Here is a 55,969-nt window from a genome sequence, read left to right on the forward strand (position 1 = left end):
CTCACCGTCACCAAGGGCGTTCCCTTGGCGTTGAGTACCGTGATCGAGGCGAGCCCCAGATTCTCGCGCAACGGCGTCAGCGTGTCGACGTCGAAACTCCCCTCTCGGGCAATGTGGGTGCGCAAGGTCTCTGCATCGCGCCGAGCCTTCAAGACCAGATTGTCGAGGGTATTGCGCGCCAGCGCCACGCCGCTCTCCAATGCCCTCTCGACCCGGACGTCGAACCACGTCTCGATCGAGCGCACGACGAAGAACATCGACACCAGGTACAAGATCACCGCCGGAATGAGTGCCATGGCGGTAAACATCAGCGTCAAGCGTACGCGCAGGCGTGTACCGAACTTTTTGCGCCGGTACTGACGATAGAGATGCCAGGCGTGACGGCCAAGTAGCACACCGAGACCGGTCACCACCGCCGCATTCAGGGTCAGAAAGTAAGGAAAAGCACTGCCGAAAACGTCGGTATTGCTGCTCGCGGTAGCGAGCAGAAAGATCGAAATCGCCACCACCGCGAGAATCACGACCATCAGGCCGCGATTCATCGTTCTCTCCACGGATACCAGCGATAAGGCTCGACCACCCAAACGTAATCATCGTTCCCCAGGGCCGTTGCCCGAACCGTCTGCGGCGATCGGCTCAAATCGACGGCCAGTTTCAGTTCCGCACGCACGTCGGTTAGCGGGTTGAAGATGTCGCCAGCCACGGGCCAGGCGCGGATCTTCCGCAATGCCTGCATCAGCGATTCTCGATCGTAAAACGCGTGCGTCGATTCGCCCACGGAAAGAAGCCAATCCTGGGTAACGGGCCGATACCTTATCGTGATGCGCCAAAATTTGCCATAGACCAGCTGATCGCTCCAGTACCAACGCTCACGATAGAGCATCAGCTCGAGCCGCAGCGGCAGCTCGATGCCCCGTTGTAGCAGATCCTCCCACATTGGAGGAAAACGCTCCATGTTCAGGTCGGCATCGAGGAACCAAGCGCCGGATTCGTTGCGCCATAGTCGGGCGTGTGCGATTTTGGCCGTCACTTCCCGAGCGCTCGCCCCAAGGCCGAACCCGCCCAATACCATCGCCCCCATGGCGATCAGGGTTCGGCGGCGAGATGAATCAATGGTTTTTGCGTAACAGCGCGTAGAAGAACCCATCGTGCGTCTCGTCCGGGAAAAGAGTGATCGTCTCGCGATTCCCCTCGAGAGGAACGGCCCGTGCATCGCGATGACGTTTCAAAAACGCCCGCACTCGCTCTTCGTTTTCCTCGGCGAAAAGAGAACAAGTGGCGTACAACAGCCGCCCGCCCGGCGCGAGCAAAGGCCATAAGCCTTCGAGGATCTCGCCCTGTTGGCGGGCGAAACCGGCAACGTCCTCTGCGCGGCGCAACCACTTGATGTCTGGATGACGTCGCGCCACGCCGCTGCCGGAACACGGCACATCGGCGAGGATAGCATCGAACGGCTTACCATCCCACCAGCGCTTTGGATGACGCGCGTCGCCGCGAACGATCTGCACCGGTACATCCACCCGCGCCAGAGCACGGCGCAGCGCCGCGAGCCGCGACTCCTCGACATCGACGGCCGTGAGTTCGATATCGGCCAACTCCAGCAAATGCGCGCTCTTGCCACCCGGTGCAGCGCAGGCATCGAGCACGCGCTCGCCGTCAACCGGAGCGAGCAGACGCGCCGCGAACTGGGCCCCCACGTCTTGGGGCGAGACCCAACCCTCGGCGATGCCGGGGACTTTCGCCACCGGCATCGGCCGTTCCAGCAGCAGCGCCATCGGACCGACCTGACGCACGGCGATGCCGGCCTCGGCAAACCGCGCGAGCGCCTCGTCTTCGTCGATGCGGCGGCGGTTGAGCCGTAAACCCATCGGTGGATGGGTGTTGCCGGCATGCAGCACATCTTCCCACTCGAGCGGATGCTGCGCGCGCACCTTGTCGATCCACCAACGGGGATGGCGGAAATGCGCCACCGCCACGTCCTGCTCCTCCGGCCCAACCGCGGGCACGGCGGCACTCGCGCGCGCCGCCTCGGCGAGCGCCTCGGGGTGCAGCACCTCGCGCTCGCGCAGGAACGTGCGCAACAAGGCATTGGCGAACCCTGCCAGACGTTCTTGCCGCGCACGCACACAGCTCACGCTCTGATGAGTGAGCGCATGCGCATCGCGCGGACCGTCGCGCAGCGCCGACAGCGCCACCAGCAAAGGGGCGAGCACCGGCTCGGGTACGCCACGAGGAGCGAGCCGCGCCAAAACCCAGCGCCCCCAACCGTAGTCACGCAGAGCGCTCCAGGCCAGATCACGCACCCGCCCCCAGGCGCCGGGCTCGGTCACGGGATGCGCCGCACGCAGGGCGTGATAATGCTCCAGCGCATTGTGTCCCGCGAGGACCCTGTCGACGACCTGGGCTGCGAGCTCGATCGCACCGCTCAAGGTGCGGGGATCGACCTCGGGCGATGTTCCACGTGAAACATTGCGTCCGGCCGCAGCCGGCGAGCGTTCCTTCACGGCTGCATGATCTCGCGCAAATAGCGTGGCATGACCAAACGCGCCCGATAGGTTTCGCCGTCGAGATAGCGCAGGTCGCGCAATCCCCGCTCGGCGATGCGCGCGTCCACCGTCGCCGCGTCGAGCGATGCCGGATCGAGCGTGTCGGAAGCACAGGCGAGCGTCCAGTTCGCCCCGTAGAGCGGGATGTAGTGCAGATGGGGACGAACATGGGCGAAGACCGCGCGCAGGCGCCGCAGCAGCTCGCGCACCCGCTCGGGCTGATGATCCGGCGCCCCCACGTGCAGCGACAGCGCCCCACCCTCGGCGAGCAACGCCTTGCACGCCCGGAAAAACTCCTCTTGATAGAGCGCCGCCGCCGGCCCCACCGGATCGGTGAGATCCAGCACCACGAGGTCGAATTTCCTTCCCTCGGCCGGAGCCACGCGGCGCACGTATTCCAGGCCGTCTTGCACGCGCAGCTCCAGACGCGGATCGTCGAGCGCGCCGCGATGCACCGCGTGAAAATAGGTGCGTGCGAGCTCGACCACCTTCTCGTCGAGCTCGACGAGCACCACCTGCTGCATCGTGCGGTATTTGAAGAGCTCCTCGGCCGAACCGCCATCGCCGCCGCCGATGACGAGCGCCGAACGCGGCCCCGCATGCGCGAGCCCCGGCACATGGACGAGATTCTCGTGATAGATGCACTCATCGGTCTCGCTCGTCATCGCGCAGCCATCGAGGCGGAACATGCGCCCGAAAAGCGGCGAGACCCATACCTCGTATTCCTGGTAGCGGCTGCGACCGCGTTCCAGGCACTCGGTCACGTCGAAATAATAGCCGCTCCAATCACTCAAGGACTCCCACAGCCGCGTCGTCCGCTCGCTCATGGCCTCACTCCCGCGGCGCGATCTTACCGCGCACCACCGAATGGCTCACCACCTCCATCGGATTGAGCGTTTCGATCACACGGCGAAACACCTGCCTGGCGAGCTCGGAGTTGTCCTTGGAGAAATTACACACGTACACGTCCAGCGTGACGTTGCCCGTTTCGGGCCAGGTATGGATGGCCAGGTGAGACTCGGCCAACACCACCGTGCCGGTGACGCCGGCATTCTCGCCGTTGTCGTGTCGGAACTGATAGAAATAAGCGCCCAACGGCGTCAGTCCTGCCTCACGGCACTCCTGCACGCACAAGGTCTCCAACCGTTCCCGGTCGGTGAGCAGAGCGACATCGCAGCGGCAATCATAGAGATCCGCAATCAGATGAAGACCGTTCATCTCCACTTCTCCCGGCCAGCCATGGAAAACCGAAGATTATACAACGAACTGCCCGAAGGCGTTCATTCCCCTCTGCGGTGTGCCCGCAATCAGAATAAATATGGGGACAATTGTTCCCAACTCAAGCGCACGATCAGCACCGTCACCACGACGAGGAAGAGCTTGCGTACGAAGCCGGAACCATGGCGCAATGCCAAGCCGCTGCCGACGCGCGAACCCAGGACGTTGCACAGCGCCAACCACCCTCCCAGGGCCCAGGCGATGTGTGCATGGCCCCAGAAATAGGCGATGGCCGCAACGTTCGTCGCCACGTTGCCGACCTTGGCCAAGGCCGACGCATGGAGAAAATCCAGGCGCAACAGACGCACGAAGGCGAAAATAAAGAAGCTTCCCGTCCCGGGGCCGAAGAAACCGTCGTAGAACCCGATCACCAAGCCGATGCCCGTCGCCCGACCCAGATCGGCCCGTTCCCAAGCCGCAGTGCGAGACTGCAGACCAAAGTCCTTTTTGGCAAAGGTATAGACTGCCACCAGGCTCAGCAGCACCAGCACCATGGGCCGCGCCCATTCGCGTGGGAAATGCGTCACCGCGCTCGCCCCGAACCAGCTACCCAGCCCAGCCGCCGTCGCCACCGTCGCCAACAACGCGCCCGGCAAGGCGATGCGTCGCAAATATTGCCGCGCCGCCGCCGCCGTGCCCACCACGGAAGCGACCTTGTTCGTGCCGAAGAGATCGGCGAGCGGCGCCTGCGGAAAAGCGAGCAACAAAGCGGGGACCTGGATGAGCCCTCCGCCCCCCACCGCGGCATCGATGAGCCCCGCGAGAAAGGCCGCCCCACCCAGGACGAGCCATATCCAGCTCAAATCTTCGAGCCCCACTCCTTCTCCTTTCGAATGTTCCACGTGGAACATTCCGGCGATATTCTCATTTGCCGATGCAGAATCGGCTGAAAATCTCGCCGAGCAGATCCTCCACGTCGTATTCTCCGAGGATGCGTCCGAGCGCCCGGTGGGCCATACGCAGCTCTTCGGCGAGGAGCTCGAGCGCATCACCCGTTTCCAGCGCCGCGGCGAGCGAGCCACGCGCCTCGCGCAAGGCCTCCAGATGCCGCTCGCGCGCCAGTACCACGTCTTCCCCCTGGGCGTGCCAGCCGGCCACCTCCAGCAACGCCGCACGCAGCAGGTCCAGACCCTCGCCGGTGCGTGCCGACAGCCACACGCGCTCGCGGATGCGCCCGCCTTCTCCCGTCTCGCGCCGCGGCGCCTCACCCGTCAAATCGATCTTGTTCACCACCTCGATCACCGGCACTTCGGGTGGAGCGAGCGCCAGCACTTCCTCGAGCGGTGTCGGCTCGGATCGATCGAGCGCGCGCAGCGCGAGCACCACGTCGGCCTGCGCGATCGCTTCGCGCGTACGCGCCACGCCGATGCGCTCCACGGGGTCTTCGGTGGCCCGCAGTCCCGCCGTGTCGATCACGTAGAGCGGAATCCCCTCGATCTGGATCGCCTCGCGCAACACGTCGCGGGTGGTACCGGCGATGTCGGTGACGATCGCCCGCTCCTCCCCCATCAAGGCGTTGAGCAGGCTCGACTTGCCGACGTTGGGCGCACCGGCGATGACCACGTGCAGCCCCCGGCGCAACAATGCCCCCTGGCGCGCGTTCTCGAGCAGCCGATCGAGAACGGACAGCGTTTCGGCGACCTTCTCGCGGATGCGCGCGGCGGCGATGAGCTCCAGATCCTCTTCGGGAAAATCGAGCGAAGCCTCGACCCACATGCGCGCCTCGATCAGGCGCTCCTGCAGCGCGCGCACGGCGCGGGAAAATTCCCCCGTGAGCGAACGCGCCGCCCCTCGGGCCGCAGCCCGAGTCGAGGCGTCGATCAGATCGGCCACGGCCTCAGCCTGTGCCAGATCGATCTTGCCGGCAAGAAAGGCGCGCTCGGTGAATTCTCCGGGACGGGCGAGCCGAGCACCCAGCTCGAGGCAGCGCTCGAGCAACAGTTGCAGCACCACGGGCCCGCCGTGTCCGTGCAGCTCCAGCACGTCTTCGCCGGTAAACGAATGCGGGGCCGGAAAGTACAGCGCCAACCCCTCGTCGATCACCGCGCCCTGCGCATCGCGAAAGCGCGCAAACGTCGCCCTGCGCGGCGCCGGCACCCGCCCGAGCAACGCCTCGGAAAAGGCCGCGAGCCCCGGGCCCGAGACCCGCACCACACCGATGCCGCCGCGCCCCGGGGCGGTAGCGATCGCCGCGATCACCTCGCGCGGCGCCCCTTCCGTGTGCCGCTCTTTGCTCACGCCCTCGCCGACCTCACTTCGACGCCTTGCCACCCGCCTCGATCTGCCGTGTGATCAGCCACTGCTGGGCGATCGACAGCACGTTGTTCGTCAGCCAATAGAGCACCAAACCGGCAGGGAACCACAGGAACATCACCGTGAACACGATGGGCATGGCGAGCATCAGTTTCGCCTGCATCGGATCGACCGGCTGCGGGTTGAGCTTCATCTGCACGAACATCGACGCGCCCATGAGGAGGGGCAGCACGAAGTAAGGATCACGCATCGACAGATCCTGGATCCACAGGATCCACGGTGCCTGGCGCATCTCGACGCTATTGAGCAGCACCCAGTAAAGCGCGATGAAAACCGGGATCTGCACCAGGATGGGCAGGCAGCCGCCCAGCGGATTGACCTTCTCCTCCTGGTAGATGCGCATCATCTCCTGCTGCATGCGCGCCTTGTCGTCGCCATAGAGCTCCTTGAGGCGCTGCAGTCGGGGGGTGAGCGCGCGCATCTTGGCCATCGAACGGTAGCTCGCTGCCGACAAGGGATAGAAAATCGCTTTCAGAAGCACCGTCACCAGCACGATCGCCCAGCCCCAGTTCCCAGTGAGCTTGTACAACCAGGACAGTACCCAGAAGAGCGGCGCGGCGATCACCGTAAACCAACCGTAATCGACCACCAGGTCGAACCCCGGCGCGAGCGTACCCAGCACGCTCTGCGTCTGCGGCCCGGCATAGAGGCGCACCGATCCCTCCTTCGCCTCACCCGGCGCGACCGTCCCCAGCGGCAGGATCACGCCTGCCTGGAACAAGCCCCCCTCCACCGGCCGGACGTAGAACTCGCGCTGCACCCCCTCCTGCGGCAACCAAGCCGCGACGAAGTAATGCTGCACCATGGCGATCCAGCCATCCTGCGCGAGCCGCGGAAACTCCGCCTTGCCTTTGAGCACGTCCTCGAAGTCGATCTTCTTGTACTTGCTCTCGGCGGTATAGATCGCCGGGCCGGTGAACGTGCGAACCCCGAAGAGCGAATGCTCCTCGGCCGGCAAGCCATCGCGCAGGAATTGATAATACGTCGACGCTTCGATCGGCGCCGTGCCCGCGTTGGCAACCTCGTGGCGCACCTCGACCAGATATTCGCCGCGCTTGAAACGCAGCACTTTGGTCACGAGCGCCCCATCGTCCGCCTGAGCCGTGAGCCGAACTTCCAGCACGTCCTGCCCTGGCGCAAGCCGTACGGCCTCGGCCGGCAGCTGCCATTGCGAGCGGTGGTTCGGCAGGCCCGCTCCGATCAGCCCCGACTGCACCCGATAGACGTGGCCGGCGCGGCCATCGTCGAAGAGTATGAAGGGCTTGCTGTGATCCTCACGCGCCGAGTGGTCCTTGAAGGCGAGGAAAACGATGTCGCCACCGCGCTCCGAGATCTCCGCGGTAAAGCGATCGGTCTCGACCACCATGCGGCGCGCCTGGGCCTCTTCGATCGCTCCGGAAGCCGGTGCCACGGCGGCCCGCTGCGACTGGGGTACCTCACCCAGACCGGCCCCCTGTTGGGTTGCGACGGGACGCTCGGCTTGCGGCTGCGGCGCCGGCTGGTTGTGGCGCAACCACGCCTCCCACAGCATCACCAACGAGAAAAGGAACACCAACAACGGGATCAGACGGCGTTGCTCCATGGATCCATCCTGGAAAACGGGCAAAATAATCGGCGAATTATGGCACAGGGTCGTGCCCGCCGGGATGAAAGGGATGGCAACGTAACACCCGCCGCATCCCCAGCCACAGGCCTTTCACGGCCCCGTGGCGCTCGATCGCTTCCAACGTATATTGCGAGCAGCTCGGGTAAAACCGGCAGTTACGCCCCAGCCAAGGGCTGATCGCCACTTGATAACCCCGGATGAGCGCGATCAGGAGGCGGCGCATTTGCCGGCCTCCCGCGCAAGCCGCTCGAAGCAGGAAAGGAGATCCTCGCGCAGCATCCGACGCGTGGCCTCGACGATCGGCGCGCTCAGCCGCACCACCACGTCGCAGGCCGGCAGCCGCCCCTTCTCGAGGCGAAAGGTCTCGCGCGCGATGCGCTTGACGAGATTGCGCTGATGCGCGCGCCGCACGAGTTTCTTCGCCACCACCAGCCCCAGGCGCGGGCGACCCAGCTCGTTGAGGCTCCAGTGGACGGAAAAAAAACGCCCGCGGATCACCCGCCGCGCCGTGAAGACGCGCGAGAATTCGGACGGTCGCAGCAGGCGGTCGGCACGGCGAAAACGTGCCTCCGCCTCAGACGGGATCTCGCCGCTCAAACGGCCAGGCGATGACGACCCTTGGCCCGCCGCGCCCGGATCACGGAGCGGCCACCCCGGGTGCGCATGCGCACGAGGAAACCATGGGTACGCTTGCGACGGATCTTGGAGGGTTGATAGGTGCGTTTCATGGGACCACCTCGAACGGGAAAATCTCGTTATTTAACAGACAAGCAGAGGACATGTCAAGGAAAATCACGGGGATCAAATCGGTTACACTGCGCGCATGCCTGTGCCGCCCTTGCCTTTTCACCCTCCTCTAACCGGCCTCATCCTCGCCGGCGGTCGCGGCACGCGGCTGGGCGGCGTCGACAAAGGCTTGGTCGAACTGCACGGACGGCCGCTCGTCGAGTACGTGCTCGACCGGCTTCGCCCCCAGACCGAGGCGATCCTCATCAACGCCAATCGTCACCACGAACGATACGCCGCCTATGGCGTGCCGGTGATTCCGGATCTCGAAGGCGGATTCGCCGGGCCGCTCGCCGGCATCGCCGCGGGGCTCGCCGCTGCGCGCACCGACTGGGTGGTCGTCGTCCCCTGCGATTGCCCCTTGTTGCCGTCCGACCTCGTCGATCGCCTATGGCAGGCGCGCTGCGCCGCAGGAGCCGACGTGGCCGTCGCCCGGGCAGCAGGGCGGTTGCAACCAGTCTTCGTGCTTTTACCGGTGACTGCGCGCGTCGAGCTCGAACGCCGTTTGCGCGCGGGCGAGCGCAAGGTCGCAGTCTGGCTCACGGCGCAACGCTTGGCGATCGCCGATTTTTCCGACCAAGCCGAGGCTTTCGTCAACCTGAATACCGAGGAAGAACGGCGTGCGCTGGAAGAACGCCTTGGCGTGAGATGATTCACCCCTGCCGCTGCCACGTCCCCGAGCGCCCGCCGCTCTTGTGCACCAAGCCGACGTCGGTGATGCGCATCCCCTTGTCGATCGCCTTGCACATGTCGTAGACCGTGAGGAGCGCCACCTGCACCGCCGTGAGCGCTTCCATCTCCACGCCGGTGCGCTCGCGCGTCTCGGCCCGGGCGCGGCAGCGCACCGCCACGCGTTCCGCTACCGGCTCCACCTCCACTTCCAGGTGCGTGAGCGCCACCGGATGGCACAGCGGCACCAATTCCCAAGTGCGTTTCGCGGCCATGATCCCGGCGATGCGCGCCGCCGCCAGCGCGTCACCTTTCTTCAGGTTGCCCGCTACGAGCGCCGTGAGTGCCTCCGGCGACATTTCGAGGTATCCTTCGGCAATCGCGACCCGATGCGTCTTCTCCTTCTCCCCGACGTCCACCATGTGGGCAGTACCGGCGGCAGTGAGGTGCGGCAAATCGGCCATGACAACTCCAAAACGCGATGTTCGTGACCCCACGATGATACAGGAGCCGCCGCGATGGACACCCGAGCCCCGGCCACCCCGCCCCTGATCGACCGCTTCGGCCGACACGTCACCTACGTGCGCCTGTCGGTAACGGACCGCTGCGACTTGCGCTGCGTCTACTGCATGAACGAGCAGATGACTTTCCTGCCCAAGGCGCGCATCCTGACTCTGGAAGAAATGGCGCTGATCGGCCGCGCCTTCGTCGAGCTGGGCGTGACGAAACTGCGCATCACCGGGGGCGAGCCCCTCGTACGGCAAAACGTCCTCTCGCTCTTCGCCGAACTGGGCAAACTCCCCGGCCTGAAAGAGCTCACGCTCACGACCAACGGCTCCCAGCTCGCTCGCCATGCCGTGGCGCTGCGTGAGGCCGGCGTGCGGCGCATCAACGTGAGCCTCGACAGCCTGCGCCCCGAGCGCTTTCGCGCCATCTCGCGCGTGGGCAGCCTCGACAAGGTGCTCGAGGGCATCGAAGCCGCCCGGCACGCCGGGTTCGAGGCGATCAAACTCAACGCCGTACCGATGCGCGGCATCAACGACGATGAGATCCTCGATCTGGTCGAATTCGCCGCCGAACGCGGTTTCACCCTCTGTTTCATCGAGGAGATGCCACTCGGCGAGCTCGAAGGACACGATCGGTACGCGAGTTTCGTGCCCAGCGACGAAGTGCGCGCACGCATCCTCGAGCGCTATACCCTGCTGCCCACCGTCGAGCGCACCGGCGGCCCGGCCCGTTACGAGCGCATCGCCGAGACCGGCACCCTCGTCGGATTCATCTCGCCCCATAGCCACAATTTCTGCGACAACTGCAACCGCGTGCGCGTCACCACCGAAGGGCGGCTCTTGCTGTGCCTGGGGCAAGAGCACTCGGTCGACCTGCGCCGGGTGCTGCGCACCCATCCCGGCGAACTCGAACCGCTCAAGGAAGCCATCGTCGCCGCGATGGCGATCAAACCCAAAGGGCACGAGTTCGATCTCACCGCCAAACCCGTGCTCTTCCGGCACATGAACGCCACCGGCGGTTGACGAAAGGGAGTCCGATGAACGAACGCACGAGCGCACTCCTCGAGGCACTGGGCGCCCAAAGCGGCATCCTCGCTGCCGTCGGCGCCGGCGGCAAGAAGACCACGCTCTACCAGATCTTCGCCGCCCACCCCGGACGCGTGGCCCTCACCACCACCACCTTCATCACCGACTTCGCTCCCGAACTCGGCGCCGAGATCCTCGTCGCTCCTGAAGACGAACTCGAAGAAAAGGTACGCGCGAGCCGCGCACGCAAAGTGGCCTACGCCACGCCCTCGGACAAGCCGGGGCGGGTGGCGGCCGTGTCCGGAGAGTGCATCGCCAGGCTGCACCGCGAGGGCGGGCTCGATCTCACGCTGGTGAAGGCCGACGGGGCCCGTTCGCGGCTCCTCAAAGCCCCTGCGCCGCACGAACCGAGCCTGCCCGCGGCGACCGACACGGTGCTCCTCGTCCTTTCGCTGCAGGCGCTGGGGCAGCCCCTCTCCGAGACGATCGCGCACCGCCCCGAGCGCGTCTCCGCCCTCACCGGCCGCGCCCTCGGCGAGCCGGTGGCCATTCCCGACTTCGTCGCGCTCTACACCCGCGAAGAGGGTCTCTTGCAAGGCACGGCAGGAAAACGCGTGATCCCCGTGCTCAACATGGTCGACGACGATCGCCTCCTATCCGCCGCCCGCGCGATCGCCGAGGCGACGCTCGCCGCCTGCCCGCGCTTCGAGCGCTTCGTGCTCACGAGCCTACGAAAGCCAGGCTATCTCGTGGAGGTCGTGCGGCGCTGACGGCTCCTCACTTCAAATTCCCCGAAAGGAACTGCTGCAGCCGCTCGCTGCGCGGACGCGCCAGCACCTCGCGCGGGTTTCCTTCCTCCTCGACCAACCCCTGGTGCAGGAACATGACGTGCGTGGACACCTCACGCGCGAAGCCCATCTCGTGAGTGACCACGATCATGGTGCGGCCCTCCTGCGCGAGGTCGCGCATCACCTTGAGCACCTCGCCGACGAGCTCGGGGTCCAGCGCCGAGGTCGGCTCGTCGAAGAGCATCACCTCTGGCTCCACTGCCAGCGCCCGGGCGATCGCCACGCGCTGCTGCTCGCCGCCGGACATGTGCGAGGGATAGGCGTTCTTGCGGTGCGCCACGCCGACCTTGGCGAGGTAATGCTCGGCGCGCTCGATCGCCTCCTTTTTTGGCACGCCCAGCACGTGTACCGGCACCTCGATCACGTTCTCCAGCGCGGTCATGTGCGACCACAGGTTGAAATGCTGGAAGACCATGGCCAGGCGCGAGCGGATGCGCTGCAGCTGCTTGCGGTCGGCCGCGCGCAGGGTGCCATCCTTGGCCGGCACCAGCCGCAGTTCTTCGCCGTCGAGCACGATGCGCCCGGCGTTGGGTTGCTCGAGCAGGTTGATGCAACGCAGCAGCGTGCTCTTGCCCGAACCGCTCGAACCGATGACGCTGATGACGTCACCGGCGTCGGCCTTGAGCGAAACCCCTTTGAGGACTTCGTGCGCCCCATAGCGCTTGTGCAAATCGTCGACTTCGAGTTTGACCATGAATGGTTCGCCTTGCGGATCGGGTATGGCGACAGGAAAATGATTCAGCGGCGTTGTGGCCGCAGGTGAGCGAGCCAGCGGCGCTCGGCAGCCTTGAAGAGCTGCAGCAGCAGGAAAGTGAGCACGAGATAGAAGGCGCCGGCGGTGAGGTAGGCTTCGAAGGGAAGGAAATACTGGGCGCTAATCGTGCGCGCCACGCCGGTGATGTCGGCGAGCGTCACGAGCGAAGCCATGCTGGTCGCGTGCAGCATCATCACCACTTCGTTGCTGTACTGCGGCAGTGCCCGGCGCAACGCCGAAGGCAGGAGGATGCGCCGGTACATCTGCAGACGCGACATGCCGGCGGCGCGGGCCGCTTCGATCTCGCCCGGCGGCGTGGTCTTGAGGCAACCGGCGATGATCTCGGCGGTGTAGCCGGAAGTGTTGATGGCAAATGCCAGGCAAGCGCAGAAAGTGGCATCCGACAACCACGGCCAGAAGAGGCTCGCGCGCACGGCCTCGAACTGCGCCACCCCGTAATAGATGAGGAAGAGCTGCACCAGCATGGGTGTGCCGCGGATCACGTAGGTATAGAACCAGGCGGGCAGGTTGAGCCAGGGCGAACCCGACACCCGCATCAGCGCGAGCGGCACCGACCAGACGAAGCCCACGGCGAGCGAAATGAGGAGCAGCTGCAGCGTGACGCGCACGCCGTGCAGGAACTGCGGCAGGTTCTCCCAGATGACGGAAAAATCGAGGATCACAGCCGAACTTCCCGTACGCCCAGCGAGAAGCGTTTCTCGATCACGCGCAGCGCGAGCAGCGACACGCTGGTGATCGCCAAGTAGAGCACCCCGGCGAGCAGCAAATAGGTGAAGGGCTGGCGCGTGGCGTCCCCCGCCTGTTTGGCGTGGAACATAATGTCCGGCAGGCCCAATACCGACACGAGCGCGGTGGATTTGATGAGAACCAACCAGTTGTTGGCGATACCGGGAATCGACAGGCGCACCGTCTCCGGCCACAGGATGCGGCGAAACACCTGCCAGCGACTCATGCCGTAGGCGAACCCGGCCTCGGCCTGTCCCTTGGGGATGGAGAGGAAAGCGCCGCGGAAAGTCTCCGACAGGTAGGCGCCGAAGATGAATCCCAAAGTGGCCACGCCGGCGGCGAACGGGTCGATGTCGACGTAGTCTTCATGGCCGATGAGCGCCGCGGCGCGATTGACGAGATCCTGACCACCGAAATACACCAGCAGGATCATGACCAGCTCCGGGATGCCACGGATCACGGTGGCGTAGGCTTCGCCAAGCCATGCGAGCGGACGCAGCGGCGAGAGCCGCGCCCCCGCCCCCGCGAGCCCCAGCACCACGGCCAGTGCCATGGAGCACAGCGCCAGGCTCAGCGTCAGCCAGCTGCCTTCGACGATGGTGAGCCAATAGCCGCCGCTCATCGGCCAACTCCAACGGGCTTGGTCGCCTCACTCGCCATAGATGTCGAAGTCGAAGTATTTCTTCGCGATTTCCTGGTACTTGCCGTTGGCGCGGATCGCGTCGATGGCGGCGTTGAATTTCTCTACCAGCACCGTGTCGCCCTTGCGCACGGCCACGCCGATGCCCTCGCCGAAATACTTCCGGTCGGTGAAGGCCGGCCCCACCGTGGCGAACCCTTTACCGGCCTCGGTCTGCAGGAAACCGAACTGGATGCTCACGGCGTCGGCGAGCGAAGCGTCGATGCGCCCGACGGCGAGATCGAGGAAGACTTCTTCCTGCGAAGCATAGCGTACCACTTGGATGCCGGCCGGAGCGAAAACGTCGGTGGCATAGCGGTCGAAGATGGTGGCGCGCTGCACGCCGACTTTCTTGCCTTTCAGGTCGACCAAGGGGTCCTTCACCTCACTGCCCGCCTTCATCACCAGGCGGCCGGGCGTGTAGTAGTACTTCTTGCTGAAATCGACCGATTTCTTGCGCTCGTCGGTGATCGACATCGAAGAGATCACCGCGTCGATCTTGCGCACTTTGAGCGCGGGGATCAATCCGTCGAACTCCTGCTCGATCCACCGGCACTTGACCTTCATCTCTTCACACAGGGCGTTGCCGATGTCGTAGTCGAAACCGGCGAGCTTGCCGTCGGGCGTTTTGTAGGCGAAGGGGGGATAGGAAGCCTCGATGCCGATGCGCAAGGGCTTGTCCTCGGCCATTGCCGCATCCGAGGCGAGCACGAACAGGATCGCGCCAAACAACGAGAAGAGCTTTTTCATGACAGGCTCCTTCACAGGGAGGTGTGGTTTGTTCGTTTGTTTCAACCACGCCCTACTCAACAGGCGGGCGAGACGAGGTGTGGAAAAACGCATCGGTGCATCGATCGACGTCACGCCCATAAGTTTCCCGCGCTCGGCCAAAGAAGGTCGTCGGGGATAAAGGCTAATCATTTTACCAATACCTAAGCTTGGGTCGTTTCCCTGGTCGAGATTTCGCCCACCCTGTGGATAACTCACCTTTTGGGTGGACGGGTTAGAATATCCCCTGGAACGTCGTCAATCCTTCCAGAGGGCCTTCTCCTTGAGTCACGAAGCGTGGACCGCCTGCTGCGAGCGTCTGCGTGCCTCGCTGCCGGCGCAGCAATACAATACCTGGATCCGTGCCCTGAGCGCCGAACCCGAGGAAGGAGGCGCAGGAGTGCGGCTGCGCGTGCTCGCGCCCAACCGCTTCATCCTGCAGTGGGTGCGCGAGCGCTACTGGTCCAAGATCGCCGAACATCTCGCCGAGCTCGGCATCGCCCAGGCCGAACTGCAGCTGGGCGCTACCGCCAAAGGAGGCACGCCGCCGCGATCCAATCGGCCCGCATCGGCCCAAGCCCGGGCTTCGGCTCCCGACGTCGAATCCTCCGAAGCGGCACCTGCGGACTCGGTTCCTCCTGCCGCGGCGACGACGCAGGAACGCGCCGCCGAAGCCAAACCCCGCCCCGCCCGCAGCGCTCCGAAACGCCGCCCTCCGCCGCTCGCCGAGGACGTGGCCCCGTCCTCGACCCTCGAAGCGCTCTACGAGCGCACGCGGCTCAACCCAGCGGCGACTTTCGACACCCTCGTCACCGGCCGAGCCAACGACCTCGCCCGCGCCGCGGCCATGCAAGTGGCGCACAACCCCGGCGCCTCCTACAATCCGCTGTTCGTCTATGGCGGGGTCGGACTGGGCAAGACGCACCTCATCCATGCCATCGGCAACGCCATCTTCCGTACCGACCCGCGCGTGGTGATCCGCTACGTCCACGCCGAGGACTACTACGCCGACGTCGTCCGAGCCTACCAGCAGAAGAGCTTCGATGCCTTCAAGCGCTACTACCGTTCGCTCGACGTGCTGCTCATCGACGACATCCAGTTCTTCCAGAACAAGGCACGCACACAGGAAGAATTCTTCCATGCCTTCAACGCCCTCACCGAGGCGCACAAGCAGATCGTCATCACCTGCGATACCTATCCCAAAGACATTCAAGGGCTGGAAGATCGGCTCATCTCGCGTTTCGACTGGGGCCTGACGGTGCAGATCGAGCCGCCCGAGCTCGAGATGCGGGTGGCCATCGTGCAGAAGAAGGCGCAACTCTTGGGCGTGCAGGTGGGCGACGACGTGGCCTTCTTGATCGCCAAGAACCTGCGCTCGAACGTGCGCGAACTCGAAGGCGCACTCAACAAGGTGGTGGCCTTCGCCAACTTCCACAGTCAGCCGATCACGCTGGAGCTGGCCAAGGAGGCACTCAAGGACATCCTGCACGCCTACAATCGGCAGCTCACCGTCGAACACATCCAGAAGACGGTGGCCGACTACTACAAGACCAAGGTCGCCGACATGCACTCGAAAAAGCGCACGCGGGCGGTGGCTCGCCCCCGGCAGGTGGCGATGTGGCTCGCCAAGGAGCTCACGCCGCTGTCGCTGCCGGCCATCGGCGAAGCCTTCGGCGGGCGTGACCACACGACGGTGCTGCACGCCTACCGCACGATCAACGAGCTGCGTCTGACCGATCCCCAACTCAACCACGACGTCCACGTGCTGCTGCAGGTCCTGCGCGGCTGAAGACTTCCAATTCAGGAGAGGCCCGATGCTCTTTCTCGAATCGACCCGCGACCAGCTGCTGCAACCGCTGCTGGCCACCAGTGGCGTGGTCGAAAAACGCCAGACGAAACCCATCCTCGCCAACGTGCTGCTCGAGCGCGACGCCGGCCGCCTCGGGCTCACCGCCACCGACGGCGAGATGCAGCTCGCCGTCCACATCGACGCGAGCGAGCTGCCGGGCGAAGAAGGAAGACTCACCGTCAATGCGAAAAAACTGCTCGACATCCTGCGCAGCCTTCCCGAAGGCGCGGTGATACGGCTCGAGCGCGACGGCGAGAGCCGCCTCGTCCTGCGCTGCGGTCGCAGCCGTTTCACCCTGCAGGCGCTGCCGGCAGAGGAATTCCCCCGCCTCGTCCCACCGGAAGGCGAAGACGCGCCCATGCGGCTCACCCAGCGCGAGCTGCGCCGCCTCATCGCGCTCACCTCCTACGCCATGGCGCAGCAGGACATCCGCTACTACCTCGTGGGCATGCTCTTTGCCGCCGAAGGCGACCGGCTCGACGTGGTGACCACCGACAGCCACCGGCTGGCTCATTGCGCGCAACCTCTGGCCGAACCCTTGGCGAGCGCGCGCGAAGCCATCGTGCCGCGCAAGGCGGTGGGCGAGCTGCAGCGGCTGCTCACCGATTCCGACGATACGGTGGAAGTGCGCATCGCCGACAAGCAGATCGTGTTCCGCTTCAAGGACAGCGAATTCCTCAGCAAGATCATCGACGGGCGATTCCCCGATTTTCGTCGTGTCATTCCCCAAGGGCACCCCATCCGTGTCTCTTTCGTTCGCACCGAACTGCAGCAAGCCTTGCAGCGCGTGGCGATCCTTGCCAGCGACAAGATCCGCCCGGTCAAACTCTCCTTCTCCCCGGGGCTGGTGCGCCTGTCGAGCCACAACGCCGAACAGGAAGAGGCCATCGAGGAGATCGAGATCGCCTACGACGGCGAACCGCTGGAGATCGGCTTCAACGTCGGCTATCTGCTCGACGTACTGAGCGCGCTCACCAACGAAGTCGTGCATCTGTCGCTCAAGGACGGCAACGCCGCCGCCCTCATCACCGTCCCCGAGGACGAGCGCTTCGAATACGTCGTGATGCCGATGCGCCTGTAGAACCGTACCCCAAAAAATCTGTCAGACATTTTATCGATACGCTACGAGGAAAGAATTTCCGTCATGAGCCGAGACGTGCAAAAAAAAACCCCCAGTGAAACCTACGACGAATCCGCCATCCAGCAGCTCGAAGGGCTGGAGGCCGTGCGCAAGCGTCCCGGCATGTACATCGGCGATACTTCCGATGGCACCGGCCTGCACCACATGGTGTTCGAGGTGGTCGACAATGCCATCGACGAGGCGCTCGCCGGCTACTGCGACGAGATCGTGGTGACGATCCACGCCGACGATTCCGTGTCGGTGGTCGACAACGGACGCGGCATCCCGGTGGGCATCAAGTGGGACGACAAACACGAGCCCAAGCGCAGCGCCGCCGAGATCGTCATGTGCGTGCTGCATGCCGGGGGCAAGTTCAACCAGAACAGCTACAAGGTGTCCGGCGGACTGCACGGCGTGGGCGTGTCCTGCGTCAACGCGCTCTCCAAATGGCTGCGGCTCACGGTGCGGCGCGACGGCAAGAAGCATTTCATGGAATTCCACCGCGGCGTGCCGGCCGATTTCGTCGAGGAGGTGATCGACGGCATCCCCGTGCGCAAGATGCGCGAACTGGGGCCGACCACCAAGCGCGGCACCGAGGTGCATTGGCTCGCCGACGAGGAGATCTTCGGTACCATCGAATACCACTACGACATTCTCGCCAAGCGCCTGCGCGAGCTCTCCTTCCTCAACAACGGCGTGCGCATCAAGCTCGTCGACCAGCGCACCGGCAAAGAAGAGGATTTCGCCTTCTCCGGCGGGGTGCGCGGCTACGTCCAATACCTCAACCGCAACAAACACCCCATCCATCCCCACATCTTCCATGCCCAGGGGGTGGTGAAGGTACCCCAGGACGTGGGGCACGAGGTCGAGATCGCCGTCGAGGTGGCGATGCAGTGGAACGACAGCTACCAGGAACAGGTGCTGTGCTACACCAACAACATCCCGCAGCCCGACGGCGGCACGCACCTCACCGGCTTGCGCGCCGCGCTCACGCGCGTCATCAACCGCTACATCGAAGAGCAGGAGATCGCCAAGAAAGCCAAGGTCGAGATCACCGGCGACGACATGCGCGAGGGGCTCGCCTGCGTGCTCTCGGTGAAGATGCCCGATCCGAAGTTCGCCAGCCAGACGAAGATGAAACTCGTCTCCTCCGAGGCGCGCCCGGCGGTCGAGGAGATCGTCTCGGCCAAACTCGCCGAGTTCCTGCTAGAGAATCCCAACGACGCCAAGATCATCTGCGGCAAGATCGTGGAGGCGGCGCGCGCACGCGAGGCGGCGCGCAAGGCGCGCGAAATGACGCGGCGCAAGGGACTGCTCGACGGCGTAGGTTTGCCCGGCAAGCTCGCCGACTGCCAGGAAAAGGACCCGGCGCTGTGCGAACTCTTCCTCGTCGAAGGGGATTCGGCCGGCGGATCGGCCAAGCAGGGGCGCGACCGTAAATTCCAGGCGATCCTGCCGCTCAAGGGCAAGATTCTCAACGTCGAGAAGGCGCGCTTCGACAAGCTGCTGCAAAGCCAGGAGATCGCTACCCTCATCACGGCGCTCGGCACCGGCATCGGCAAGGACGAATACAAGCCGGAGAAGCTGCGCTACCACCGCATCATCATCATGACGGACGCCGACGTCGACGGTGCCCACATCCGCACCCTGCTGCTCACGTTCTTCTACCGGCAGATGCCCGAGCTCGTCGAGCGCGGCCACATCTACATCGCCCAGCCGCCGCTCTACAAGATCAAACACGGCAAGACCGAGCTCTACCTCAAGGACGACCAGGAGCTGCAGCAGCACCTGCTCAAACTCGCCCTCGACGGGGCGGAACTACTGCCGCGCGAAGGGGCCGAGCCGCTGCGCGACGAGACGCTCGCCGGCCTCGCGCGCCAGTATTTGCTGGCCGAATCGCTCATCGCACGCCACGCCGCGCGCATCGACGCGCAGGCGCTGCGCACGCTGCTCGCCAACGACGTCGCCCTCGACCTCTCCAGCCAGGAAGCGGCCCTGGCGAGCGCCGAGCGGCTGCGCGCTGCGCTCGACGGCGCCCTGGAGGTCGAAGCCCTGTTCGACGAGACGAACGAGGAGTGGGTGCTCGAGCTCACGCGCATGCACCACGGCAACGCCCGACGCTCGCGCATCGACCCCGACTTTCTCGCCTCACACGACTGGCGCCTCATCCGCGAGGCCGCCCGGACGCTGGCCGATCTCGTCGGCCCCGGCGCTCAGGTACGCCGCGGCGAAAAACGCCAGCCGGTGGGCAGCTTCGCCGAAGCAGTACAGTGGTTGATCGCCGAGGTCGAACGCAACCTCGTCAAGCAGCGCTACAAAGGTTTGGGCGAAATGAACCCCGATCAGTTGTGGGAGACGACGATGGATCCGGCGGTGCGGCGCCTGCTGCGCGTGCAGATCGACGACGCCATCACCGCCGACGAGATCTTCACCACCCTGATGGGCGAGCAGGTCGAACCGCGGCGCGCCTTCATCGAGACGAACGCGCTCTACGCTCGCAACATCGACGTGTGAGACCGGCGACGGCGCCTCATTCGAGGCTCGCCGTCGCGAGCTTCATCCCGAAGGCGACGAAGAGCGCCCCGACCGCGCCGGTGCCGCCGATGGCGAGCCGCCGGCGCCGGCGGAAGGCCGCGGCGAGCTTGGCGCCGGCAAGCACGAGCGTAGCGAGATAGGTCATGCTGCACAGCTGCACCGACACGCCCAGCACCAGGAAAGCGAGCAGCGGATGACCCGCCTGCGGGTCCACGAACTGGATGAAAAAAGAAAAGAAGAAGAGAATGGCCTTCGGGTTCATCAGGCTGATGAGCAAAGCCGAACGGAAGGGGTGCAAGGCCCCGGTGCGCACTTCTTCTTCGGGCGCGGCGATCGCCTCGCCGCGGCGCATGGCCTGGCTCGCCCGCCAGGCGGCGCGCATCAGCTGCAGGCCGATCCAGCAGAGGTAAGCCGCCCCGGCGAGCCTGAGCCCTAGAAAAAGCGCCGGTACGAGCTTCAGAAGCGACGCAGCCCCGAATACCGCCGCACACATCAACACCGTATCTCCCACGAGTACCCCCAGTGCGGCCCAGGCGCCGCTGCGCCAGCCGTGTCTCGAAGCCGATGTCATGACGTAGAGCGAGTTCGGCCCCGGTAGGAGTACGACGAAAATGGTGCCGAGCAGGAAGGTGGGGTAGTCGACGATACCGAGTGACATGGCCGGATCCGAAGAAACTGGATAAGCTCCATGCTAGCCGATCTTTCGCGCTTCGAGTATGGCGGTAAATCGCAACGCTTGACCACCCCCATTCTGGCTGCTATAAAGCGGCTGAGCTGGCGTCAGACCGGTCCTTGTCATCGACCAAAGGAGAAAACCATGGGTGCGATCCGTCATTTCGTCGCTGCGCTCGGCTTGTGCGCTTTCGCCGCCGCAGCCCAAGCGCAGACTTACATCACCGTGCTCACCGGCGGCACCAGCGGGGTCTATTACCCACTGGGAGTGGCGCTGTCCAAGATCTACGGCGAAGCCATCCCCGGCGCGAAGACGAGCGTCCAGGCGACCAAGGCGAGCGCGGAAAATCTCAATCTCCTGCAAGCCGGTCGTGGCGAAGTGGCCTTCTCACTGGGTGATGCCGTCGCCCAGGCCTGGGCAGGGAACGAGGAAGCCGGTTTCAAGCAGAAGCTCGACAAATTGCGGGCGCTGGCGGCGATCTATCCTAATTACATACAGATCGTGGCGAACAGGGAATCCGGCATCCGCTCACTGCAGGACCTGCGAGGCAAGCGCCTGTCGGTGGGGGCCCCGCGCTCGGGCACCGAACTCAACGCGCGCGCCGTACTCGCCGCAGCGGGTCTTTCCTACGCCGATCTCGGCAAGGTCGAATACCTTCCCTTCGGCGAATCGGTCGAACTGATGAAGAACCGCCAGCTCGATGCCACCCTACAGTCCGCCGGACTCGGTGTGGCCTCGATCCGCGACCTCGCGACCAACGTGCCGATCGTCGTCGTTCCGGTGCCGCCGGAAATCGTCGCCAAGATCGGCGACCCGGCCTATCAGCCGGCGGTGATCCCGGCCGGCACCTATACGGGTCAGGAGCAGGACGTCCCGACGGTGGCGGTGCGCAACCTGCTGGTGACGCACAGCGGCGTTCCGGAAGAAGTGGTCTATCTCATGACGAAATCGATGTTCGAGCATCTCGACGAGCTCGTCGCCGCGCATACCGCCGCCAAAGGGATCAAACTCGAAGAAGCCACCAGCGGCTTGCCGATCCCCCTGCATCCGGGAGCGGAGCGCTATTATCGAGAAGCCGGCGTGCTCCGCTAAACGGATAGGTGCACCATGCACCACGGCTTCGACCAGACGGAGGATGAGAGAAAAGGCTTCGCGTCGCGCCTGCTTTTTCTCGTCGCGGTGAGCTTTTCGCTCTTTCAAATCTATACCGCGGCCTTCACCCCTTTTTCCTCCCTGGTCACGCGTGCCGTCCACGTCGGTTTCCTGCTCATACTCACTTTCGGATTCCTCGCCCGAGATGGCTTCGTGCGGGGAAAACGGCTGATTCCATCGCTGTTTCTCGTCTGCGTGCTGCTTTCCGCGGCCGTAGCCTTCTATCAATGGATCTTCGAGCATGAGTTGATGCTGCGCTCGGGCGATCCGACCCGTATCGATCTATGGGTCGGCGCAGTGCTCCTGATGCTCGTCTTTTTGGCCACCCAACGCATGATGGGCTGGGCCTTGCCGCTCATCTGCGGCGTACTCGTGCTCTACGCCGTCTATGGTCGCTGGCTTCCTGGGCCATTTAATCACCGCGGTTATCCCTGGGAACAGGTGATCGAACACCTTTCTTTCGGCACGGAAGGGATCTACGGCATTCCCATCTACGTCAGCTCGACCTACATCTTCCTCTTCATCCTCTTCGGCGCCTTTCTCGAGCGCGCCGGCATGCTTAAGCTCTTTACCGACTTCGCCTTGGGTTTGGTCGGTCACACCCAAGGCGGTCCGGCAAAAGTCGGGGTGATCGCTTCGGGACTGATGGGAACGATCAACGGCAGCGGCGTAGCCAATGTCGTGACGACCGGCCAGTTCACGATCCGGTTGATGAAACGCTTCGGCTACCGTCCAGAATTCGCCGGTGGGGTCGAGGCTACGGCCAGCATGGGCGGCCAGATCATGCCGCCGGTGATGGGCGCAGTGGCCTTCATCATGGCCGAGACGATCGGCGTAGCGTACGTGGAAGTGGTGCGTGCGGCGCTCATCCCAGCGATTCTCTATTTTCTCACGGCGTTTTTGGTGGTACATCTCGAAGCAGGCCGCTTGGGCCTGACCGGAATGCCCAAGGAGAATCTACCCAATCCGTGGCGCGCGGTGCGCGAGCGCTGGTACCTGGTGCTGCCGCTGGCGGTGCTGGTCTATCTGCTCTTTTCCGGCTATACGCCGCTCTTCGCCGGGCTCGTCGGATTACTGCTCACCGTCGTTCTGATCCTAGGCACCATCCTCTCGACCGCGCTGCTCACCAAAGCGCTCCGTTTCCTCTTCTGGATAGCTCTCGGCGTGATGTGCTCGACTTTCCTGCGCTGGGGAATCACCCCGGTGTTGGTGCTGATCGCCGTGCTGGTGTTTGCCTGCGCCTTGAATACGAAGAGCCGGCCTACCCTGAAAGACTTGGTGTCGGCCCTGGCCGAAGGCGCGCGCCAGGCACTGCCGGTGGGAATCGCCTGTGCCCAGGTCGGCGTCATCATCGGCGTGATGACCCTCACCGGCGCGGCTTCGAGCTTTGCCAATGCCGTGCTCGCCGTAGGAGAGCAAAGTCTCTTTTTGTCGTTGCTCCTGACGATGCTCGTGTGCCTGGTACTGGGCATGGGCATCCCGACCATCCCCAACTACATCATCACCAGCTCGCTCGCCGCCCCAGCGCTGTTGCACCTAGACGTACCGCTCATCGTGAGCCACATGTTCGTCTTCTATTTCGGCATCATGGCCGATCTCACGCCCCCCGTGGCCTTGGCCTGTTTCGCTGCCGCACCTATCGCGGGGGCCCCGGGTCTGGCCATCAGCTTGCAGGCGATCCGTGTGGCAGCGGCCGGGTTCGTCATCCCTTTCATGACGGTGTATACCCCGGCGCTGATGCTGCAGGGTGACCCGGGATGGTTGGAAGTCGGCTACATCGTCTTCAAAGTAATCGTGGCGATCTGGCTGTGGGGCTGTACGGCGATCGGCTACTGGCTCGGCCCCCTGTCCTGGTTCGAGCGGCTGTGGGCTTTCGCCGCCGCGGCCTTGCTCGTAATCGCCATGCCCATCACCGATGAATTGGGCCTGCTGGCCGGGGCGATCATCCTGTTCCAGCACGTCTGGCGCCATCGTCGTAGGTCTTCGCCGACATGATCGGTCTTTGCCTGAGCGTGCTGGGAACGACGGTCTTGCTACCGGTGAGCGTCTTCACCTTGAGCTGGCAGCATTCGATCGAGAAGACGCAGTGGGAAGAGCGCTGGCGCATCGAGGAGGGCGAGTCGCCCCAGCTCGTCTTCGTCGAAGGCCGCATCCATGGTTCGGGGGCAGGGATGGAACCACCGCCTCGGGCGAAGAGGGAAAACGGCGTCTGGGTCTATGAGGAAGCCTTGCGCCTTCCTGCGCTGCATCTGGCCCATTCGCCGTTCGCATCGCCCTATCGCCTCTGCCCGGGTGACGAAGCCTGTCATGCGCTCGAGGTCTGGCTGCCCGGATTGCCGGAGATCGGCGAGGTCGAGCTCTTTCCCTGCTCGCCTTCTTCGCCGAGTTCTCCGCCGAGCGCGGCCGAGAGCGCCGGCAGCATGGAACGCAAGGTCTCGGCGAAGAGGTAGAACCGCCCCTCGAAGCGCTCGCGGGCATCGCGCGCCTCGCCCGTCGTCTCGTCCTCCGCATCGGTGCGCGCGAGCCGTTTGAGCGCCCCGTCGGCGGTGAGCACGAAACTCAGCCGATCGGCGTAGGCGAGCGCGAGCCGCGTCGGGCGTTTGCCGGCCGCGAGGTGCGAGCGGATCTCGGCGGCCACGCTGCCTTCTCCCAGCGGCAGGCGGGCATAGCGCACGAGGGCGCGGCTGTCGTCCTGCGCCTCGAGCTGGACCTCGTCTTCGAGCGAGAAGGGGCCTGGAGCCTCCGCCGCGAGCAGCCAGTCGGCCATCGCCGACGTGGGGGCGAGCCGGGTACGCCAGGGTTTCAAGGGAAAGCGTTCGACAGTGGCGCGCAGCGTGTCGATCACCCGTTCGGCGAGCGCAAGGCTGCCGGCATCGACGGCGAACCATCCCTCGCGCGGGTCGATCCACACCGGCACGCGTCGACGCCGGGTGAAGGCGCGCGGTAGCCACTCGGCGCGAATGGCTTCACGCAGCTCGCGCAGTTCCTTGCGCGACAGGGGATAGCCCCGTTCGTCGGCGATCGCCTCGGCGCGCTGTTCGGCCTCGGCCTTGACCACGCTCGCCGGCAGGAGACGCTCCTCGCGCACCCAATGCGCCAGCCAGTGTCCTCCTACGTCCGCAATGGCCTCGTCGTCACCGAAGGGCGGCGCCCAGCCCTCGCTCGTTTCGTTCTGCGGCCCCACCGGCAGAAAGGGACGACGGAGGAAGAGCTCGTTCCAGTAGGTGCGCCCTTCCTTGCCATCCCATCGGTATAGTCGCAGGTTCTTGAATTCGATCATGCTTTCCCTCGTTTCTTCCGTGCGATCGCGACGATGCGCGCCATGGTGTCGGCATCGGCCGCGGCGTAGGCCTTGGCGAGCCATTCGGCCACGGGTCGTCCGTCGGGCGCGAGCAGTGCCTCGTCCAGGGTGGTGTCGTAGCGAAAATTCAGCCCCAAGCGTCCGCGCTCATCGACGAGCGAGATCTCCAGAGTTCCGCCGGGCCGGCCTCCCTGGGGTTCGACGATGAAACGCAGGCGTTTTCCCTCTTCCCACTCGACGCGATCACGGTAGCTGTCGTGGCCGAAGTGCAGCCGGCGCAGCACGTGCGCTGGGCCTCGCTCCAGGATGTCGCAGCCGGTCATCCCCAGGACGAATTCCTGCGGATGCTCGATGCGCGTTGCCAATCCTTGCCAGACTGCGGCGACATCGAGTGCTTCTTCCGGAGCGAAGAACAGGCGGTGTTCGAAGTGCACGACGACGTCCCCTTGGAGGTTGCAGGGAAGTCTAGGGGCAAGGGACGACGAGGGCAAGGGGTAGCAGATAGCAGGACGGGAACGCCGTGATTGGTAGTTGTACACAGATCTTTTATAAAAACTTCTAGTGTTTACTACGCTTGACAGGGTTCTGTGGAAAACTAACTAAAAACGATGATTTCGTTGAATTTTTCTTGATGGTGAACAAGGGGAACGAAGGGCTTGCAAGCGGTGTGATGTAGACGAATGCTTTCCGGGGTCCAGAAAAAACGGGGAGTTTTCCCCAAACTTTCCCACGGTTTCCCTTCGCCTTGTCCACTGTGGCGTATCGGTCACAAAAAACATCAATTTAAAAATGGTTTTTGGTAGGAGAGCAAAAACATTCCTTTCTTCATGGTTTTTTTGGCGAAGTGAGAAAGGGGTTGACAACCAAATCAAGTAAACAAAAAACCATGTAAACAATGTTTCCTCCAAATCTGTGGATAACTTCTTGCCGTCCAAGGCATCTGCACGTTTCCCCGGCGGGAAAACTTTGGGAAAACCCTGGGATGAGCAGTGGGCGGTTTGGGGAGGAAATTCACCCGATGGGGAAATTTTCCATTGATCCACAAACGATTACCGGAGAATCCTTGTATCCGTGCACCGTCGGCGGGCTGGCGGGAGATGGCAGACAAACTCGCCTCAGAATTGGGACAGGCTTGTGGATAATTTTGTGAAAATCCCAGGATGAGACAAATCCGTTCAAGGACTTGCGCTCGTTTCTTCACGATCCACAGGAAGGAGGGCTGGAGTCCATGGCGTTGACATCGTACGCGGCGGCGGTGTATCTTGCCTTTGCTTCGGGTGCCCGCTCCGACGTCTTGGGAGCGGGTGAAACGGGAAGCCGGTGAAGCGGGCATCGTCCTGCCATTCCGGCGCAGCCCCCGCTGCTGTGAGCCTGACGGGAAGCGCATCGGCCACTGTGCCTTCAACGGCATGGGAAGGCGCGCGAACCGGATGACGGCGAGCCAGAAGACCGGCCCGAAGTGCGTAGTTGGTGCGAGCCCCGGGGTGTGGGTTTGGCTGACGGTTCGGGGCGGTCCTTCTCTCTTCCCCTTTCCTCAGGCCCTTTATCTCCTCGTGCGGCTCGTCTTGGCGAAGCCTTCGCAAAGGAGACGGGTCATGCATATCGAACCAGGCGTCGTCACGGGCGCCAAACTGTTGTTGGGTCATGCCACCGCGGCCGCGAGTCTGGGGGCGGCGCTCTTGCTCTCGGCCAAGGCGGTGAAAAAGGACGGGGTGGCGGCGCTCGCGTTGCGCACCCTCGTGGCGTCCTTCCTCGTGTTCTGTTTCTTCGAGGTCTTTCCCCATCGACCGGTGGGCGTGTCCGAGGTCCACCTCATCCTGGGGTCCACCCTGCTGTTGCTCTTCGGCCCTGCTGCGGCGGCTCTGGGGCTCGCCGGCGGGCTCCTCGCCCAAGGGATGTTCTTCGCGCCTGCCGATCTGCCGCAGTTCGGCATGAACGTGACCACTTTGCTCGTACCGCTCTTCGCCACGGCGCTCCTGGCGCGGCGCATCGTGGCGCCGCATACGCCTTACGTCGATCTGCGCTATCGCGACGTGCTGCGCCTGTCGCTCGCCTATCAGGGGGGCGTGGTGTCGTGGGTGGCGTTCTGGGCGCTCTACGGTCAAGGTCTGGGGACGGATAACCTCACTCAGGTCGCTTCGTTCGGCGTGGCCTACCTTTCGGTGGTGCTCGTCGAGCCGCTCATCGACCTGGCGGTGCTCGCGGCGGCCAAGGCTTGGCATCGCGGCAGGGAGACCGTGCTGTTGCAGCGGCGACTCTTCATGGGTCGGGCCTGATGCCGGGGACGGTATGGTTCGTCGGCGCCGGCCCCGGCGATCCGGAGCTCCTCACCGTCAAGGGCAAGAAGCTGCTCGAGCGCGCCGGTGCCGTGCTCTTCGCCGGGTCGCTGGTGGATGCCGCGGCGACCCGCTACGCGCCGCCGGGTTGCCTCATCCGCGATTCGAAAGACATGACGCTCGAGGAGATGACCGAGTGGCTGGTGGCCGCGGCGAAGGCGCACGAGACGGTGGTACGCCTGCAGACGGGCGACCCCACGCTCTACGGGGCGCTCATCGAGCTCACCCGGCCGCTCACGGCGGCGGGCATTTCCTGGAAGGTGGTGCCTGGAGTGTCTTCGGCGATGGCGGCGATGGCGGCCGCGGGCGAATCGATGACCTTGCCCGAAGTGACGCAGACGGTGATCCTCACCCGGGTGGCCGGGCGTACGCCCATGCCGCCGGGTGAGGAGCTCGAGTCCCTTGCGGCGCACCGCAGCACGATCTGCCTCTTTCTCTCGATCACGCGGCTCGCCGAGGTCGAGCGGGGTTTGCGCGCGGCCGGTTGGGCGGAAGAGTCGCCGGTGCTGGTGGTGCACAAGGCAAGCTGGGCGGACGAGGAGCGCATCGTGCGCACCACGCTGGGGGAATTGCGTCGGGCGTGCCGCGAGGCGGGAATCGTGAGCCAGGCGATGATCGTGGTCGGCCCCACGCTGGGGGCGGCGTCGTGGCCGGATTTGGCACGCAGCAAGCTCTACGACCCTTCCTTTACGCATCGCTGGCGCAAAGCAAAGACGAAGGAATGGGATACATGAACGAACGCACGGTGCTGGTGGTGGCGCACGGGTCGCGCGAGGCGACGGGAAACGTCGAGACCGCCGAATTCGTGGCGCGCTGGCGGCAGATGCGGCCACAATGGCGCATCGAACTGTGTTTCATCGAGCATGCCGAGATCCTGCTCGACGAAGGGCTCGATCGGGCGGCGGAAGGCGCGCGCGAGGTGGTGGTGGTACCGCTCATCCTCAACGCGGCCGGGCACGTGAAGATGGAACTGCCTGAGGCGATCGAGCGGGCGCGAGTACGACATCCGCAGGTGCACTTCGTGGCGCGCAGGCATCTGGGCATGGGAGCGGAGCTTTTCCCGCTCATCCAGCAGCGGCTGCAGGAGGCATTGCGGGAACTGGACGTGCCCGATCCGGCTACCACGGGCGTGATTTTGCTCGGACGCGGTTCGTCGGATCCGGGAGGGAACGCCGAACTCGCGAAAATGGCGCGCTGGGTGTTCGAGGCCAATGACCACGAGCTGGTCGATCTCGCCTTTACCGGCATCACCTGGCCGCGTCTGGAGACGGTGGTGGCGCGGCAGGTGAAACTCGGCATGATGCAGATCGCCATCGTTCCCGTGTATCTCTTCACCGGAGTGCTGATCGAGCGCATCGGGGCGCAGGTGGAGCGCCTGCGGCGGCAATATCCTACGGTGGCGTTCGCGCTGGCGCGTCATTTCGGTTTCGACGAGCGCCTCGTGGCGTTGCTGGAATCGCGGGTGACGAACGGGGAGCGAGAGGGGATGCTGGAGTGCGACGGCTGCAAATACCGCGCTGCTGCGGCCCACGAACATGCTCATGCGCATCATCACGGATGAGGGAGGATCATGACGGCGATCACCGAACAGCTCACGGCCTTGGGGCGCGCGATCGAGCACGATTCTTTCGCCATCATCGATGCCGAGGTGGGGGGAGCGCATTGCTATGCCGCATCGCAGTGGCCGGTGGTGCGGCGTATGATCCACGCGAGTGCCGATTTCGAGTTCAACGGGCTGACGTTCTTTCACCCCGAGGCGATTGAGGCGGGGATCGCGGCGATCCGCCGGGGGGGCACGCCCGTGGTGGCGGACGTGGAGATGATCTGCGTGGGGCTGTCGCGCCCGCGCCTGTCGCATTTCGGCATGACGGCGCATCAGTTCATCGCCGATGAAGACGTGATCGCGGCGGCGAAAGCGAACGGCGGCACCCGGGCGGTCGAGGCGATGCGCAAGGCGCACCGCTTGGGCTTGCTCGAAGGCTCGATCGTCGCCGTCGGTAATGCCCCGACCGCGCTGATCGAGGTGATTCGTCTCATCGAAGAAGAGGGCGTGCGCCCGGCACTGGTGCTGGGTATGCCGGTGGGTTTCGTCTCGGCCGCCGAATCCAAGGAGCGGCTCATGGCGCAGCAGGAAGTGCCGTGGATCGCCATTCGCGGGCGCAAGGGGGGATCCACCCTCGTCGTGGCGGCACTACATGCCCTGCTCGCGCTCGCGGAGGAAGAAGGGGACGTGTGAGCGAGGAGAAAATCCGCAAGAGTGTGCCGAAGAAACGCGGCAACCGCACCGGCTTTACCACCGGGGCGTGTTCGGCGGCCGCGGCACGGGCGGCGGCTTGGGCGCTCGTCTCCGGCGAGCGGCCCACCGAGATCGAGTGCCGTCTGCCCAACGGGCAGATCGTGCGCTTTCCCGTGCATGAGACCGTGTTCCTCGACGCCGACACGTGTCGGGCGGTGGTGGTGAAGGATGCGGGCGACGATCCCGATGCCACCCACGGGGCGCACTTGACGGTCGAGGTGCGGCGCCTGCCCGGGCGCGCCGGCGTGATTGCCCTCGAGGGGGGCGAAGGCGTGGGCGTGGTGACCAAGCCGGGATTGGGCCTGGAGGTGGGGGGGCCGGCGATCAATCCGGTGCCACGGCGCAACATCACCGAGAACGTGCAGGCGGTGGCGGAAGCGCTGTTGCGCACCGACGGGTTGGCGGTGAGGATCTCGGTGCCCGGCGGCGAGGAGATGGCGAAGAAAACGCTCAACGCCCGTCTGGGAATCCTGGGGGGCATCTCGATTCTCGGCACCACCGGCATCGTGCGCCCCTATTCGACGGCGGCGTTTCGCGCGAGCGTGGTGCAGGCCGTGGACGTGGCGGTGGCGCAGGGTTGCGACACGGTGGTCTTCACCACCGGGGGGCGCACCGAGAAGTTCGCCATGCGCCAGTTGCCGCATCTGCCCGAGGCGGCTTTCGTACAGATGGGCGATTTCGTCAAGGCGGCGTTTCGCGCGGCGATCGCCCGGCGCGTGCGCCATGTCTGCGTGGGGGCGATGATCGGCAAGCTCACCAAGATGTGCCAGGGGCTGGCGGTGACGCATGCGTGGAAGGCCGAAGTCGATCGCGATCTGCTCGCCGAGGCTGCCCGCGAAGTGGGCGCGCCCGAGGCGGTGGTCGAGGAGATCCGCGCTGCCGAGACGGCGCGTTTTGGCGCCGAACGGCTGGCCGAGCTGGGGCTGGCGGTGCCGTTTCACCGGGCCGTGGCCATGCGCGCGATCCGTCGTCTGAAGGCGGATCATCCGGGCGAGTATCACCTCACGGTGCTGGTGTGCGATTTCGAAGGGCAGGCGATCTGCCGGGTGGAAGAAGATGAATGTGCCTGAACGTTGTGCCGTGATCGGCATCCTCGACGACGGCTGGGAAGGTCTGGGAGAGGAGTCCCGCCGCTGCCTGCACGAGGCCGAACTCGTGATCGGCGCGGAGCGCACTCTCGCCCTCGTGCGCCCGCACCTGCCGGAAGGTCGCGAATGGCGTGCGCTCGACAGCGCTTTGGCCGAAGTGCCGCGCTGGGTGGAAGAGGCGCTCGGCAGTGGGCGGAAAGTGGCGGTGCTCGCCACGGGCGATCCGCTGTGCCACGGCCTGGCCCCGTGGTTGATCGCCCGCCTGGGGGAGGCGCGGGTAGACGTGTTGCCGGCCGTCTCGACCCTGCAGCTCGCCTTTGCCCGCTGGAAGCTGCCGTGGCAGGAGGTGCGCATCGCCAGTTGCCATGCACGCGACGCGGGTGACTGGTCTTTTTCGGCGGGTCCGGGGCATCCGCTGTCGCCGGTACTGCGCGCCGTGGCCCGGGCGAGGCACGTGGCGGTCTTCACCAGCCCGGAGAACGGTCCGGCACGCATCGCCCGCGCCCTCATCGACTGCGGCTATGGCGAAGAGATACGGATGCGGGTGGCGAGCCGTTTGCTGCTCGCCGACGAGGCGCTCTTCGGGCCGCTCACGCCGCAAGAAGCGGCGCGAAGGGAATTTCCCGATCCCAACGTGGTGCTCATCGAGCGCCACGGCGGGGAATCGCCGCTTTTCGGCTTGGAAGACGCGGAATACGCCCAGCGGGCGCCGGAGAAGGGGCTCATCACCAAGCAGGAGGCGCGGGCATTGTCGCTGGCGAAGCTCCGGTTGCGGCCCGATGCCTGCGTCTGGGACATCGGCGCGGGGTCCGGTTCGGTGGGATTGGAGTGCGCCCGTCTGTGCCCCGAGGGGGAGGTCTGGGCGATCGAGAAGAACCCGGCCGAGGTGGCCAATGCCCGCGAGAACGCCCGCCGCTTGCGCGTGGCCAACTACGTCCTCGTCGAGGGGCGGGCGCCGCAAGGACTGGACGAATGGCCGGCGCCGAATGCGGTCTTCATCGGTGGCTCGGGCGGGGAGTTGCCCGAGCTGATCGCACTCGCGCTCGCACGGCTCAAGGACGGCGGCCGCCTGGTGATGAATTTCGTGACGCTGGAAAATCTCGCTACCGCGATAGCGGCGGTGCGTTCCTCGGGTTTTCCCTGGGAGGTGGTGCAGCTGCAGGCGAGCCGCAGCAAACCCATCCTCGACATGCACCGGCTCGCCGCGCAGAACCCGGTGTGGATCGTCACCGTGGCCAAGGAGGGAGAATGAAACTCACCGGTGTTTCGCTCGGCCCGGGCGATCCGGGCCTCATCACCCGGCGTGCCTGGGAGGCGCTCACGAGCGGGGCGCGCTGGCTCTATCCGGTGAAGCGAAGCGGCGGCGACTCCTACGCCCTCGACATCGTGCGCCGCGCGGGCCTCGCCGTGCCCGAAGACGCCGTGCCCCTCGTCTTCCCCATGACGCGCCAAGCGGAAGTGCTCGAGCGCGCCTGGCAGCGGGCGGCGCAGCAAGTGATCGAGCTGGCGCGGGAGACGTCCGAATTTGTTTTCCTGGTGGAGGGGGACGCCTCCACGTTCGCCACGTTCGGGCATCTGGCCCGTACGCTCGAGGCGCACGCACCGGGCTGCACGATCGAAACCGTCGCCGGCGTCCCTTCTTTCCTCGCCGCGGCCGCCGCGGCCGGCGTGCCGCTCGCCGAGGAGGACGATCGGGTGGCCGTGATTCCGGTCGCCTACGGCATCGGCGTGATCGATCATCTGCTCGACGAGTTCGACACCGTGGTGCTGCTCAAGGTCAAACCCCTGCTCGACGAGATCCTGGCGCTCCTTGCCCGCCGTGACTTGCTCGGGCAGACGTTTTTTTGCGAGAAAGTCGGTGCGCCCGAGCAGCGTCTCGTCCGGGACGTGGCCACGCTCACGGGAGAAAAAGTGAATTACCTCTCGCTCTTGATCGTGCGCCAGCAGGGCCTGCCGCGTGGCGAGCTGCGGCGCGGTTGCCGCAAGAAACCACTGGAGGTGCCGTCATGAGATGCGCGGTGGTGGCGATCACCAAACACGGCCTCGCGCTGGCGGGCAGGGTGGCGGCGGCGCTGCCCGGCGCCCGGGTTTTCGCGCCGGCCAAATTCTCCGAACTGGCGCAGCGGGCGGCTCCAGGCAGGGCGCAGTGCTATGAGGGCAAGACGGGCGAGCAGATCCCGGCGCTCTTTGCCGCCTTCGATGCGATCGTGGCCATCGTCTCGCTGGGGGCGGTGGTGCGGCTCATCGCCCCGCATCTGCGCGACAAGGAGCAGGATCCGGCGGTGGTGGTGCTCGACGAGGCAGGGCGTTTCGTCATTCCCGTGCTCTCGGGGCATCTGGGCGGAGCGAACGCGCTCGCCGGGCATCTGGCGCTCGCGCTGGGGGCTACGGCCGTGCTCACCACGGCATCGGACGCCCGCGAAACCCTGTGCGTCGATCTGCTGGGGCGCGAGCTCGGCTGGCACTTCGAGGCAAGCCACGACGAGATCGTGCACTGCAGCGCGGCCGTGGTCAACGACGAGCCGGTAGCCTTGGTGCAGGAAGCGGGCAGTACCGACTGGTGGCGCGGGCACGCCAACGGGCGCAGCGGTCCGCTGCCGGCGAACCTCGTCAGGCTCGATCGGCTGGAGGAGGCCGATCCGGCTCGCTATGCCGCTCTTCTGTGGATCACGCGCGAAGGCCGCGCCGAGGATCACCCTCAGTGGGCCGGGCGGCGCGTGATCTATCGTCCGCCGGAGTCGCCATGAAAGTCGCCGTGGGAATCGGCTGCGATCGGGGCACGTCGCTCGCCACCCTGGAGACGGCGCTTTCGCAGGCGCTCGAGTGCGTCGGGCTCTCGCCCGAGGCGATCGTTCTCCTTGCCAGCATCACCCTCAAGGCCGACGAGCCGGGGCTGCTTGCCCTCGCCGCGCGGCTCTCCTGTCCGCTGCGCTTTTATTCCCCCGAGGAACTGGCGGCAGTGCCGGTGCCGCATCCTTCCGAAGTCGTGCGCCGCCACACCGGCACGCCTTCGGTGGCCGAGGCGGCGGCGCTGCTTGCCGCCGGCGCGCCAATGCAGGACTTGATCGTGGAAAAACACCGCTACCGCGGCCCAGACGGCCGCAATGCCACCGTCTCGATTGCGAGGATGTCATGAAGGAAACCGAGGTTGCCGCGCGCGGCAAGATCTTTCTGGTGGGTATCGGCCCCGGCAGCGAGGCGCACATGAGTGCCCGCGCGCGGCAGGCCATCGCCGAAGCCGACACGGTCATCGGCTATGTCACCTACGTGCGCCTGGTGGCGCCGTTGCTCGAAGGCAAAGAGGTGATCCGCAAGTCGATGACCGAGGAGCTCGATCGGGCGGTCGAGGCGCTCGAGCGTGCCCGGCAGGGCAAGACGGTGGCGCTCATCTCGTCGGGCGATGCCGGGGTCTATGGCATGGCCGGGCCGACGTTCGAGGTGCTCTTTGCCGCCGGCTGGCAGCCCGAGGGAGACGTGGCCGTGGAGATCGTTCCGGGCGCCTCGGCCATCAACGCCTGCGCCGCCTTGGTGGGCGCGCCGCTCACGCACGATTTCTGTGCCATTTCGCTCTCCGATCTCCTCACGCCCTGGCCGGTGATCGCCCGGCGGCTGGAAGCCGCTGCCGCCGCCGATTTCGTCGTCGCCCTCTACAATCCCAAGAGCGGACGGCGCACGCGCCACATCGTCGAAGCTCAGCGGCTGCTGCTGCGCCACCGCGCGCCCGATACGCCGGTCGCCATCGTCAAATCCGCCTACCGACCGAAACAGTACATCGAACTGACCACGCTCGAGCGCATGGCCGAGGCCGAGATCGGCATGCTCTCGACGGTGCTGGTGGGCAATTCCCGCACCTTCGTGCGCCACGGACTGATGGTGACGCCGCGCGGCTATGGCGAAAAGTACGTTTTCGACGAGGGGGAACGTCAGGCGCGTGAGGGAGAGCAGGCCGGCCGCTCGCTTTCGAGCGGCCTCGAGGGGTGGTTGCGCGAGATTCGCGCAAGCGGCGAGAGCCCGGCGAGCCTGGCCCGACGCTACGCCTTGCCGGAAGACTATCTCGCCGCCCTGCTCGCGGAGGAATCCGATGGCTGAAGAAGACGCGGCACGCCATCGCGCCCGCATGCAGCGCAAAAAGGTGGTGATCGACGGACGCATCGCCCGGGCGTCGCTCGAGCGGGGGGTCTTCCTGCTCCATACCGGCAACGGCAAGGGGAAATCGAGCGCCGCGTTCGGCGTGCTCGCCCGCGCCCTGGGGCACGGCATGAACGCCGTGGTCGTACAGTTCGTCAAGAGCCGCTCCGATACCGGCGAGGAAGCCTTCTTCCGTCACCACCCGGCGGTGCGCTGGTACGTGATGGGCGAGGGGTTTACCTGGGAGACGCAGGACCCGGCGCGCGACGCAGCCGCCGCCCGCGCCGCCTGGGAGACGGCCCGCGCCGCGCTCACCGATCCGGGCGTGGCGCTCGTGATCCTCGACGAGCTCACCTACGCCTTCAAGTATCACTGGCTCGACCTGGAAGAGGCGCTGGCGGTGTTTCGCGCGCGCCCGTTCCACCAGCACCTCATCGTCACCGGGCGGGCCGCGCCGGCGGCGTTGGTCGAAGCGGCCGACACCGTCACCGAGATGGGACTCGTCAAACACGCTTTCCAGGCGGGGGTGAAGGCCATGCCGGGGATCGAATGGTGAACTGTCCCGCCTGGCTCGTCGCCGCTCCCGCTTCTGGTCACGGCAAGACCACCGTGGTGGCGGCGCTCGCGCGCTGGCATACCCGCCAGGGGCGACGGGTGCGCGTGTTCAAATGCGGGCCGGATTTTCTCGATCCGCAGATCCACGAACTCGCCTCGGGTGCGCCTTGCGAGACGATCGACTTTCGCATGGCCGGGGAAGAAGATGCCCGCTGGCGCCTCGCGCGTGCGGCGCGGCACGCCGATCTCCTCCTCGTCGAAGGCGTGATGGGGTTGCACGACGGCGAACCCAGCGCCGCCGAACTCGCGCGCCGTCTGCATCTTCCCATCCTGCTCGTCATCGATGCGAGTGCCATGGCCGGCAGTTTCGGCGCCGTGGCCTGGGGATTGAAACACTACCGCGAAGGGGCACCGATCACCCACGTGCTCGCCAACCGCATCGGTAGCGCCATGCACGCGCGGCTGTGCCGCGACACGCTGCCCGAGGACATCGCCTGGGCTGGGCATTTGCCGCGCGACGAGGCGATGACCCTTCCCGAGCGCCACCTGGGATTGCTGCCCGCCGCTGAAATCGCTGACCTGGAAACGCGACTGGATCGCATGGCCGAGGCCATCGGCCAGACCGAGGCCGCAGCGCTGCCGCCGCCGGTCGCCTTTCTGCCGGCAGATGCCCCATCGTCCCTTCCGCCGCTCCTCGCCGGGCAGACGGTGGCGGTGGCGCGCGATGCCGCTTTTTGTTTCCTCTACCCCGCCAATCTCGAGACCCTGCACGCCCTCGGGGCCCGCACGGTCTTCTTCTCCCCGCTCGCGGACTCCGCCCTGCCGCCGTGTGATGCCGTCTGGTTGCCCGGTGGTTACCCCGAGCTGCACGCAGCGGCGATCGCCGCCAACCGCCCGATGGCCGCGGCACTCGCCGCCCACGTGCAGTCGGGCAAGGCGCTGCTCGCCGAGTGCGGCGGCATGATCGCCTGCGCCGAGACCCTCGTCGATGCCGCGGGCCGGTCCTGGCCGATGTTCGGTCTGATTCCAGGCCAGGCGCGCATGCAATCGAGGCTTGCCGGCCTCGGCGTGCTGGAAGGGGATCTCCCCGAGGGACGCCTCACCGGCCACACCTTCCACTACTCCACGTTCGAGACGACGCTCGCGCCGCTCGCTCTTGCGCGCAAGACCCGCGGCGCCGGTGGCGAGGCGATTTACCGCCAAGGCCGGCTCACGGCGAGCTACATGCACTTCTATTTTCCGTCGAACCCGGTGGCGACGGCTCGGCTTTTTGGCGCTTCATGAGGCACTGCCGACGGGCAAGCGATAGAGGTTCGGTACATGGGTTGCGAAATAGTCCGGGCCAAGATGACGGGAAACGCCTTCGTGCATCTGCCGGGCAATGACGTCCATGTGATTCCCGATGCGGAAAAGAGGTCCGGCGACGGTGAAAGAGAAGATTCTGCCGTTGAGCACCAGCGGTACGGCGACGCCTCCTAGATCCTGGGTATAGGCCGAAGCGCTGCTAAACCATCCACGGTGCAGCGATTGTTTGATCTGGGTCTCGATCTCCTCGATGCTCATAGGCGTACCTTCACCGTAGCGCTCGAACACGGTGCGCCGCAGCAAGCTCGCAACCTGTGACGGTGGCATCTGGCTGAGGATGGCCTGCCCCGAGGCCGTGGCATGCAGAGGCAATTGCTTGCCCACGTAGGCCTGATAGGCAATGGGATGGCGTGAAGGAATCACCTCGAGGAAGACGACGTGCGTTCCGCTTGCCGCCGTGATCCCAACCGTCTCCCCCGTGATTTCGGCGAGATCTCGCAGAAGACGGTTTACTTCTTCGGGAAGGGGTTCGGCGGCGCTGATCTCCTGCGCCAGGGAAAGCCAACGTGGCGTCGGGTAATAACCCTGCCGCGGCTTTGGCTCGTAGAGATACCCCCGTTCGACGAGCGTCTGTACGAGGTTGAAAGTGCTCGAACGCGGCCAAGCGAAATGACGGGCGATCTCCGAAGGGTTGGCCGGCTCCCGTCGATGGGCAAAAAATTCCAGAAGATCGAGTACTTGGCTCACCTGTTTGACGATCATTTTTTCTTCCCTGTGGATTTCATGTCCTTGATAATGGACAAATGGGCGTTATAGAGCGTTATTTCACTTGACCCGCCCCAGTAGTGGGATTACCATAACACGAAGATGATAAAAATGTCCATGTTCATGGACAAATAGGAGGAGGAGATGGGACCCTTACAGGGCATCCGCGTCGTCGACATGACTTCGGTCTTGATGGGACCTTACGCGACGCAATGGCTGGGGGACTTTGGGGCCGACGTCATCAAGGTCGAATCCTTGGAAGGAGACATCGTCCGGCAGATCGGCCCGACTCGCCATGAGGGCATGGGATGCGTTTTCCTCAATACCAACCGTTCCAAGCGCTCGATCGCCCTCAATCTCAAGGAAGCAGCGGGGCGTGATGCTCTGCTGCGCCTGTGTGCTACGGCCGACGTCCTCACCTACAACATTCGCCCCCAGGCCATGCAGCGGCTCGGTTTGTCGTATGAGGAAGTCGCTGCCGTCAATCCCCGCATCGTCTATGCCGGCATGTTCGGCTATGCCCAGGACGGGCCTTATGCAGAGCGTCCTGCTTATGATGATTTGATTCAAGGAGGGGCGCTTCTTCCCTATCTCTTCTCTTTGGTCAATAACGGTGAGCCACGCTACGTCCCTTGCGCCGTGGCGGATCGCGTCGTTGGTTTAGTCGCCGTCAACGCCATTCTCGCGTCGCTCGTCGAGCGTGAGCGCAGCGGCCGCGGGCAGCGCGTGGACATTCCCATGTTCGAGACCATGGTGGGGTTCGTGCTCGGAGATCACCTCTCCGGACTCACCTACGAGCCTCCTCTGGGCGGAGGAGGGTATGTACGGCAGCTGTCGCCCGACCGACGACCCTATCGGACGCAGGATGGCTATGTCTGCGCCTTGCTCTACAACGACGGTCATTGGCGTCGCTTCTTCGCTGCCATCGGGCGCCCGGATCTGCCCCAAGCCGATCCGCGCTTCAGCGATTTCCGTTCGCGCATGGCCCACATCGACGAAGTCTACGCCGAATTGTCGCGCATCTTTCTCACCCGGACGACCACCGAATGGCTCGAACTGCTGCAGCAGGCCGACGTTCCTGCCATGCCCATGCACACCTTCGACACGATCCTCGAAGACCCCCATTTGCGCGCCACCGAGTTTTTCCGCCTGGTGGAGCATCCTACCGAAGGACGTATCCGCTCGATGGCGGTACCGGTTCGGTGGTCGCGCACGGCGGCCAAACCCGAGCGGCTCGCGCCGCGCCTGAGCGAGCACAGCGAGGAGGTGCTGCGCGAGGCAGGTTTCGCTCCCGAGGAAATCGCCGCCCTGTACGAGGCTGGCGTCGTACGCTCGCCCCCTGAAGGCAAACGAGGGGCTGACGTATCGAATGAATGAGGCATCCGAAGAGGAGAGGATGCGATGGATTTTCGCTACAGCGAAGAGCAAGAAGCGATCCGTGAAGCCGTTGCTCGGATCTGCGCCGATTTCGGCGACGAATATTGGCTCGAGCGAGACGGAAAAGGGGGCTTTCCCCAGGAATTCTACGAGGCGCTGGGTCGTGGAGGCTGGCTCGGGATATGCATTCCCAAAGAATACGGTGGTTCTGGTCTGGGCATCACCGAGGCTGCGATCATGATGCGCACCGTCGCCGAATCCGGGGCTGGAATGTCGGGTGCCTCCGCCGTGCACATGAACATCTTCGGACTAAACCCCGTCGTGCGTTTCGGCACCGAAGCGCAGCGCCGGCGCATGTTGCCGCCCATTGCCCGGGGCGAGGAAAAGGCGTGTTTTGCCGTGACCGAACCCAATACGGGGCTCGACACTACCCGCTTGAAGCTGCGAGCCGTCAAGAAAGGCGATCGCTATCTCGTCAATGGCCAGAAAGTCTGGATTTCCACGGCACAGGTGGCCGACCGCATCCTGCTGCTCGCACGCACGACCCCGCTCGAAGAGGTCGAAAAACCCACTTTCGGACTCAGCCTCTTCTACACGCGGCTCGATCGTGCGCGCGTGCGCGTGCGCGAGATCGACAAAATGGGGCGCAAGGCCGTCGATTCGAACGAACTCTTCTTCGAAGACTTCGAGATCCCCGAAGAGGACCGCATCGGTGAGGAGGGGCGCGGGTTCGAGTACATCTTGCACGGGATGAATCCGGAACGCATCTTGATCGCCGCCGAGGCCGTCGGTTTAGGATGCATGGCTGTGCAGCGCGCCGTCCGCTATGCCAAGGAGCGCATCGTCTTCGACCGCCCCATCGGGAAGAATCAAGCCATTCAGCATCCTCTGGCCAAGAGCTGGGCCGAACTCGAGTCGGTTTGGTTGATGGTGCTCTCGGCGGCCTGGCAGTACGATCAAGGCATGCCGTGCGGGGCCGCGGCCAATGCGGCGAAATACCTTGCCGGCGAGGCGGGCTTTGCCGCGTGCCAGACGGCCGTGATGACCCACGGTGGTTTCGGTTACGCCAAGGAATACCATGTCGAGCGCTATCTTCGGGAAGTGATGATTCCGCGCATCGCCCCCGTGAGCCCGCAGCTGGCCTTGTGTTTCATCGCCGAGCGGGTATTGGGATTGCCGAAGTCGTATTGAAGAGTGGGTGTACCCAAAGGAGGGGACAATGAAAGAACGATCTGTGGGACCTCTGTCTGGTCTGCGCATGGTAGAGATGGTCGGAATCGGTCCGGCGCCGCTGGCGGCGATGCTGCTCTCGGATCTCGGTGCCGAGGTGATTCGCATCGATCGACCTCAGCCGGTAGACCTCGGGCTTGCACGTCCCGTCCGCTTCGATCTGGCAGCCCGAGGGCGACGTTCGATCGCGATCGACCTGAAACGCCCCGAAGGCGTGGAATGCGCTTTGGCCCTGATCGAGCAGGCCGATGCCTTGATCGAGGGATTCCGCCCTGGCGTCATGGAACGACTCGGCCTTGGTCCCGACGTGTGTTTGGCCCGCAACCCTCGTCTCGTCTATGGCCGCATGACCGGCTGGGGGCAGGAAGGTCCCTTGGCTCATACGGCTGGCCACGACATCAACTACATCGCGCTCACCGGCGCCTTGGAGGCGATCGGCCGCAAGGGGGCGCCGCCCACCGTGCCGCTCAACTACCTCGGCGATTATGCGGGCGGCACCATGTTTCTTGTCCTGGGGTTGCTGGCGGCGATCCTGCGTGCCCGCGAATGTGGCCAAGGGCAGGTGGTCGATGCAGCGATGATCGATGGGGTCTCTGCGCTGTCGACACCGCTCATAGGGCTGCGCGCCGCGGGTCTATACAATCATCCGCGGGGCGAGAATGTGCTCGATGGCGGCGCCCCGTTCTACGACGTCTATGAATGCGCCGATGGGAAGTACGTCGCCGTCGGCGCGATCGAGCACAAATTCCGCGATCTCCTGCTCGACAAACTCGGCTTGCGCGAGCAGATGCCCGATCTCGACGATCGCGCCAACTGGGACGAAGGGCGCCGCCTCCTTTCCGAGCGCTTCCGGCAAAAGACGCGTGATGAGTGGGCCGCACTCTTCGACGGCAGCGATGCCTGCGTCACGCCGGTGCTTACTTTCGAAGAGGCGCCCGATCATCCCCACCACCGCGCCCGACGTCGCTATGTGACGCTCGATGGCATCGTGCAACCCGCACCGGCGCCCCGCTTCAGCGGACATGCTATCGCAGCGGAGCGCCTGCAGCCGCCGGAAGCGCCGGGTGCGAGTTCCGAAGCCATTTTGCGTGATTGGGGCGTAGATGCAGAATCGACCCAGCGTTGGCTAGCGAGCGGTGTCATCGTTTCGCACACATGAATCCATTTACCAAAGGGGAGGGGACGAAGATGAAAAACAAGGCGTTGCTCTGCATTATTGCCGCCATTTCCTTGAATGCTGCAGCCGAGACGAAATTGCGCGTCGGTGATTCATTTCCCAACGAGCATTTCATCGTCCAGAAATTGACGCGACCGTGGATCGAGCGGATCAAACAGCTAGCAGGCAGTGAGCTCAAACTCGAATACTATCCCGCCGAGCAGATCGGTAAAGCCAAAGATCTCCTCTCGCTCACCTCGACCGGGGTCATCGACATCGGCTATGTGGCGCCCGCCTTCGTCGGAGACAAGATGCCATTGTCGGTAGTGGCCGAGCTTCCCTTGGATTTCAAATCTTCCTGCGAGGGAACGCCGGCATTTCAGCGCATGGCAGCCCCCGGCGGCATCCTGGATAAACAAGAGTTTGCCCCCAACGGCGTGCGTCTTTTGTGGACCGTGGTCCTGCCGCCGTACCAGCTGATGACGGCGCCAAAGGTGAAGTTCGAGAACCTGAAATCCATCGAAGGGTTGCGTGTGCGGGTCACGGGCGGGGCGAAAGAGCTTGCCGTGCGCAAACTCGGGGCGGCGCCAGTGCAGATCCCATCGCCCGAAGTCTATGAGGCGATGATGCGCGGGACTGTCGATGGCGCGATCTTTCCTTTTACGAGTGTTTTCTCCTACGGCGTGGAGAAAATCATCAATGCTTCCACCGTCGGCGAGAACTTCGGTTCTTTCGTCGTTACCTACGTGATCAACGAACGCAAATGGCGTGCGCTCTCTCCTGAATTGCAGAAAGCGATCACCCAGGCGAGTGAAGAAATCCAGAACGTCGCCTGTAAAGTCGCCGACGATGAAGACAACGACAACATACGGCGTCTCGAAGAAATGGGATGGCGGATGGTCAAGTTTTCAGACGAAGATCACCAAGAACTGCGGCGGCGTCTCGACCCCGTGGCGAGCGAATGGGCCCAAACCCTCGACAAGCGGGGCAAACCCGGCACTCAGGTCCTGAAGGAATATCAGGAAAATCTGCTAAAAACCAAAGACCTCCAGCGCTAATTTTTGCGGCCAGTGGGTTTTTAGCCGTGCAAACCGTAATGTACCTCGAATAGCTCTTCGGTACGGGTGCCGCTGCGTTCTCCGGGCCCAGGATGCTCGTCTATCTGTGAGATAGCTGGTGCCCGGGTATCTCGCTCTGTAACCGCTCGCGACGGTTTTTCGTGGTGCTCGACGTTTTGGAGAATCGATGGACCACTCAAACGCTTCTTGTGTTGCTCGGATCAATTGCGTGCTGGAGCGTTTCGAGCGGCTGGCGATGTGGGTTGCCTGCGTAGCGATGGTGGCGATGATGCTGTTGATTGTCACCGACGTCGTCGCGCGCTATTTCCTTCGTGCCCCCCTTTCCTGGTCGTTCGATCTCATCTCGCTCTATCTCATGCCAGTTGCTTTTTTCATGGCGCTTGCCGATACGCTGCATAAAGGACAGCACATCGGCGTCGATCTGGTCGTGAATACCGTTCCTAAGCGGGCATCCTATGCTATGTATGCTTTAGGAATGATTTTGTCGCTGGTAGTCTTCGCCGGATTTTCTTGGAGCGCCGCGGTCATTTCCTGGGAGGACTTCAAAGCGGGATCCGTCACTTCCGGTTTGATTCCCTGGCCAACCTGGATCTATTCCGCCGTGATGTTCCTCGGCTGCTTTCTGTTGCTGTTGCGGGGGGTGATGCGCAGCCTCGTTTTCATTCTCGCGTTTTGGAATGGTCGCGATCCCTCCATTCCCGAGCAGGCCCATTCGGACGTGGAGGAGATTTGACATGTTGGCCATGATTTCTCTGGCGCTACTCTTCGCCCTTTTAGCGCTGGGAATGCCGATCGGTTTTGCTCTGGCACTTTGTGGCATAGCCGGCCTGTATTATCTCGGAGGGTACGATACGGTCTTCGGTGTGCTGCAGACGGTGCCGTTGTCTACGGCCAGCGGCTACGATCTGGTGACCTTGCCGATGTTTCTGTTGATGGCCGAGTTCATCATCGTCAGCCGGATCGCCGATGATTTGTTCGACACGGCGACGAAGTTCATCGGTCATTTACGCGGAGGTCTGGGGATTGCGACGGCGCTTGCTGGGGCTGGTCTGGCGGCGATCACCGGCTCGAGCACCGCTGCTGCTGCAACCTTGTCGGTAGCGAGCCTGCCGGCGATGATCAAGCACGGCTATGAGAGAAGTATGGCGGCTGGAGTCGTCGCCATCTCTGGAACCTTGGCAATGCTCATTCCGCCCAGCATCGCCATGGTAGTGTATGCCATCATCGCCGGCATCGGCGTCGGACCGATGCTCCTTGCCGGCATCATACCGGGAGTGCTCGTTACCCTCACCATCGCCTTGACCGTGAGGTTTCTCGTCATCCGCGATCCGCGGCTTGCACCCACGACCGCCAAAGCGCCATGGAAGGAAAGGCTGGCTTCCCTGCGTATCACCGGCCCCATGGTGGTGCTCATCCTCCTCGTAACCGGCGTGATCTATGCTGGAATCGCCACGCCGACCGAGGCTTCGGCCCTGGGCGCTTTTGGTGCGCTACTCCTCTCCATGCGGGCTAACGCTAGTAAATCCCAGCTATGGGGCGCTGTCGGTCAAGCGGTTCGCGCAAGCTGCATGATTTTCACCATCATCATTGGGGCAAAAATATTCGGTTATTTCTTCACCATGACGCAATTCACCCAGGATCTGATCGCTTGGGTTTCCTCGTTGGGACTCAATCGCTACCTGGTCATTGTGGCGATTCTATTGCTGTATCTCGTGTTGGGATTTTTCCTAGATCAGATCGCCATCCTGACGATCACGGTGCCGGTGATTCTGCCTTTGGTCACGAGCTTGGGGTTCGATCCGATCTGGTTCGGTGTCATTGTCATCTTGATGGCCGAGGTCGGTTTGGTCACGCCGCCTTTGGGGTTGAATGCTTTCGTGGTGGCACGGGCGACGAATCGGCCCGTGGGCGAGATCTTCCGCGGGGTGACGCCTTATGTCCTTGCGCACCTCGTTCTCGTTGGCATCTTCGTTGCATTTCCCCAGCTGATTTTGTGGTTGCCGAATTCGGCGAATTGAGGGTTTAGATGGGGTGCGATCGGACTGTACGGCAGGGTGGGCGTATTTTTCCTTTTCCTGGAGACGAAGACCATGAGTGAGCATTTATTGAAGGATACCGTTTCGCGGCTTTTTGAAGCGCTCGTAACGAAAGAGCTGATCGAGGCGATGGAAGGTGGACTGTGGCCTCGAGAAGCTTGGGCACAATGCGAAGAGCTTGGTTTGCCGAGAGTCTGGGTTCCAGAGTCAGCTGGTGGGTATGGCGTGGATCCGGCTGAGGCGATGGAAGTGGTGCGCTTGGTGGGGCAGTACGCCGTTCCCCTGCCGCTCGTCGAGACGATGTACGCCAATCGACTGGCGGCGATCAGCGGGCTCGCGATCGAAGAAGGGCCGACGACTTTTGCCCCGGTGCATCAGCGTCAGCTTCCCGCGATGCGCGCCACCTCTGGGGGGTGGCACTTGAGGGGAGCGCTCGAAAGCGTGCCTTGGGCCCGTTGGGCACGCCATGTGATCGTTTTGGCACAGGCGCCCGAAGAACAGCGGTTTTATCTGGCACGAGTACCCAGTCATAGTCTGGCGCTCGAGCCAGGCAACAATCTTGCCGGTGAACCTCGCGATACGGTGCGTTTCGACCTCGTGCTTCCCGACACCGCGGTGGCTTCTTTGCCTGAGGAATTCGGTTGGTCCCAATGGGAAGGTGCAGCGGCGGCGCTGCGGGCGCTGCAGATCGCCGGGGCGCTGACGCAGGTGCTGGATTTGAGCGTGCAGTATGCCAACGAGAGGGTGCAGTTCGGCCGTCCGTTGGGGAAATTCCAGGCAGTGCAGCAGAACCTCGCCGTGCTTGCCGGCTGGGTGGTCACGGCAACGGCGGCTGCGGACATCGGCGCCGAAGCGCTGATCGAAGGGCCGACGCTGCTGCCGATCGCGGTGGCCAAGGCGAGAACCAGCGAAGCGGCAGGCAGTGCGGCGGCGATCGCGCACCAGGTCCATGGTGCGATGGGGTTCACCCGCGAACATCGGCTGCATACCTTTACCCGCCGCTTGTGGTCCTGGCGGGATGAATTCGGCAATGAAGGGTATTGGCACCGTCAGCTGGGTCGCCTCACTTTCGCAGCTGGAGCGGACGGTTGGTGGCCTATGGTCACGGCAACGCCATATGTCAAAGCCCAAATCGCTTGAGGGAGATTGCTCATGATTGCCATTGCGTTTCCATCCCCTCCTCCGACCACCGCTGAGCTCGAGACCTTGCGCCAAGAAGTTCGCGCATTCCTCGCCGCAGAGCTTGCCCATCTGCCGCCGCGCGAACGCGTCCGCTCGTGGATGGGGTTCGATGCTTCCTTCAGTCGCAAATTGGGGCAGCGTGGCTGGATCGGCATGACCTGGCCCAAGCGTTATGGCGGGCATGAGCGCAGCGCCTTGGAGCGCTACGTCGTACTCGAGGAATTGTTGGCGGCTGGTGCCCCCGTGAGTGCGCACTGGATCGCCGATCGACAAAGCGGCCCTTTGTTGCTGAAGTATGGCACGGAGGAGCAACGGTGCGAGATCCTGCCGCGTATCACTGCGGGAGAGTGTTTTTTCTGCATCGGGATGAGCGAACCGGATGCCGGCTCGGATCTGGCCAGCGTACGCACACGCGCCACTCCCGTCGAGGGCGGCTATGTCGTCAATGGCACCAAGGTGTGGACCACCAATGCCCATCTCTGTCATTACATGGTGCTCTTCTGCCGTACAGGGGTTCAGGAAGATCGTCATGCCGGTTTCAGTCAGTTTTTGGTGGACATGAAGACGCCCGGCATCACGGTGCGGCCGATCGCCGATCTCTCCGGCGAGCATCATTTCAACGAAGTGGTGTTCCAAGACGTCTTTCTGCCGCGCTCGGCGCTCTTGGGTAAGGAAGGGGACGGTTGGAAGCAGCTGATGGAGGAGCTCGCGTTCGAGCGCAGTGGCCCCGAGCGCTTCTTGTCTTCTTTCGTCGCCATGGTCGAGGCGGTGCGGGCCCTACGGGATGCGCCTTCGGATGCGGCCCAAGCGGCGATCGGACGCATGACGGCCCAGCTCGTCGTACTGCGTCGCCTTTCTCGTTCGGTGGCGGGGATGCTGCAGCGCCAGGAGAAACCCGATCTGCAGGCAAGCCTCGTCAAAGATTTGGGTGGCGTGTTCGAACAAGAAGTCGCCGACATCATTCGTTCGTTGGTGGCGGTCGAACCTTCCTTGGGTGCCAAGGACGAGCTGTCCGCCACTTTGGCGCGATTGGTGATGCTCGCCCCGTCGTTTTCTTTGCGCGGGGGAGCTAGGGAGATCCTGCGCGGCATCATCGCACGGGGTTTGGGGTTGCGGTAAGACCACCGCGGCCAATGTCAGAGGAGAGAGGGGAAGATGAGCGATTTGATCTACGAAGTCGTAAACCACGTGGCCTGGATCCGGCTGAATCGACCGAGACTGAAAAACGCCTTCACGCTCGAGATGATCGACGAATGGGCGGCCCGTCTGCAAGAGGCGAGCAAGGACGATGATGTCTGCGTGGTCGTCGTCACCGGCAACGGCGGTAGTTTCTGCTCCGGCGTCGATCTGGCGGTGATGGACGAGCTCTATGCAAAGAAAAGCGCACTGGCATGGAAGACGCTTTTGTGGAATCGCATCCACCGCATCGCGCTCACCTTGAACGACATGGATAAACCGGTGATTGCCGCCGTACGCGGTACGGCAGTGGGTGCCGGTATGGACATGGCGCTGATGTGTGATTTGCGTTTTGCTGGACGTTCGGCCAAATTCAGTGAAGGATACATCAAGATCGGTGCCGTTCCCGGAGATGGTGGCTGTTACTTCCTACCCCGCCTCGTCGGCCATGCGAAAGCGCTCGAATTGATGTGGACGGGCGATTTCGTGGACGCCGATGAAGCCCTCCGTATCGGCATCGTCAATCGAGTTTATGACGATGAGGTGCTCGAACGCGAGACGCAGGCCTTTGCCGAGCGGATCGCAGCGCAGAGCCCCTTGGCGGTGCGGCTCATCAAGCGCGCCGTCTACCAGAGTCGGGACTGCGACCTGCGCACTGCGCTCGACCTGATCTCTTCGCACATGGGGGTGGTATTGACCACGGAAGACGCGGGTGAGGCGTTGGCGGCTTTCCAGCAGCGGCGTACGCCCCAGTTTCATGGCAGGTGATCTTGCTTCGAATGGGTGACACCGAAGACCCAATCCTCGGTGCGGTGGATCGAGCACTTCACCACCGCACCCTTTGAGGAGATCGCAAGCTAGGGAAACGTCTCGAAGCGATCGAGGATGGGGCCCAGAGCGGTGCCCCGTTGCTACGGGGAAGGGCGCCGAGCGGTTAGAATTGCGCGATCTTCCGGTCGGTGCAAAAAATGAAACCCGTCGTTCGCGCCACCCTGATCGGAGCGAGCGCCATCGTCCTGTGGGGGACGCTCGCGCCGCTCACGGCGCTCACCGGCGGGCGCATCCCGCCGTTCCAGCTGCTCGCCGCCAGTTTCACCCTGGCGTTCGCCCTCATGCTGCTGCGCTGGCGTCTGCAGGGGCACTGGGGCCTTGCCCGGGCGCGTCAGCCGCTTGCCGCGTGGTTGCTGGGGGTGGGCGGGCTCTTCGGTTACCATGCCTGTTATTTTGCCGCCATGCAGCGGGCGCCCGCGGTGCAGGTGAGCCTCATCGCCTATCTATGGCCGCTTCTGATCGTGCTCTTTGCCGCCTTGTTGCCCGGTGCTCGTTTGCGGGTGCGCCACCTCGTCGGAGCGGCGCTGGCGCTCGGTGGAGTGTGGATGTTGCTCGGGGGCAACGCCGGTTTCGATTCGACGTACGTGAGGGGCTATCTGCTCGCCGCTGCCTGCGCCCTCATCTGGTCGGCCTATTCCGTGCTCTCGCGTTTGTTGCCGCGCGTGCCGAGCGAGGCGGTAGGGTGGTTCTGCGGAGCGACGGCGCTCCTTGCCTGGATGGCGCACTTCGCTTGGGAGCCGACCCTCTGGCCCGACGGGGCAATGGGCTGGTGCGCCCTGCTCGCCTTGGGGTTGGGTCCGGTGGGGATGGCGTTCTTCACCTGGGATCATGGCGTCAAGCACGGGGACATCGCGCTCCTTGGAGTGCTCTCATACGCGGCCCCGCTCATCTCCGTTGTGTTGTTGGTCGTGTTGGGCTTGGCCGAACCCAGTGCTCGGCTCGAGGCTGCGGCGCTGGCGATCGTGGGCGGCTCGCTGGTGGCGGGTTGGGAATGGAGGAAACGGGCCGTTTCCTCGTTCGAGGAGGTTTCGTGACAAGGGTGATGACGGCTTCCCGCTTCCCGCTACTGGCCGCGGCGTGCTTCGGCTTTCTGGGGGTAGCCATGGGCGCGTTCGGGGCGCATGTGTTGCGGTCGCACCTTGCCGCCGCGCTCTACGAGAACGTGCAAACGGCGGTGTTCTACCAGTTCGTCCATGCCCTGGCGCTCTTCGCTCTGGGGGTGCTGGGAGCCGCGGGCTGGAGGAACCGGGCCTTGAGCCTCGCGGCGGGGTTGTGGACGGGCGGGGTGATCGCTTTCTGCGGCAGCCTCTACGCTTATGCCTTTACGCAATGGTGGCCGCTGGTGTGGGTGACGCCGTTAGGCGGCACGGCGCTGCTCGCCGGCTGGGCCGCGTTCGGCATTGGCGTCTTGCAGGAAATTCCTTCGATGCAAGACGGGTCTCCATGCTCATCGAAGCGACGATCGCGTTAAAATTTAACAAGCTCGTAACAATCGCACTCTAGACTCTCCGGGTCGGGACGTTCGTCCCTGCAAAGCCCCTTTCTCGAACAAGGAGTCGTTCCATGAAATTCTCCAAAAGCGTACTGCTTGGAGCACTGGCGTTGGTGGGTGCGGTCGGTGCCGCTCAGGCACAGCAGAAGATCGTCACGATCGACGGATCGAGCACGGTCTATCCGGTGACCGAGGCCGTGGCCGAGGAATATCAAAAAATGAAGAAAGGCACGGTGAAGGTCACGGTGGGGATCTCCGGCACCGGGGGTGGATTCAAGAAATTCTGCCGTGGCGAGACGGACATTTCCGGGGCATCACGACCCATCCTCAAGTCGGAAATGGAAGTGTGCCGCCAGGCCGGAATCGAGTACATCGAGCTGCCGGTGGCTTATGACGCCATTACCGTCGTGATCAACCCGAAGAACACCTGGGCCGAGGAAATGACGGTGGCCGAGCTCAAGAAGATGTGGGAGCCTTCCGCGCAAGGGGTGGTCGACAACTGGAAGAAGGTCTCCGAGCGATTCCCTGATCATCCGCTCAAGCTCGCCGGTCCCGGTGCCGATTCCGGCACCTTCGATTATTTCACCGAAGCCATCGTCGGCAAGTCGAAGTCGAGCCGGGGTGATTTCATGGCTTCCGAAGACGACAACGTGATCGTACAGTTCGTCAGCCGCGACGTGGGCGCTTTGGGCTTCTTCGGCATGGCGTACTACATGGAAAACAAGGACAAGGTCAAGGCCGTCAAGATCAAGAAAGACGAAAACTCGCCGGCCATCGCTCCCTCGGTCGAAACGGTGAATAACGGCTCGTACCAGCCGCTGTCTCGCCCCGTCTTCATCTACGTGAGCGCAAAGGCCGCCCAGGAAAAACCGGAGGTGCGAGAGTTCGTCGAATTCTATCTGCAGCACGCTGCCAAGCTGAGCAGGGAAGTGGGCTACGTCGATCTGCCCAGCCAAGCCTATGAGCTGGCGATGGAGAACTTCAAGGCGATGAGAACGGGCACGGCTTTCGGCGGTGTGCCCGACGTCGGTTTGAAGGTCGAGGAATTGCTGCAGCGTGAGAAGCACCTGTAAGCTGCATTGCCACGCCATCGGCTCGCGATTGCCAGCCGATGGCTTTTTCATCGTTCGATCCTTATTACTACGGTCAGACAGACCATGAGCGATTCAATGACGACGACCGACACGGGTGGTAGCGGTAGTCTTTCCTCTCCTTATCTCGACCGTATCCGCACCATGCGCCACGTGCGCAACGGCAAGGAACGCATCATCGAGGCGATCCTTTTCGTGGCGGCATTTTGCGCCGTGGCGGTGACGGTGGCCATCGTCGCCATTTTGCTCTACGAGGCCTCGACGTTCTTCGAACACGTCTCGCTCGTGGAGTTTCTCACCGGCACCGAATGGACGCCGCTCTTCGAGCGTGCGAGGTATGGCATGCTACCGCTGCTGGTCGGCACGGTGGTGACTTCCGCCATCGCCTTTCTCGTCGCCGGCCCGCTGGGCTTCCTCATCGCGATGTATCTATCCGAATTCGCTCCGCCGAAACTCGCGGAGGTGCTCAAACCTTTCCTCGAACTGCTCGCCGGCGTGCCGACCATCGTCTATGGCTATTTCGCATTGCTCTTCGTCACGCCGCTGCTGCAGAAACTCATTCCGGGGCTGCCCGGATTCAACATGCTCAGCGCCGGTCTGGTGATGGGATTGATGATCGTGCCCTACGTGGCTTCGATCGCCGAGGATGCGATGCGCGCCGTGCCCATGGCGCTGCGCGAAGGCTCGTACGCCATGGGGGCCACGCGTTTTCAAACGGCGATGTGGGTGGTGCTCCCGGCTTCCTTCTCTGGGGTGATGGCTGCGTTCGTGCTGGGGATTTCCCGGGCGGTGGGCGAAACGATGATCGTGGCCATCGCCGCCGGTCAGCAACCCAACTTCACTTTCGATCCGCGCGAACCCGCGGCGACGATCACCGCCTACATCGTGCAGGTGGCCATGGGCGATCTGCCGCACGGTTCGATCGGCTACCAGAGCATTTTCGCCGTCGGGCTCGTGCTCGTGGTGATCACCTTGTTTTTCAACCTGATCGGCCAAATGCTGCGCCGGCGCATTCGCGAGGTGTATTGAGATGGCGGAGACACAGGGTCCTCGGTTGCGAACGATCATCGCCCGAAACCATCGCTGGGATTTGATCATCGGCACCATCGGCTTGCTGGCCACGACCGTGGGGGTGCTCGTCCTCATGCTCCTCTTCGTCGATCTGGTGATCGACGGCTGGCAGCGGCTCACCCCCGATTTCTTCCTGAATTTCCCGTCGCGGCGGCCCGAGGAAGCGGGTATTCTCTCGGCCTGGGTCGGGTCGGCCCTGGTGATGGTCGTGACCGCGTTCACCGCTGTGCCGCTCGGGGTGGCCGCGGCCATCTATCTGGAAGAATACGCGCCGAAAAACTGGATCACGGAGCTCATCGAAATCAACGTGACCAATCTCGCGGCGGTGCCTTCCATCATCTACGGCTTGCTTGCCCTGGGGCTTTTCGTCTATATCCTCGGTTTAGGGCATAGCATCCTCACGGCCGGCCTCACCCTCGGGCTCATGATCCTGCCCATCGTCATCGTGGCCACCCGCGAGGCGCTGCGCGCCATTCCCGTGGCCATCCGCGAGGCGGCTTATGCCTTGGGGGCGACGCGCTGGCAAGTGGTGAGCGATCACCTCGTCCCCTACGCTTCGGGTGGCATCTACACCGGGGTGATCATCGGCCTGTCGCGCGCCATCGGTGAGACGGCGCCCGTCATCACCATCGGCGCGCTCACTTTCATCGCTTTCCTGCCACCGATTCCGTTCACCGGCGATCCCCCTGCGGGTCCCTTCGATTGGCTCTTTTCGCCTTTCACCGTGCTGCCCATCCAGATGTTCAACTGGCTGTCGCGTCCGCAGACCGCGTTTCACGTCAATGCAGCGGCCACCGGCATCGTCATCATCGTGGCAACCCTATTGATGAACGGCATTGCCATCTGGCTGCGCAGCCGTATCCGCAGCAAGCTGAAATGGTGAACGACCTCAATTTCTCGACGGAATCGACCGTATGAACCAACCAAAAACCCTGGACGACAACGCTGCGATGGTCACCGAGACGCTCAAGGCCGAGACGCGTAAGTTCAATTTTTTCTATGGCGACAACCAGGCCCTGAAAAACGTCGACCTGCCGGTGGCCGAACGTCGGGTCACCGCCTTGATCGGGCCGTCCGGCTGCGGCAAATCGACCTTGTTGCGCAGTTTCAACCGCATGCACGATCTCTATCCCGGTAACCGCTACGAAGGCGAGATCCGTCTCTATCCCGACGACGTCAACCTCGTCTCGCCCGAAGTCGACCCCATCGAGATCCGCATGCGCATCTCGATGGTGTTCCAGAAACCCAACCCCTTCCCCAAGACGATTTTCGAGAACGTCGCCTACGGCCTGATGGTGCGTGGCGAGAAACGCCGCTCGGTGCTGGAGGAGAAAGTCGAAGAAGCCTTGCGCGGGGCGGCGCTGTGGGAAGAGGTCAAGGATCGGCTCGACGATCTGGCCTTCAACCTCTCGGGCGGCCAGCAGCAGCGCCTGTGCATCGCCCGGGCGCTCGCTTCGGACCCGGAAATCATTCTCTTCGACGAGCCCACTTCGGCGCTCGACCCCATCGCCACGGCGAGCATCGAGGAGCTCATCGCCGAGATCAAGGAAAAAGTGACCATTCTCATCGTCACCCACAACATGCAGCAGGCGGCGCGAATCTCGGACTATACGGCTTTCATGTACCTGGGTGAGCTCGTCGAGTTCGGTCGCACCGACGAGCTCTTCGTGCGCCCGCGCAAGAAACAGACCGAGGACTACATCACCGGGCGCTTCGGCTGATCACCACCACCAGGCCGCGATGCCGAGCAGGACGAAGGCGAGCGCCGCGACCAGGTGGATCGTCTTGGCCGGCAGCCGGCGCGTGATCCGCTCGCCGAACCACACCACCGGGGCGTTGGCGAGCATCATGCCGACGGTGGTTCCGGTCACCACCGCCGCCCAGGGCGAATAGTGCGCGGCGAGCGCCACGGTGGCGATCTGCGTCTTGTCCCCCATCTCGGCAAGGAAGAACGCGGAAGACACGATCGTGAAGATGCGGGTGAGCGTTGCCGCCGGCCGCGTCTTCGTCTCGTCTTCGTCGATCGTATCCGGTACCAGCATCCACAACCCCAGCGCGACGAAGGAAAGGGCGGTGACCATGCGCAGCACGTCCGGCCCGAGCCACTGCGTCACCGCCGCGCCCAGCGCCGCGGCGCCGGCGTGATTGACGAGGGTGGCAAAGAAAATCGCCGCGCAGATCGTCCACGGCGCACGATAGCGCCCGGCGAGCACGAGCGAGAGGAGCTGGGTCTTGTCGCCGACTTCGGCGAGCGCGACGAGCCCGGTGGCGGTGAGGAAGGCTTCCATGGGAGCGCGGCGAAAGGTGGCGCGAATCGCATTATAGCGGCGTACTTGCTATGATCGCAGGAATCGCCGACGGGTTCGTCGGCCGCAACGCACGGGGACCCATGCACGAAAACGAGGGAAGATCCACTGCCTCCTGTATCCGCATCCGCGGCGCGCGCCAGCACAATCTGCAAGGACTCGACGTCGACCTGCCCACGGGGCGGTTCATTGCCGTAACGGGTGTTTCGGGCGCGGGGAAATCCTCGCTCGTGATCGAGACGCTCTACGCCGAGGGGCAGCGCCGCTACGTCGAAACCTTTTCGCCCTATGCGCGCCAGTTCTTCGAGCGCCTGGACGCACCCGAGGTCGACGAGGTCGAGGGGGTACTGCCGGCGATCGCCATCGAAGGCGGCACCAGCGTGCGCACTTCGCGCTCGACGGTGGGTACGCTCACCGAGATCGCCGATCACGCCAAATGGCTCTACGCCCGCGCCGCGCGCCTCTTCTGCCCCGGCTGCGGCGAGGAGATCGTACCGCACACGCCGGAGACGGTGGCCGCCGACCTGAGGCGGCGTCATCCTGCCCAGACGCGGCTCGCCGTGCTCTTCCCCGTGCCGGTGCCCGAACGCCTGCCCGCCGAGACGGTGCGCGCCGGGCTCGCCGCCCAAGGCTACGCGCGCGTCGTCGCCCGCACGCCCGCAGGGGACGGACGTTGGTGGTGGTGGGTGGTGCAGGATCGATTTCGCCTCGACTCGGTCGAGGAACGGCGTTTGCTCGAAGCGCTGGAAACGGCTTTCGCCCAGGGACAGGGGCGCCTGGCGGTGGCCGACTGGGACGAACTGCGAAATCGGCTGGGTGAGCCGGCGGAGACGGGTGAGCCCCTCTTTTGCGAGCGGATTCCCGCACGGGAATACCGCCGCGAGCGCTACTGCGGGGCTTGCGATCGGACTTTTTTCGACCCCTCGCCGGGTCTCTTCTCCTTCAATTCGCCGGTGGGCGCCTGTCCGACCTGCCGTGGTTTCGGGCGGGTGATCGGCATCGATTGGGACAAGGTGATCCCGGACCCGTCGCTTTCCCTGCGCCGAGGGGCGATCCGTCCCTGGCAGGGAGGATTCTCGGCGCAATGCCAGCAGGAACTGGAGATGCTCGCTCCGGCCGCCGGCGTGCGTCTGGACGTGCCCTGGCGCGAATTGAGCGAGGCGGAGCGGCGCTGGGTGCTCGAAGGCGACCCCGACTGGATCGATTGGGAGACGAGCTGGCCGCAGCATTGGTACGGCGTGCGCCGCTACTTCGAGTGGCTCGAATCCAAGTCCTACAAGATGCACGTGCGGGTGCTGCTGTCGCGCTACCGCAGCTACACCGTCTGCCCCGACTGCCACGGCGCGCGCCTCAAACCGGAAGCGCTCGCCTGGCGTTTGATCGCCGCCGACGAGGCACCGCCACCCGGACGCCTTCCCGGCCACGACCTGCCCGAACTCTTCGCCCTGCCGGTCGAGGAGGCGGCCGCCTTCGTGCGCCGCTGCGCGGCCGGCATCCAAGGCAAGACCCTGCGGCAGGTGTTCGAGGAAATCGAGACCCGCCTGAGCTATCTGTGCGAAGTGGGCCTGGGGTACCTCACCCTCGATCGCGCCTCGCGCACCCTCTCGGGTGGGGAATTGCAGCGCATCCATTTGACGACGGCGCTCGGCACTTCGCTGGTGGAGACGCTCTTCGTGCTGGAAGAGCCGACCGCCGGACTGCACGCCCGCGACGTGGCGCGGCTCATCGGCGCGATCCGCCGGCTGGTGGATCTGGGCAACACGGTGGTGGTGATCGAGCACGACCCACAGGTGATCGCCGCGGCCGATTGGGTGATCGACCTCGGGCCGGGTGCCGGGGCCCAAGGGGGGCGCCTGGTGGCCGAAGGTCCGCCCGCCGCCGTCGCCGCGCATCCGGCCTCTCTCACCGGCGCCTATCTCGGCGGTCGCTTGCGGGTGCAGGCGGAGCGAACCCCGCGCGAGGTGGGCGAAAGTCCTTGGCTGCGACTCTACGGGGCGCGCGAGCACAACCTGAAAAGCATCGACCTGGCGCTGCCCCTCTCGGGGTTGACGGTGATCGCCGGGGTCTCCGGTTCGGGCAAATCCACCTTGGTCGAAAACGTGCTCGTACCGGCGCTCGCCCGGGCGCTCGGGCGCGAGGCCGAGGCCCCGGGACCGTACGATGCGCTCGAAGGAGCGCAGGCGCTCGCCGATCTCGTCTGGGTCGACCAGACGCCGCTCGCCAAGAGCGCGCGCTCCATGCCGGTGACGGTGACCGGTGCCTGGGACGAGCTGCGCCGCGCCTTCGCCGCCCAGCCCGAAGCCGCCGCCCACG

57 protein-coding genes, 1 pseudogene and 1 riboswitch (2 of these 59 only partly in view) are annotated in these 55,969 nt (G+C 64.2%); of the genes and pseudogenes, 37 read left to right on the forward strand and 21 right to left on the reverse strand.

From position 1 onward, the window contains the following. From EPD80_RS04465 to rpmH, 11 genes are all read right to left on the reverse strand, one after another. Positions 1-542, reverse strand: the 5' portion of a protein-coding gene (locus EPD80_RS04465) for a sensor histidine kinase (protein ID WP_142809736.1). It extends 1,597 nt beyond the left edge of the window; the window shows 542 of its 2,139 coding nt (coding positions 1-542); it begins with the start codon at positions 540-542; its stop codon lies off the left edge, out of view. Further along, the gene (locus EPD80_RS04470) at positions 539-1,147 is read right to left on the reverse strand and encodes a DUF4390 domain-containing protein (RefSeq protein WP_185957707.1); all 609 of its coding nucleotides are present in this window, start codon (positions 1,145-1,147) and stop codon (positions 539-541) included. Before EPD80_RS04470 ends, EPD80_RS04465 begins: the two co-directional genes overlap by 4 nt. Further along, positions 1,110-2,504, reverse strand: coding sequence for a 16S rRNA (cytosine(967)-C(5))-methyltransferase RsmB (gene rsmB, locus EPD80_RS04475; protein ID WP_142809740.1), 1,395 nt, complete (start codon positions 2,502-2,504; stop codon positions 1,110-1,112). Before rsmB ends, EPD80_RS04470 begins: the two co-directional genes overlap by 38 nt. Beyond that, positions 2,501-3,373: a polyamine aminopropyltransferase gene (speE, locus tag EPD80_RS04480; protein WP_142809742.1), complete on the reverse strand. Its 873-nt coding sequence runs from the start codon at positions 3,371-3,373 to the stop codon at positions 2,501-2,503. Before speE ends, rsmB begins: the two co-directional genes overlap by 4 nt. Positions 3,374-3,377: 4 nt before the next feature. Beyond that, on the reverse strand, positions 3,378-3,764 hold the full coding sequence (gene speD / locus EPD80_RS04485; protein WP_142804037.1) for an adenosylmethionine decarboxylase: 387 nt from the start codon (positions 3,762-3,764) through the stop codon (positions 3,378-3,380). Between the two features lie 89 nt (positions 3,765-3,853). After that, on the reverse strand, positions 3,854-4,666 hold the full coding sequence (locus tag EPD80_RS04490; RefSeq protein WP_221928842.1) for a sulfite exporter TauE/SafE family protein: 813 nt from the start codon (positions 4,664-4,666) through the stop codon (positions 3,854-3,856). A 22-nt stretch (positions 4,667-4,688) separates the two neighbouring features. Further along, positions 4,689-6,062, reverse strand: coding sequence for a tRNA uridine-5-carboxymethylaminomethyl(34) synthesis GTPase MnmE (gene mnmE, locus EPD80_RS04495; protein WP_142809746.1), 1,374 nt, complete (start codon positions 6,060-6,062; stop codon positions 4,689-4,691). 13 nt (positions 6,063-6,075) lie between these two features. Further along, a complete protein-coding gene (gene yidC / locus EPD80_RS04500) occupies positions 6,076-7,719 on the reverse strand; it encodes a membrane protein insertase YidC (RefSeq protein ID WP_142804040.1) in 1,644 nt (547 codons plus the stop codon). Positions 7,720-7,756: 37 nt separating this feature from the next. Further along, positions 7,757-7,966: a membrane protein insertion efficiency factor YidD gene (yidD, locus tag EPD80_RS04505; RefSeq protein ID WP_142804041.1), complete on the reverse strand. Its 210-nt coding sequence runs from the start codon at positions 7,964-7,966 to the stop codon at positions 7,757-7,759. Further along, positions 7,951-8,340 (reverse strand): ribonuclease P protein component, encoded by a 390-nt coding sequence (gene rnpA / locus EPD80_RS04510; RefSeq protein ID WP_221928843.1) that lies wholly within the window; start codon positions 8,338-8,340, stop codon positions 7,951-7,953. Before rnpA ends, yidD begins: the two co-directional genes overlap by 16 nt. Beyond that, positions 8,337-8,471, reverse strand: a complete 135-nt coding sequence (rpmH, locus tag EPD80_RS04515) for a 50S ribosomal protein L34 (RefSeq protein ID WP_028875239.1) — start codon at positions 8,469-8,471, stop codon at positions 8,337-8,339. Before rpmH ends, rnpA begins: the two co-directional genes overlap by 4 nt. Before the next feature lie 95 nt (positions 8,472-8,566). Between rpmH and mobA the strand changes: the two genes are divergently transcribed. Next, positions 8,567-9,181, forward strand: a complete 615-nt coding sequence (gene mobA / locus EPD80_RS04520) for a molybdenum cofactor guanylyltransferase MobA (RefSeq protein ID WP_142809748.1) — start codon at positions 8,567-8,569, stop codon at positions 9,179-9,181. A gap of 1 nt (position 9,182) precedes the next feature. Here the strand turns inward: mobA and moaC are convergent, their stop codons facing one another. Continuing rightward, the gene (moaC, locus tag EPD80_RS04525) at positions 9,183-9,662 is read right to left on the reverse strand and encodes a cyclic pyranopterin monophosphate synthase MoaC (RefSeq protein WP_142809750.1); all 480 of its coding nucleotides are present in this window, start codon (positions 9,660-9,662) and stop codon (positions 9,183-9,185) included. A 54-nt stretch (positions 9,663-9,716) separates the two neighbouring features. Between moaC and moaA the strand changes: the two genes are divergently transcribed. After that, a complete protein-coding gene (gene moaA, locus EPD80_RS04530) occupies positions 9,717-10,727 on the forward strand; it encodes a GTP 3',8-cyclase MoaA (protein ID WP_142809753.1) in 1,011 nt (336 codons plus the stop codon). A 14-nt stretch (positions 10,728-10,741) separates the two neighbouring features. Beyond that, positions 10,742-11,500, forward strand: a complete 759-nt coding sequence (yqeC, locus tag EPD80_RS04535) for a selenium cofactor biosynthesis protein YqeC (RefSeq protein WP_142809754.1) — start codon at positions 10,742-10,744, stop codon at positions 11,498-11,500. A 7-nt stretch (positions 11,501-11,507) separates the two neighbouring features. On the opposite strand, the gene EPD80_RS04540 is transcribed toward yqeC, so the two are convergent. Genes EPD80_RS04540 through EPD80_RS04555 form a run of 4 tightly spaced genes read right to left on the reverse strand, consistent with a single transcriptional unit; the run spans position 11,508 to position 14,508 of the window. Continuing rightward, the gene (locus EPD80_RS04540) at positions 11,508-12,272 is read right to left on the reverse strand and encodes an ABC transporter ATP-binding protein (RefSeq protein ID WP_028875250.1); all 765 of its coding nucleotides are present in this window, start codon (positions 12,270-12,272) and stop codon (positions 11,508-11,510) included. 44 nt (positions 12,273-12,316) lie between these two features. Beyond that, positions 12,317-13,015: an ABC transporter permease gene (locus EPD80_RS04545; protein WP_142809756.1), complete on the reverse strand. Its 699-nt coding sequence runs from the start codon at positions 13,013-13,015 to the stop codon at positions 12,317-12,319. Beyond that, on the reverse strand, positions 13,012-13,701 hold the full coding sequence (locus EPD80_RS04550) for an ABC transporter permease (RefSeq protein WP_142809758.1): 690 nt from the start codon (positions 13,699-13,701) through the stop codon (positions 13,012-13,014). Before EPD80_RS04550 ends, EPD80_RS04545 begins: the two co-directional genes overlap by 4 nt. Positions 13,702-13,728: 27 nt before the next feature. Further along, complete coding sequence (locus EPD80_RS04555; RefSeq protein WP_142809760.1) at positions 13,729-14,508, reverse strand: ABC transporter substrate-binding protein; 780 nt, start codon at positions 14,506-14,508, stop codon at positions 13,729-13,731. Between the two features lie 301 nt (positions 14,509-14,809). Here EPD80_RS04555 and dnaA point away from each other — a divergent pair, with 301 nt between their 5' ends. The 3 genes from dnaA to gyrB all read left to right on the forward strand — a co-directional run bounded on the left by dnaA (position 14,810) and on the right by gyrB (position 20,009). Beyond that, positions 14,810-16,315, forward strand: a complete 1,506-nt coding sequence (gene dnaA / locus EPD80_RS04560; RefSeq protein WP_142809762.1) for a chromosomal replication initiator protein DnaA — start codon at positions 14,810-14,812, stop codon at positions 16,313-16,315. A 25-nt stretch (positions 16,316-16,340) separates the two neighbouring features. Continuing rightward, positions 16,341-17,456, forward strand: coding sequence for a DNA polymerase III subunit beta (dnaN, locus tag EPD80_RS04565; RefSeq protein WP_142809764.1), 1,116 nt, complete (start codon positions 16,341-16,343; stop codon positions 17,454-17,456). Between the two features lie 63 nt (positions 17,457-17,519). Next, positions 17,520-20,009, forward strand: coding sequence for a DNA topoisomerase (ATP-hydrolyzing) subunit B (gene gyrB, locus EPD80_RS04570; RefSeq protein WP_142809766.1), 2,490 nt, complete (start codon positions 17,520-17,522; stop codon positions 20,007-20,009). Between the two features lie 16 nt (positions 20,010-20,025). Here gyrB and leuE read toward each other — a convergent pair whose 3' ends face one another. After that, entirely contained in the window at positions 20,026-20,688 is a 663-nt protein-coding gene (gene leuE / locus EPD80_RS04575) for a leucine efflux protein LeuE (RefSeq protein ID WP_142809768.1), read from the reverse strand. Positions 20,689-20,847: 159 nt separating this feature from the next. Here leuE and EPD80_RS04580 point away from each other — a divergent pair, with 159 nt between their 5' ends. From EPD80_RS04580 to EPD80_RS11470, 3 genes are read left to right on the forward strand one after another with little or no spacing between them, the layout of a single operon-like run. Continuing rightward, on the forward strand, positions 20,848-21,795 hold the full coding sequence (locus EPD80_RS04580; protein ID WP_142809770.1) for a TAXI family TRAP transporter solute-binding subunit: 948 nt from the start codon (positions 20,848-20,850) through the stop codon (positions 21,793-21,795). Between the two features lie 15 nt (positions 21,796-21,810). Further along, the gene (locus tag EPD80_RS04585) at positions 21,811-23,850 is read left to right on the forward strand and encodes a TRAP transporter permease (protein WP_142809772.1); all 2,040 of its coding nucleotides are present in this window, start codon (positions 21,811-21,813) and stop codon (positions 23,848-23,850) included. Continuing rightward, a complete protein-coding gene (locus EPD80_RS11470) occupies positions 23,847-24,305 on the forward strand; it encodes a DUF1850 domain-containing protein (RefSeq protein WP_142804052.1) in 459 nt (152 codons plus the stop codon). The genes EPD80_RS04585 and EPD80_RS11470 overlap by 4 nt, the downstream gene beginning before the upstream one ends. On the opposite strand, the pseudogene EPD80_RS04595 reads toward EPD80_RS11470, so the two are convergent. Together EPD80_RS04595 and EPD80_RS04600 are read right to left on the reverse strand one after the other, a co-directional pair. Next, positions 24,302-25,219, reverse strand: a pseudogene (locus EPD80_RS04595) (recombination-associated protein RdgC); the annotation flags it as partial. The gene EPD80_RS11470 and the pseudogene EPD80_RS04595 sit on opposite strands and share 4 nt — an antisense overlap. After that, positions 25,132-25,590: an AtaL-like protein gene (locus EPD80_RS04600; protein WP_185957709.1), complete on the reverse strand. Its 459-nt coding sequence runs from the start codon at positions 25,588-25,590 to the stop codon at positions 25,132-25,134. The pseudogene EPD80_RS04595 and the gene EPD80_RS04600, both read right to left, overlap by 88 nt. 824 nt (positions 25,591-26,414) lie before the next feature. Continuing rightward, a riboswitch (cobalamin riboswitch) is annotated at positions 26,415-26,628 on the forward strand. Positions 26,629-26,751: 123 nt separating this feature from the next. On the opposite strand from EPD80_RS04600, the gene EPD80_RS04605 reads away from it, so the two are divergent. The 12 genes from EPD80_RS04605 to EPD80_RS04660 are packed head-to-tail and all read left to right on the forward strand — an operon-like array spanning position 26,752 to position 36,843. Beyond that, positions 26,752-27,432 (forward strand): energy-coupling factor ABC transporter permease, encoded by a 681-nt coding sequence (locus EPD80_RS04605; RefSeq protein ID WP_142809779.1) that lies wholly within the window; start codon positions 26,752-26,754, stop codon positions 27,430-27,432. Then, positions 27,432-28,226 (forward strand): precorrin-4 C(11)-methyltransferase, encoded by a 795-nt coding sequence (cobM, locus tag EPD80_RS04610; RefSeq protein WP_142809781.1) that lies wholly within the window; start codon positions 27,432-27,434, stop codon positions 28,224-28,226. The genes EPD80_RS04605 and cobM overlap by 1 nt, the downstream gene beginning before the upstream one ends. Then, the gene (locus EPD80_RS04615) at positions 28,223-29,053 is read left to right on the forward strand and encodes a sirohydrochlorin chelatase (protein WP_142809782.1); all 831 of its coding nucleotides are present in this window, start codon (positions 28,223-28,225) and stop codon (positions 29,051-29,053) included. The genes cobM and EPD80_RS04615 overlap by 4 nt, the downstream gene beginning before the upstream one ends. A 9-nt stretch (positions 29,054-29,062) precedes the next feature. After that, a complete protein-coding gene (locus tag EPD80_RS04620; RefSeq protein ID WP_142804058.1) occupies positions 29,063-29,728 on the forward strand; it encodes a precorrin-8X methylmutase in 666 nt (221 codons plus the stop codon). After that, on the forward strand, positions 29,725-30,858 hold the full coding sequence (locus tag EPD80_RS04625; RefSeq protein ID WP_142809784.1) for a cobalt-precorrin-5B (C(1))-methyltransferase: 1,134 nt from the start codon (positions 29,725-29,727) through the stop codon (positions 30,856-30,858). The genes EPD80_RS04620 and EPD80_RS04625 overlap by 4 nt, the downstream gene beginning before the upstream one ends. After that, positions 30,845-32,128, forward strand: a complete 1,284-nt coding sequence (gene cbiE, locus EPD80_RS04630; RefSeq protein ID WP_142809786.1) for a precorrin-6y C5,15-methyltransferase (decarboxylating) subunit CbiE — start codon at positions 30,845-30,847, stop codon at positions 32,126-32,128. Before EPD80_RS04625 ends, cbiE begins: the two co-directional genes overlap by 14 nt. Further along, on the forward strand, positions 32,125-32,886 hold the full coding sequence (gene cobI / locus EPD80_RS04635; RefSeq protein ID WP_142809788.1) for a precorrin-2 C(20)-methyltransferase: 762 nt from the start codon (positions 32,125-32,127) through the stop codon (positions 32,884-32,886). Before cbiE ends, cobI begins: the two co-directional genes overlap by 4 nt. After that, positions 32,883-33,623: a cobalamin biosynthesis central domain-containing protein gene (locus EPD80_RS04640; protein WP_142809790.1), complete on the forward strand. Its 741-nt coding sequence runs from the start codon at positions 32,883-32,885 to the stop codon at positions 33,621-33,623. The genes cobI and EPD80_RS04640 overlap by 4 nt, the downstream gene beginning before the upstream one ends. Then, complete coding sequence (locus EPD80_RS04645; protein WP_142809792.1) at positions 33,620-34,012, forward strand: cobalamin biosynthesis protein; 393 nt, start codon at positions 33,620-33,622, stop codon at positions 34,010-34,012. The genes EPD80_RS04640 and EPD80_RS04645 overlap by 4 nt, the downstream gene beginning before the upstream one ends. Continuing rightward, positions 34,009-34,965, forward strand: a complete 957-nt coding sequence (cobJ, locus tag EPD80_RS04650; RefSeq protein ID WP_142809794.1) for a precorrin-3B C(17)-methyltransferase — start codon at positions 34,009-34,011, stop codon at positions 34,963-34,965. The genes EPD80_RS04645 and cobJ overlap by 4 nt, the downstream gene beginning before the upstream one ends. Next, the gene (gene cobO, locus EPD80_RS04655) at positions 34,958-35,560 is read left to right on the forward strand and encodes a cob(I)yrinic acid a,c-diamide adenosyltransferase (protein WP_142809796.1); all 603 of its coding nucleotides are present in this window, start codon (positions 34,958-34,960) and stop codon (positions 35,558-35,560) included. Before cobJ ends, cobO begins: the two co-directional genes overlap by 8 nt. Beyond that, positions 35,554-36,843: a cobyrinate a,c-diamide synthase gene (locus tag EPD80_RS04660; RefSeq protein WP_142809799.1), complete on the forward strand. Its 1,290-nt coding sequence runs from the start codon at positions 35,554-35,556 to the stop codon at positions 36,841-36,843. Before cobO ends, EPD80_RS04660 begins: the two co-directional genes overlap by 7 nt. Here the strand turns inward: EPD80_RS04660 and EPD80_RS04665 are convergent. Further along, on the reverse strand, positions 36,838-37,626 hold the full coding sequence (locus tag EPD80_RS04665) for an IclR family transcriptional regulator (protein WP_142809800.1): 789 nt from the start codon (positions 37,624-37,626) through the stop codon (positions 36,838-36,840). The genes EPD80_RS04660 and EPD80_RS04665 overlap by 6 nt on opposite strands. Positions 37,627-37,773: 147 nt before the next feature. Between EPD80_RS04665 and EPD80_RS04670 the strand changes: the two genes are divergently transcribed. The 15 genes from EPD80_RS04670 to pstB all read left to right on the forward strand — a co-directional run bounded on the left by EPD80_RS04670 (position 37,774) and on the right by pstB (position 53,071). Next, positions 37,774-39,006, forward strand: a complete 1,233-nt coding sequence (locus tag EPD80_RS04670; protein ID WP_142809803.1) for a CaiB/BaiF CoA transferase family protein — start codon at positions 37,774-37,776, stop codon at positions 39,004-39,006. Between the two features lie 24 nt (positions 39,007-39,030). Continuing rightward, positions 39,031-40,197 carry an acyl-CoA dehydrogenase family protein gene (locus EPD80_RS04675; protein ID WP_142809805.1) on the forward strand — a complete coding sequence of 389 codons (1,167 nt, stop codon included), beginning with the start codon at positions 39,031-39,033 and terminating at the stop codon, positions 40,195-40,197. A gap of 28 nt (positions 40,198-40,225) precedes the next feature. Further along, positions 40,226-41,395 carry a CaiB/BaiF CoA transferase family protein gene (locus EPD80_RS04680; protein ID WP_142809807.1) on the forward strand — a complete coding sequence of 390 codons (1,170 nt, stop codon included), beginning with the start codon at positions 40,226-40,228 and terminating at the stop codon, positions 41,393-41,395. A 29-nt stretch (positions 41,396-41,424) separates the two neighbouring features. Further along, the gene (locus tag EPD80_RS04685) at positions 41,425-42,450 is read left to right on the forward strand and encodes a TRAP transporter substrate-binding protein (protein WP_185957710.1); all 1,026 of its coding nucleotides are present in this window, start codon (positions 41,425-41,427) and stop codon (positions 42,448-42,450) included. Positions 42,451-42,679: 229 nt separating this feature from the next. Then, positions 42,680-43,204: a TRAP transporter small permease gene (locus tag EPD80_RS04690; RefSeq protein WP_185957711.1), complete on the forward strand. Its 525-nt coding sequence runs from the start codon at positions 42,680-42,682 to the stop codon at positions 43,202-43,204. A 1-nt stretch (position 43,205) separates the two neighbouring features. Next, the gene (locus EPD80_RS04695) at positions 43,206-44,489 is read left to right on the forward strand and encodes a TRAP transporter large permease (protein ID WP_142809887.1); all 1,284 of its coding nucleotides are present in this window, start codon (positions 43,206-43,208) and stop codon (positions 44,487-44,489) included. 72 nt (positions 44,490-44,561) lie between these two features. After that, a complete protein-coding gene (locus EPD80_RS04700) occupies positions 44,562-45,647 on the forward strand; it encodes an acyl-CoA dehydrogenase family protein (RefSeq protein ID WP_142809812.1) in 1,086 nt (361 codons plus the stop codon). A 12-nt stretch (positions 45,648-45,659) separates the two neighbouring features. Continuing rightward, positions 45,660-46,808: an acyl-CoA dehydrogenase family protein gene (locus tag EPD80_RS04705; RefSeq protein WP_142809814.1), complete on the forward strand. Its 1,149-nt coding sequence runs from the start codon at positions 45,660-45,662 to the stop codon at positions 46,806-46,808. 36 nt (positions 46,809-46,844) lie between these two features. After that, on the forward strand, positions 46,845-47,633 hold the full coding sequence (locus tag EPD80_RS04710) for an enoyl-CoA hydratase/isomerase family protein (RefSeq protein WP_142809816.1): 789 nt from the start codon (positions 46,845-46,847) through the stop codon (positions 47,631-47,633). Between the two features lie 200 nt (positions 47,634-47,833). Beyond that, a complete protein-coding gene (gene yddG, locus EPD80_RS04715) occupies positions 47,834-48,730 on the forward strand; it encodes an aromatic amino acid exporter YddG (protein ID WP_142809818.1) in 897 nt (298 codons plus the stop codon). Beyond that, the gene (locus EPD80_RS04720; protein ID WP_221928846.1) at positions 48,727-49,167 is read left to right on the forward strand and encodes a DUF423 domain-containing protein; all 441 of its coding nucleotides are present in this window, start codon (positions 48,727-48,729) and stop codon (positions 49,165-49,167) included. Before yddG ends, EPD80_RS04720 begins: the two co-directional genes overlap by 4 nt. 92 nt (positions 49,168-49,259) lie before the next feature. Next, entirely contained in the window at positions 49,260-50,261 is a 1,002-nt protein-coding gene (locus tag EPD80_RS04725; protein WP_142804068.1) for a PstS family phosphate ABC transporter substrate-binding protein, read from the forward strand. 96 nt (positions 50,262-50,357) lie between these two features. Further along, positions 50,358-51,308, forward strand: coding sequence for a phosphate ABC transporter permease subunit PstC (gene pstC, locus EPD80_RS04730; RefSeq protein ID WP_142809820.1), 951 nt, complete (start codon positions 50,358-50,360; stop codon positions 51,306-51,308). A gap of 1 nt (position 51,309) precedes the next feature. Then, positions 51,310-52,233, forward strand: a complete 924-nt coding sequence (pstA, locus tag EPD80_RS04735) for a phosphate ABC transporter permease PstA (RefSeq protein ID WP_142804070.1) — start codon at positions 51,310-51,312, stop codon at positions 52,231-52,233. A 67-nt stretch (positions 52,234-52,300) separates the two neighbouring features. Next, a complete protein-coding gene (gene pstB, locus EPD80_RS04740) occupies positions 52,301-53,071 on the forward strand; it encodes a phosphate ABC transporter ATP-binding protein PstB (protein ID WP_142804276.1) in 771 nt (256 codons plus the stop codon). Here pstB and EPD80_RS04745 read toward each other — a convergent pair whose 3' ends face one another. Beyond that, entirely contained in the window at positions 53,072-53,638 is a 567-nt protein-coding gene (locus EPD80_RS04745) for a TMEM165/GDT1 family protein (RefSeq protein ID WP_142809822.1), read from the reverse strand. Positions 53,639-53,739: 101 nt separating this feature from the next. On the opposite strand from EPD80_RS04745, the gene uvrA reads away from it, so the two are divergent. Beyond that, positions 53,740-55,969: the beginning of an excinuclease ABC subunit UvrA gene (gene uvrA, locus EPD80_RS04750; RefSeq protein ID WP_142809889.1), read on the forward strand. 3,269 nt of this gene lie beyond the right edge of the window; 2,230 of the gene's 5,499 nt are visible here — the first part of the coding sequence; its start codon is at positions 53,740-53,742; its stop codon lies off the right edge, out of view.

Source organism: Tepidiphilus olei (assembly GCF_006980705.1).
GTDB classification, from domain to species: domain Bacteria; phylum Pseudomonadota; class Gammaproteobacteria; order Burkholderiales; family Rhodocyclaceae; genus Tepidiphilus; species Tepidiphilus olei.

Bases quoted from the DNA above. Each gene is read 5' to 3' on its own strand.
- EPD80_RS04470 (WP_185957707.1), bottom strand. From the start codon at position 1,147: ATGGGTTCTTCTACGCGCTGTTACGCAAAAACCATTGATTCATCTCGC.
- speE (WP_142809742.1), bottom strand. From the start codon at position 3,373: ATGAGCGAGCGGACGACGCGGCTGTGGGAGTCCTTGAGTGATTGGAGC.
- speD (WP_142804037.1), bottom strand. From the start codon at position 3,764: ATGAACGGTCTTCATCTGATTGCGGATCTCTATGATTGCCGCTGCGAT.
- yidC (WP_142804040.1), bottom strand. From the start codon at position 7,719: ATGGAGCAACGCCGTCTGATCCCGTTGTTGGTGTTCCTTTTCTCGTTG.
- yidD (WP_142804041.1), bottom strand. From the start codon at position 7,966: ATGCGCCGCCTCCTGATCGCGCTCATCCGGGGTTATCAAGTGGCGATC.
- rpmH (WP_028875239.1), bottom strand. From the start codon at position 8,471: ATGAAACGCACCTATCAACCCTCCAAGATCCGTCGCAAGCGTACCCAT.
- mobA (WP_142809748.1), top strand. From the start codon at position 8,567: ATGCCTGTGCCGCCCTTGCCTTTTCACCCTCCTCTAACCGGCCTCATC.
- moaC (WP_142809750.1), bottom strand. From the start codon at position 9,662: ATGGCCGATTTGCCGCACCTCACTGCCGCCGGTACTGCCCACATGGTG.
- moaA (WP_142809753.1), top strand. From the start codon at position 9,717: ATGGACACCCGAGCCCCGGCCACCCCGCCCCTGATCGACCGCTTCGGC.
- yqeC (WP_142809754.1), top strand. From the start codon at position 10,742: ATGAACGAACGCACGAGCGCACTCCTCGAGGCACTGGGCGCCCAAAGC.
- EPD80_RS04540 (WP_028875250.1), bottom strand. From the start codon at position 12,272: ATGGTCAAACTCGAAGTCGACGATTTGCACAAGCGCTATGGGGCGCAC.
- EPD80_RS04550 (WP_142809758.1), bottom strand. From the start codon at position 13,701: ATGAGCGGCGGCTATTGGCTCACCATCGTCGAAGGCAGCTGGCTGACG.
- EPD80_RS04555 (WP_142809760.1), bottom strand. From the start codon at position 14,508: ATGAAAAAGCTCTTCTCGTTGTTTGGCGCGATCCTGTTCGTGCTCGCC.
- dnaN (WP_142809764.1), top strand. From the start codon at position 16,341: ATGCTCTTTCTCGAATCGACCCGCGACCAGCTGCTGCAACCGCTGCTG.
- gyrB (WP_142809766.1), top strand. From the start codon at position 17,520: ATGAGCCGAGACGTGCAAAAAAAAACCCCCAGTGAAACCTACGACGAA.
- leuE (WP_142809768.1), bottom strand. From the start codon at position 20,688: ATGTCACTCGGTATCGTCGACTACCCCACCTTCCTGCTCGGCACCATT.
- EPD80_RS04580 (WP_142809770.1), top strand. From the start codon at position 20,848: ATGGGTGCGATCCGTCATTTCGTCGCTGCGCTCGGCTTGTGCGCTTTC.
- EPD80_RS04585 (WP_142809772.1), top strand. From the start codon at position 21,811: ATGCACCACGGCTTCGACCAGACGGAGGATGAGAGAAAAGGCTTCGCG.
- EPD80_RS11470 (WP_142804052.1), top strand. From the start codon at position 23,847: ATGATCGGTCTTTGCCTGAGCGTGCTGGGAACGACGGTCTTGCTACCG.
- EPD80_RS04605 (WP_142809779.1), top strand. From the start codon at position 26,752: ATGCATATCGAACCAGGCGTCGTCACGGGCGCCAAACTGTTGTTGGGT.
- cobM (WP_142809781.1), top strand. From the start codon at position 27,432: ATGCCGGGGACGGTATGGTTCGTCGGCGCCGGCCCCGGCGATCCGGAG.
- EPD80_RS04615 (WP_142809782.1), top strand. From the start codon at position 28,223: ATGAACGAACGCACGGTGCTGGTGGTGGCGCACGGGTCGCGCGAGGCG.
- EPD80_RS04620 (WP_142804058.1), top strand. From the start codon at position 29,063: ATGACGGCGATCACCGAACAGCTCACGGCCTTGGGGCGCGCGATCGAG.
- cbiE (WP_142809786.1), top strand. From the start codon at position 30,845: ATGAATGTGCCTGAACGTTGTGCCGTGATCGGCATCCTCGACGACGGC.
- cobI (WP_142809788.1), top strand. From the start codon at position 32,125: ATGAAACTCACCGGTGTTTCGCTCGGCCCGGGCGATCCGGGCCTCATC.
- EPD80_RS04640 (WP_142809790.1), top strand. From the start codon at position 32,883: ATGAGATGCGCGGTGGTGGCGATCACCAAACACGGCCTCGCGCTGGCG.
- EPD80_RS04645 (WP_142809792.1), top strand. From the start codon at position 33,620: ATGAAAGTCGCCGTGGGAATCGGCTGCGATCGGGGCACGTCGCTCGCC.
- cobJ (WP_142809794.1), top strand. From the start codon at position 34,009: ATGAAGGAAACCGAGGTTGCCGCGCGCGGCAAGATCTTTCTGGTGGGT.
- cobO (WP_142809796.1), top strand. From the start codon at position 34,958: ATGGCTGAAGAAGACGCGGCACGCCATCGCGCCCGCATGCAGCGCAAA.
- EPD80_RS04660 (WP_142809799.1), top strand. From the start codon at position 35,554: ATGGTGAACTGTCCCGCCTGGCTCGTCGCCGCTCCCGCTTCTGGTCAC.
- EPD80_RS04665 (WP_142809800.1), bottom strand. From the start codon at position 37,626: ATGATCGTCAAACAGGTGAGCCAAGTACTCGATCTTCTGGAATTTTTT.
- EPD80_RS04670 (WP_142809803.1), top strand. From the start codon at position 37,774: ATGGGACCCTTACAGGGCATCCGCGTCGTCGACATGACTTCGGTCTTG.
- EPD80_RS04675 (WP_142809805.1), top strand. From the start codon at position 39,031: ATGGATTTTCGCTACAGCGAAGAGCAAGAAGCGATCCGTGAAGCCGTT.
- EPD80_RS04680 (WP_142809807.1), top strand. From the start codon at position 40,226: ATGAAAGAACGATCTGTGGGACCTCTGTCTGGTCTGCGCATGGTAGAG.
- EPD80_RS04685 (WP_185957710.1), top strand. From the start codon at position 41,425: ATGAAAAACAAGGCGTTGCTCTGCATTATTGCCGCCATTTCCTTGAAT.
- EPD80_RS04695 (WP_142809887.1), top strand. From the start codon at position 43,206: ATGTTGGCCATGATTTCTCTGGCGCTACTCTTCGCCCTTTTAGCGCTG.
- EPD80_RS04700 (WP_142809812.1), top strand. From the start codon at position 44,562: ATGAGTGAGCATTTATTGAAGGATACCGTTTCGCGGCTTTTTGAAGCG.
- EPD80_RS04705 (WP_142809814.1), top strand. From the start codon at position 45,660: ATGATTGCCATTGCGTTTCCATCCCCTCCTCCGACCACCGCTGAGCTC.
- EPD80_RS04710 (WP_142809816.1), top strand. From the start codon at position 46,845: ATGAGCGATTTGATCTACGAAGTCGTAAACCACGTGGCCTGGATCCGG.
- yddG (WP_142809818.1), top strand. From the start codon at position 47,834: ATGAAACCCGTCGTTCGCGCCACCCTGATCGGAGCGAGCGCCATCGTC.
- EPD80_RS04725 (WP_142804068.1), top strand. From the start codon at position 49,260: ATGAAATTCTCCAAAAGCGTACTGCTTGGAGCACTGGCGTTGGTGGGT.
- pstC (WP_142809820.1), top strand. From the start codon at position 50,358: ATGACGACGACCGACACGGGTGGTAGCGGTAGTCTTTCCTCTCCTTAT.
- pstA (WP_142804070.1), top strand. From the start codon at position 51,310: ATGGCGGAGACACAGGGTCCTCGGTTGCGAACGATCATCGCCCGAAAC.
- pstB (WP_142804276.1), top strand. From the start codon at position 52,301: ATGGTCACCGAGACGCTCAAGGCCGAGACGCGTAAGTTCAATTTTTTC.
- EPD80_RS04745 (WP_142809822.1), bottom strand. From the start codon at position 53,638: ATGGAAGCCTTCCTCACCGCCACCGGGCTCGTCGCGCTCGCCGAAGTC.